The 57671-nt window shown below is 41.0% G+C and carries 49 protein-coding genes (2 of these 49 cut by a window edge); 43 read left to right on the top strand and 6 right to left on the bottom strand.

The window, feature by feature from the left end; all coding sequences use genetic code 11:
- Positions 1–2864: the 3' portion of a malectin domain-containing carbohydrate-binding protein gene (locus tag P2W71_RS14775; protein WP_276372040.1), read on the top strand. 1441 nt of this gene lie to the left of the window's left edge; 2864 of the gene's 4305 nt are visible here — the last part of the coding sequence; the start codon falls outside the window, past its left edge; it ends in the stop codon at positions 2862–2864.
- Between the two features lie 274 nt (positions 2865–3138).
- Here P2W71_RS14775 and P2W71_RS14770 read toward each other — a convergent pair whose 3' ends face one another.
- From P2W71_RS14770 to P2W71_RS14760, 3 genes are all read right to left on the bottom strand, one after another.
- Positions 3139–3732 carry a hypothetical protein gene (locus tag P2W71_RS14770; RefSeq protein ID WP_276372039.1) on the bottom strand — a complete coding sequence of 198 codons (594 nt, stop codon included), beginning with the start codon at positions 3730–3732 and terminating at the stop codon, positions 3139–3141.
- 89 nt (positions 3733–3821) lie between these two features.
- Positions 3822–5684 carry a gamma-glutamyltransferase gene (locus P2W71_RS14765; protein WP_276372038.1) on the bottom strand — a complete coding sequence of 621 codons (1863 nt, stop codon included), beginning with the start codon at positions 5682–5684 and terminating at the stop codon, positions 3822–3824.
- Between the two features lie 319 nt (positions 5685–6003).
- Complete coding sequence (locus P2W71_RS14760) at positions 6004–6552, bottom strand: hypothetical protein (RefSeq protein ID WP_276372037.1); 549 nt, start codon at positions 6550–6552, stop codon at positions 6004–6006.
- Positions 6553–6663: 111 nt separating this feature from the next.
- Here P2W71_RS14760 and P2W71_RS14755 point away from each other — a divergent pair, with 111 nt between their 5' ends.
- From P2W71_RS14755 to P2W71_RS14700, 12 genes are all read left to right on the top strand, one after another.
- The gene (locus P2W71_RS14755) at positions 6664–7356 is read left to right on the top strand and encodes a hypothetical protein (protein WP_276372036.1); all 693 of its coding nucleotides are present in this window, start codon (positions 6664–6666) and stop codon (positions 7354–7356) included.
- The gene (locus tag P2W71_RS14750) at positions 7343–8968 is read left to right on the top strand and encodes a S8 family peptidase (RefSeq protein WP_276372035.1); all 1626 of its coding nucleotides are present in this window, start codon (positions 7343–7345) and stop codon (positions 8966–8968) included. The genes P2W71_RS14755 and P2W71_RS14750 overlap by 14 nt, the downstream gene beginning before the upstream one ends.
- Positions 8969–9639: 671 nt before the next feature.
- Complete coding sequence (gene rpe, locus P2W71_RS14745; protein ID WP_276372034.1) at positions 9640–10293, top strand: ribulose-phosphate 3-epimerase; 654 nt, start codon at positions 9640–9642, stop codon at positions 10291–10293.
- 177 nt (positions 10294–10470) lie between these two features.
- The gene (locus P2W71_RS14740) at positions 10471–11046 is read left to right on the top strand and encodes a penicillin-binding protein activator LpoB (RefSeq protein WP_276372033.1); all 576 of its coding nucleotides are present in this window, start codon (positions 10471–10473) and stop codon (positions 11044–11046) included.
- Between the two features lie 2 nt (positions 11047–11048).
- Complete coding sequence (locus P2W71_RS14735; RefSeq protein WP_276372032.1) at positions 11049–12461, top strand: hypothetical protein; 1413 nt, start codon at positions 11049–11051, stop codon at positions 12459–12461.
- 235 nt (positions 12462–12696) lie between these two features.
- The gene (locus P2W71_RS14730) at positions 12697–13593 is read left to right on the top strand and encodes a hypothetical protein (protein ID WP_276372031.1); all 897 of its coding nucleotides are present in this window, start codon (positions 12697–12699) and stop codon (positions 13591–13593) included.
- A 273-nt stretch (positions 13594–13866) separates the two neighbouring features.
- A complete protein-coding gene (gene gyrA / locus P2W71_RS14725; RefSeq protein WP_276372030.1) occupies positions 13867–16365 on the top strand; it encodes a DNA gyrase subunit A in 2499 nt (832 codons plus the stop codon).
- A 27-nt stretch (positions 16366–16392) separates the two neighbouring features.
- Entirely contained in the window at positions 16393–17577 is a 1185-nt protein-coding gene (locus P2W71_RS14720) for a hypothetical protein (RefSeq protein ID WP_276372029.1), read from the top strand.
- Between the two features lie 98 nt (positions 17578–17675).
- Positions 17676–18413: a (Fe-S)-binding protein gene (locus tag P2W71_RS14715; RefSeq protein WP_276372028.1), complete on the top strand. Its 738-nt coding sequence runs from the start codon at positions 17676–17678 to the stop codon at positions 18411–18413.
- On the top strand, positions 18410–19798 hold the full coding sequence (locus tag P2W71_RS14710) for a lactate utilization protein B (protein WP_276372027.1): 1389 nt from the start codon (positions 18410–18412) through the stop codon (positions 19796–19798). Before P2W71_RS14715 ends, P2W71_RS14710 begins: the two co-directional genes overlap by 4 nt.
- Positions 19788–20366, top strand: coding sequence for an LUD domain-containing protein (locus tag P2W71_RS14705; protein ID WP_276372026.1), 579 nt, complete (start codon positions 19788–19790; stop codon positions 20364–20366). The genes P2W71_RS14710 and P2W71_RS14705 overlap by 11 nt, the downstream gene beginning before the upstream one ends.
- A 116-nt stretch (positions 20367–20482) precedes the next feature.
- The gene (locus P2W71_RS14700; RefSeq protein ID WP_276372025.1) at positions 20483–21709 is read left to right on the top strand and encodes a PQQ-binding-like beta-propeller repeat protein; all 1227 of its coding nucleotides are present in this window, start codon (positions 20483–20485) and stop codon (positions 21707–21709) included.
- On the opposite strand, the gene P2W71_RS14695 is transcribed toward P2W71_RS14700, so the two are convergent.
- The gene (locus tag P2W71_RS14695; RefSeq protein WP_276372024.1) at positions 21710–22777 is read right to left on the bottom strand and encodes a ferredoxin--NADP reductase; all 1068 of its coding nucleotides are present in this window, start codon (positions 22775–22777) and stop codon (positions 21710–21712) included.
- A 129-nt stretch (positions 22778–22906) separates the two neighbouring features.
- On the opposite strand from P2W71_RS14695, the gene P2W71_RS14690 reads away from it, so the two are divergent.
- The 22 genes from P2W71_RS14690 (at position 22907) to P2W71_RS14585 (ending at position 44158) form a co-directional block, all read left to right on the top strand.
- Positions 22907–23254, top strand: coding sequence for a hypothetical protein (locus P2W71_RS14690; RefSeq protein WP_276372023.1), 348 nt, complete (start codon positions 22907–22909; stop codon positions 23252–23254).
- Between the two features lie 92 nt (positions 23255–23346).
- A complete protein-coding gene (locus tag P2W71_RS14685; RefSeq protein WP_276372022.1) occupies positions 23347–23964 on the top strand; it encodes a VTT domain-containing protein in 618 nt (205 codons plus the stop codon).
- A gap of 142 nt (positions 23965–24106) precedes the next feature.
- The gene (locus P2W71_RS14680; protein WP_276372021.1) at positions 24107–24478 is read left to right on the top strand and encodes an NADH-quinone oxidoreductase subunit A; all 372 of its coding nucleotides are present in this window, start codon (positions 24107–24109) and stop codon (positions 24476–24478) included.
- 10 nt (positions 24479–24488) lie between these two features.
- Positions 24489–25040: an NADH-quinone oxidoreductase subunit B gene (locus P2W71_RS14675; RefSeq protein WP_276372020.1), complete on the top strand. Its 552-nt coding sequence runs from the start codon at positions 24489–24491 to the stop codon at positions 25038–25040.
- Positions 25041–25541 (top strand): NADH-quinone oxidoreductase subunit C, encoded by a 501-nt coding sequence (locus tag P2W71_RS14670; RefSeq protein ID WP_276372019.1) that lies wholly within the window; start codon positions 25041–25043, stop codon positions 25539–25541.
- A 3-nt stretch (positions 25542–25544) separates the two neighbouring features.
- Positions 25545–26753, top strand: a complete 1209-nt coding sequence (gene nuoD / locus P2W71_RS14665) for an NADH dehydrogenase (quinone) subunit D (RefSeq protein WP_276372018.1) — start codon at positions 25545–25547, stop codon at positions 26751–26753.
- A gap of 79 nt (positions 26754–26832) precedes the next feature.
- Positions 26833–27339, top strand: coding sequence for an NAD(P)H-dependent oxidoreductase subunit E (locus tag P2W71_RS14660; RefSeq protein ID WP_276372017.1), 507 nt, complete (start codon positions 26833–26835; stop codon positions 27337–27339).
- Between the two features lie 46 nt (positions 27340–27385).
- On the top strand, positions 27386–28747 hold the full coding sequence (nuoF, locus tag P2W71_RS14655) for an NADH-quinone oxidoreductase subunit NuoF (protein WP_276372016.1): 1362 nt from the start codon (positions 27386–27388) through the stop codon (positions 28745–28747).
- An 11-nt stretch (positions 28748–28758) separates the two neighbouring features.
- Positions 28759–29766 carry a 2Fe-2S iron-sulfur cluster-binding protein gene (locus tag P2W71_RS14650; RefSeq protein ID WP_276372015.1) on the top strand — a complete coding sequence of 336 codons (1008 nt, stop codon included), beginning with the start codon at positions 28759–28761 and terminating at the stop codon, positions 29764–29766.
- Positions 29763–30797 carry an NADH-quinone oxidoreductase subunit NuoH gene (gene nuoH / locus P2W71_RS14645; RefSeq protein WP_276372014.1) on the top strand — a complete coding sequence of 345 codons (1035 nt, stop codon included), beginning with the start codon at positions 29763–29765 and terminating at the stop codon, positions 30795–30797. The genes P2W71_RS14650 and nuoH overlap by 4 nt, the downstream gene beginning before the upstream one ends.
- 23 nt (positions 30798–30820) lie before the next feature.
- Positions 30821–31384, top strand: coding sequence for an NADH-quinone oxidoreductase subunit I (locus tag P2W71_RS14640; RefSeq protein ID WP_276372013.1), 564 nt, complete (start codon positions 30821–30823; stop codon positions 31382–31384).
- An 8-nt stretch (positions 31385–31392) separates the two neighbouring features.
- The gene (locus P2W71_RS14635) at positions 31393–31905 is read left to right on the top strand and encodes an NADH-quinone oxidoreductase subunit J (protein ID WP_276372012.1); all 513 of its coding nucleotides are present in this window, start codon (positions 31393–31395) and stop codon (positions 31903–31905) included.
- Positions 31906–31923: 18 nt separating this feature from the next.
- A complete protein-coding gene (nuoK, locus tag P2W71_RS14630) occupies positions 31924–32226 on the top strand; it encodes an NADH-quinone oxidoreductase subunit NuoK (RefSeq protein ID WP_276372011.1) in 303 nt (100 codons plus the stop codon).
- Positions 32220–34142 carry an NADH-quinone oxidoreductase subunit L gene (gene nuoL, locus P2W71_RS14625; RefSeq protein ID WP_276372010.1) on the top strand — a complete coding sequence of 641 codons (1923 nt, stop codon included), beginning with the start codon at positions 32220–32222 and terminating at the stop codon, positions 34140–34142. The genes nuoK and nuoL overlap by 7 nt, the downstream gene beginning before the upstream one ends.
- Positions 34139–35611, top strand: coding sequence for an NADH-quinone oxidoreductase subunit M (locus P2W71_RS14620; protein WP_276372009.1), 1473 nt, complete (start codon positions 34139–34141; stop codon positions 35609–35611). Before nuoL ends, P2W71_RS14620 begins: the two co-directional genes overlap by 4 nt.
- 1 nt (position 35612) lies before the next feature.
- Positions 35613–36989, top strand: coding sequence for an NADH-quinone oxidoreductase subunit N (locus tag P2W71_RS14615; RefSeq protein WP_276372008.1), 1377 nt, complete (start codon positions 35613–35615; stop codon positions 36987–36989).
- 101 nt (positions 36990–37090) lie between these two features.
- Positions 37091–37519: a CBS domain-containing protein gene (locus tag P2W71_RS14610; RefSeq protein ID WP_276372007.1), complete on the top strand. Its 429-nt coding sequence runs from the start codon at positions 37091–37093 to the stop codon at positions 37517–37519.
- 189 nt (positions 37520–37708) lie between these two features.
- Positions 37709–38497 carry a polysaccharide biosynthesis/export family protein gene (locus tag P2W71_RS14605; RefSeq protein WP_276372006.1) on the top strand — a complete coding sequence of 263 codons (789 nt, stop codon included), beginning with the start codon at positions 37709–37711 and terminating at the stop codon, positions 38495–38497.
- A 27-nt stretch (positions 38498–38524) separates the two neighbouring features.
- Positions 38525–40849, top strand: a complete 2325-nt coding sequence (locus P2W71_RS14600) for a tyrosine-protein kinase (RefSeq protein WP_276372005.1) — start codon at positions 38525–38527, stop codon at positions 40847–40849.
- A 126-nt stretch (positions 40850–40975) separates the two neighbouring features.
- Complete coding sequence (locus P2W71_RS14595) at positions 40976–41866, top strand: nucleotide-diphospho-sugar transferase (protein WP_276372004.1); 891 nt, start codon at positions 40976–40978, stop codon at positions 41864–41866.
- 62 nt (positions 41867–41928) lie between these two features.
- Positions 41929–42900 carry a nucleotide-diphospho-sugar transferase gene (locus P2W71_RS14590; protein WP_276372003.1) on the top strand — a complete coding sequence of 324 codons (972 nt, stop codon included), beginning with the start codon at positions 41929–41931 and terminating at the stop codon, positions 42898–42900.
- A complete protein-coding gene (locus P2W71_RS14585) occupies positions 42890–44158 on the top strand; it encodes an O-antigen ligase family protein (RefSeq protein WP_276372002.1) in 1269 nt (422 codons plus the stop codon). Before P2W71_RS14590 ends, P2W71_RS14585 begins: the two co-directional genes overlap by 11 nt.
- A gap of 98 nt (positions 44159–44256) precedes the next feature.
- Here the strand turns inward: P2W71_RS14585 and P2W71_RS14580 are convergent, their stop codons facing one another.
- Together P2W71_RS14580 and P2W71_RS14575 are read right to left on the bottom strand one after the other, a co-directional pair.
- On the bottom strand, positions 44257–48021 hold the full coding sequence (locus P2W71_RS14580) for an Ig-like domain-containing protein (protein WP_276372001.1): 3765 nt from the start codon (positions 48019–48021) through the stop codon (positions 44257–44259).
- A 205-nt stretch (positions 48022–48226) separates the two neighbouring features.
- The gene (locus tag P2W71_RS14575; protein WP_276372000.1) at positions 48227–49753 is read right to left on the bottom strand and encodes a right-handed parallel beta-helix repeat-containing protein; all 1527 of its coding nucleotides are present in this window, start codon (positions 49751–49753) and stop codon (positions 48227–48229) included.
- Between the two features lie 292 nt (positions 49754–50045).
- On the opposite strand from P2W71_RS14575, the gene P2W71_RS14570 reads away from it, so the two are divergent.
- The 8 genes from P2W71_RS14570 to P2W71_RS14535 all read left to right on the top strand — a co-directional run.
- A complete protein-coding gene (locus P2W71_RS14570; protein WP_276371999.1) occupies positions 50046–51332 on the top strand; it encodes a class I SAM-dependent methyltransferase in 1287 nt (428 codons plus the stop codon).
- 64 nt (positions 51333–51396) lie between these two features.
- Positions 51397–52200 carry a sugar phosphate nucleotidyltransferase gene (locus P2W71_RS14565; RefSeq protein ID WP_276371998.1) on the top strand — a complete coding sequence of 268 codons (804 nt, stop codon included), beginning with the start codon at positions 51397–51399 and terminating at the stop codon, positions 52198–52200.
- A gap of 2 nt (positions 52201–52202) precedes the next feature.
- On the top strand, positions 52203–52850 hold the full coding sequence (locus tag P2W71_RS14560) for a PIG-L deacetylase family protein (RefSeq protein WP_276371997.1): 648 nt from the start codon (positions 52203–52205) through the stop codon (positions 52848–52850).
- Between the two features lie 29 nt (positions 52851–52879).
- Entirely contained in the window at positions 52880–54178 is a 1299-nt protein-coding gene (locus tag P2W71_RS14555) for a DUF4910 domain-containing protein (RefSeq protein WP_276371996.1), read from the top strand.
- A gap of 13 nt (positions 54179–54191) precedes the next feature.
- Positions 54192–55379: a glycosyltransferase family 4 protein gene (locus P2W71_RS14550; protein WP_276371995.1), complete on the top strand. Its 1188-nt coding sequence runs from the start codon at positions 54192–54194 to the stop codon at positions 55377–55379.
- 9 nt (positions 55380–55388) lie between these two features.
- Positions 55389–56291 (top strand): glycosyltransferase family A protein, encoded by a 903-nt coding sequence (locus tag P2W71_RS14545; RefSeq protein ID WP_276371994.1) that lies wholly within the window; start codon positions 55389–55391, stop codon positions 56289–56291.
- Between the two features lie 155 nt (positions 56292–56446).
- Entirely contained in the window at positions 56447–57223 is a 777-nt protein-coding gene (gene rfbF / locus P2W71_RS14540) for a glucose-1-phosphate cytidylyltransferase (RefSeq protein WP_276371993.1), read from the top strand.
- Positions 57224–57266: 43 nt separating this feature from the next.
- On the top strand, positions 57267–57671 hold the 5' portion of the coding sequence (locus tag P2W71_RS14535; protein WP_276371992.1) for an SDR family oxidoreductase. 639 nt of this gene lie beyond the right edge of the window; 405 of the gene's 1044 nt are visible here — the first part of the coding sequence; it begins with the start codon at positions 57267–57269; its stop codon lies off the right edge, out of view.

The following is a 57671-nucleotide window of genomic DNA, read 5'->3' as shown; positions in this document are numbered from 1 at the left end:
TCATTGCACAGGGAGACGCAGACGTCTTCCCGGGTACAATTTGGTCTATTGTTTATGCTGAACCTGGTGTAACTGTTTTTGAACCTGTCGGCACCCCGACGAATTGCTCTGGTGATATTAACAATTTTAGCCGTGACGATGATGGAGATGGTTACAGCAATGGCGATGAAACAGTTAATGGTACAGATCCATGCTCAGCAGCTAGTAAGCCAACGGACTTTGATCAGGATTTTACATCAGACCTTAGGGATGCAGATGATGACAATGATGGACTAAACGATATTATGGACAAATTCGCATTGGATGCGAACAACGGTAAGAATACACAACTTCCTTTGGATTATCCTTTTCTGAATGGTAATCCAGGTACTGGTTTATTTGGTATTGGGCATACGGGGTTGATGGCAAACTATGTCGATAACTATGCTAGTCAATTCGACGTTGATAATCCAGCTTTAATTGCTGGAGGAGCCGTGGGGGCGCTATCCGTTCCTGCGCAGCCTGGAGATGCTGTCACCAACAACCAGCAATATGCTTTTCAATTTGGAATTCCAATTACACCGGCCACATCTACATTTACGTTACACGGCAGACTTTTAGGAGCACCTTTTTTTAATGGTGCAACAGGGTCTGCGCTGGGCACACAGTCAGTCGGCATATATTTCGGAAACGGTGATCAGGATAATTATTTCAAGTTTGTCTTGCATGCCAATAACGGCAATTCTGGTTTTCAAATTCTTTCCGAACAAAACGGCGCCGTCGTTCATCAGCAAATGATTCCCGTCGCAAATATTCTCGGGACATCACAAATCGATCTCTTCATTGAGGTAAATGCAGAAACAGGTTTGGTTCAATGCCGCTATCAAAGTACCAGTATGCCGACTCCAGTCAATGTCGGCGAAAGTTTTACGGTGTCAGGAAATCTTCTCAGTTTATTGCTTAACCATACCGATGCTGTTGCTGTAGGCGTTATCGCATCTTGCGGAAATAAAACACCTTTTTCCGCTACCTGGGATTTTATGAGGATAACAAGTACCACTACTGGATCTCAGTTGACAAACGTGATTCGAATCAATTCCGGTGGAACGGCTCAGAATTTTGGAGGCGAGGCTTGGGTAGCGGATCAGTATTTTAGTGGAGGTACCCCATATTCAACGACGACGACTATTGGCAATACGACACAAGACCCGATCTATCAAACTGAGCGATTTGGAAACTTCAGCTACGCGATTCCGGTAGGACAAGTGGGTACCTATGCCGTTGATTTACATTTGGCTGAAATCTATTTTGGTCAATCAGGTCAACGGGTTTTCAATATTAATATTGAGAATGGGCAGTTTATTAGAAACAATCTTGATTTGATCCAGACCTATGGTGCTAACAATACAGCGAATGTATTGCGTGCGGATAACTTGAATATTACTGATGGCACCATCAACATCACTTTCACCAGTGTAGTAGACAATGCGAAGATATCAGGTATATCGGTAGGACGATACAGCAGCGCTCCTACAAACACACCACCAACGGTAGCGCAGGCACCAGCAGCACAGAGTGTACCGAATACACAAGCAAGCGTAGTGCTTCAACTTGGACAGATCTTCAGTGATGATGGAGGCGTAAACAATCTGACCTTCACGGTTCCAAATAATACGAATCCAGGCTTAATCAGCAACACGCAGATTGTGGGCACACAATTAACGTTAACGTTGAGCGGAACAACAGGAAGCGGAACGCTTACACTACAAGCGACTGATGCAAGCAATGCATCGGTACAGACTACCTTTCAATTGGCGGTTACATCATCAGGAGGAACTCCGACACTGACGAATGTGATCCGGATTAATGCTGGCGGTACAGCTCAGAATTTTGGAGGAGAGGCTTGGGTAGCGGATCAGTATTTTACTGGAGGTACACCATATTCAACTACCACAGCAATTGCCAATACGACACAAGATCCGATCTATCAGACTGAGCGATTTGGGAACTTCAGTTATGCGATTCCTGTAGGACAAGCGGGTACCTACGCCGTTGATTTACATTTGGCAGAAATTTACTTTGGTCAACCTGGTCAACGGGTTTTCAATATTAATATCGAGAACGGGCAGTTTGTGAGGAACAATCTGGATTTGATCCAAACGTATGGTGCTAACAATACAGCACGTGTATTACGTGCAGATAATCTGAACATCACGGATGGAACCATCAACATCACTTTTACCAGTGTTGTCGACAACGCAAAGATATCTGGTATAGCGGTGGGTCGGTATTCGGGTGGATCGGGCGCAAGAAGTGCGATGGCAACCAATCAGAAGCCAATCGTTCATACGCCGCCAAACGCTGTCATACACGAAGGACAAGCCTGGACGTACCAAGTTATAGCGTCAGATCCGGAGGGAGATCAATTGTCGTATTCAACTATTAATTTGCCGGCATCACTTTATATAAATAAAGCAACGGGATTAATAAAGGGCACAATTGAGGTCAATGCTAATACGTTCCCCGTTACAATTAAAGTAACGGATGGTAGCGGGCTTACCACCGAGGTGAACTTTGTTTTAACGATCGCGCCAGCCAAGCCGATTGTCCGGGAGGTGGTCGACGAAAAGTTTATAGTGTATCCGAATCCTACACAAACCGATGAGTTCTCTGTTAAGCTTGAAATAAAGCGGCGGGATGAATGGAATTTTACGTTGATGGACTTCACGGGAAAGCAAATAAATCTTGGTTCTTTTGAGTTGGATAAAGGCGTCCAGGAATTGACATTTGATCTAACCCCATACAATGTAAGCTCGGGACTTTATTACTTGTCAGTGCAAAACGGTCAAGGCAAAAAGGTCATCAAAATTGGAATCAAATTGTAACCTTTAAACGGTGGTAATAAAAGAGGCTGTCTCAAAAGGACAGCCTCTTTTTTTGGGGGAAGAACGATAGTCCAGTTCAAATATCCTCTTGTTCCCACAAAATGAGAAGAAAGGTTTCGAAACCGAATGCTTAACAGGCAATGGTTTCCGCTCAATTTAATCATTAATAAGAACACGCTTCGTAGTGATGCAATCGATAGGGTAGATGCCAACCCCAAATGCTTTATTACATATCGTGTTAGTTCTTCCCTTTTCTGGGAAATCCAGAGGCACCTTAATTCTTCGGTGGCGGATTGATCATGATATGCGCGCGATGTGTTCCAGGGTCCATGATCCACGGCATACCCGGTGCCTCCGGTTTTAATGGTAATCCTGTGCTTTCAGCCGTAGCAAAAGGTATGTAAACTACATATCTCAAGTTGCCGTCCTTAACCTCACCGGTTGTGCGATTGAACTGGTCATCTTTTGCAGCATATACATAGAGCGTTGTTGGCTGTGAGGGCATGCTTAGTTTTTTGTTTTTCACTTCTTGTTCACGGATGTCAAAAATTTCCTGAAAAGATTTTCCTTCTTTTTTCAATTCCCGTCCACGTGCCATGAATGGCTCAAGGTCCTTGTGATAACAGGAAACATTTAGTCCTGCTTGATTCGGATCATCAGCCATGCAAACCATTTCATTTTCACCTTTTCTTAAGACAATGAATTCTCCTTTTTCAGAATAGCCATATACCATCGCTTTTTCGCGCAGTGCTTCAGGTGCTGCTAGAACAGCTGTTTTAAGTTGAACCTCTTTGGATGGGACTGTCTGTGCGGAGACGGCACTTCCATAGCATAGGATTGCCATCAATATCAGTTTCGTTTTTTTCATAAGTAAAATGTATTAGGGTGTTTTTTTTGTTGTTTGCTATTGTACTTCATTCATCAGCGATCCGCCAATAAAGGTATTTTGGTTCCGAATCACCATCCAATCCCATAATCTTCTCCGTGATTGCTGGAACCTCCCCAGAAAGAACCATGCTTCCAGTCAAAATAAATTGCATTGATAGGACCTGATGTACGTTCATCAAAGGATAATTTATAGCCCATGTTGAATAATTCCTTTCGAATAAATCCCGGTGTGCTTGAATGCAGCAGGATCGCTCCAGGCTGGGGCTTCCGATTTTCATCGCCCAAAGAGAGATACAATTGGTAACTGTTTATGTTTGGTGCTTCTGCAGCTTCCTGAACATTCATTCCGAATTCAACCACATTTAGAAAAAACTGCAATAGGTTCTGGTCCTGAGAGTCGCCGCCCTGCACGGCAAATGATAGAAAAGGTTTTCCGTCTTTCAAGGCAAGCGTAGGCGTGAGGGTGACACGTGGCTGTTTGCCAGGAGCCACTACGTTGAAGGGATTTAATTTTGGATCAGTAACAAAGCTTTGCATGCGTTGACTCATTCCTACACCAGTTTTTCCAGCTATGCAGGCGGGCATCCATCCGCCACTTGGCGTAATGGATACAACCCACCCTTCCTTATCGGCAGCTTCGACCGAAGTTGTACCAAGCCAAAAATTTTGAAGGTACTTCTCGTCCATTGGGCTCGCCGGTCTTTGGGATGATGTCTGCGTCCATTGCTTTAAAAAATCCTGGTAAGGATTCACTTTTCCTTCAAATGGATAGGGATCGCCAGGTGAAGCCTTTGCATCGTTCTTGGTTTGATTGATTGACTTCGCTCTCTCTTTGGCATATTCCTTTGATAACAAACCTTTGATAGGTTCCTCGGGAGAGACGGCGGGATCTCCGTAGTAAAAATCACGGTCAGCAAATGTTAAGTTCATTGTTTGATATAACGTATGAATATATTTTGTAGAGTTGTATCCCATGCTCTTGAGATCAAAGTTTTCAAGTATGTTGAGGGCTTGCAACATCATAGGACCCTGCGTCCATTGAGATAGTTTATAAACATCGATACCTTTGTAATTAACTTTTAGCGGCTCTTCAATTTTAACTTTCCATTGCGCCAGATCGGCCGAAGTAATTAAACCTCCCTGTTCCTGACAACCACGGACAAATTCTTTTGCGATATCACCTTTATAAAACCTGTCATTGGCAGCATAAATAGCCTCTTTTCTGCTCTTTCCTTTTTTTAGTGCCTGCTGTTCGGCTTCAACCATCTTCTTCAAGGTCTCTAATAAATCGGCTTGTTTGAAAATTTCGCCGGCTTCCGGTGCCTCACGTTGTTCGCCAGTGTGTGGAAGAAATACTGCCTTCGAATAAGGCCATTGCTTAATCATGTCTTTGCCGCGTTCCATACTGTTCGCGGTTTGTGCTTCTATTGCATAACCTTCGGCCAATTTCATTGCTGGCGCTAGCACCTCTTTCAGACTTAATTTTCCGTATTCTGCCAGCATGGTACAAATTCCACCCGGCGTACCCGGGGTAACTGCAGCCAACGGCCCATACTCGGGAGGAAAATTCATTCCTTTACTCTTAAAAAATTCCGGCGTTGCTCCTGTAGGTGCCACGCCCAGGGCATTGATGGCGATGACTTTGCCCGTCTTGGGGTTATAAATCAAGGCTTGCGTTTCACCGCCCCAACTGAGCACGTCCCACATCGTACAAGTTGCCGCGACCATAGCACATGCTGCATCAACAGCATTCCCGCCTTTTTGAAAAATCATAGCGCCTGCCGTAGCTGCTAAAGGTTTTCCAGTGATAGCCATCCATTCGTTACCATGTAAGACTGGCTTTTGTGTGCCTTCAGGGCGAGCATTAAATATTTGTGCTGGTAGACATGTCGTTATGAAAAACCCAAGAATAAATAAGGAGATTTTTTTCATGAAATGTTAAGGTTTAATGTGTTCCGTATACATTTTCGGATAAAAGTTTTTTAACTGAATTGCGAACCACACGAACTAACAAGACGGCCGCATTTCAAGTGGTATTCGACCATTCACATGCGTGCGTCCTGTATAGAATTATGAGCCCGGAATTGGAATATGCATCACATTTTCTCACAGCCTTGTGACATGTGTTTCGTTTCATAAACACTTTTTTACACAGATTGATTAATACGAATCTAACATGATAGATTTCATAAAGCGAGTAACAACAACGTAATTTTTAACTGCGCAATCAGGCAATTTTATATGCGGTCATTCAATCTTCATCCAATGATTCAAGAACCTCGTGCATGACTTCAATATCCTTTAGCCCGGGCTTGAGTTCAAGGCCACCTTGCAGCACAATTCCGCTTACCCGCGAATCGGTGAGCGCCATATTTACGTCTGTTATGTTTTGTATTCCAACCAGCAGCGGAAGGGAAGATTCAAATGGTTTTTCGCTGATGAAATAGGCCGGGGCAAACGGAAGATTTTTCGTTTGGGTGGATTCGTCAATTTTAAGTAAAAAGGGGAGGGGCATGAAGGATAGGTATTCCAATTCAGCTGTTCCCAAGGCGAGGTAATCTGGTTTGTAGTTTTCAATGATAGCAGTTAATTCATCGGCATTGGTCAATCCATAGATCTCAGCAACAATCAACGGCCCGGTAATCCAGCCACGAATTTCCTGAAATTTTGATGGTCCGATGTAATTTTGCTGTCCTTCTACAGTGCGAAATCCAAGCATATCAACACCCATACCAGCACAATAGCGTGCGTCGGTAAGGTTTGTAATGCTTCCAACTTTTACGAATGTTTTAAGGGGCATAGTTTTAGTGTGTAAGAAAAAATAACTTTGTAAGGCTTACGTTCAAACTGTTGGTTGGATTCACGTAAGCCCGCCGCGGGGCAGGCCAATTAGAAGAAAAACAAATTATCGGTGAAGCATTTTTTGAAATATTTGATCGCAATTCTATCAATAGCTGTTGTCTCATGTGATTCTTCAGATGAAAACCCATCTTTTGATACCGGTAAAGACTATTTTCCTATCCGAAAGGGAGTATTTCAAATCTATGAAGTGAATGAAACGGAATATACGTTGGGCGTACCACAAAGCGAAATTTACGAACTAAAGGTATTGGTAGCTGATTCGTTTAAAAATGCGGAAGGCGATTATTCATATGTGATGTACCGAAGTAAACGTGCGGAGGGTGAAGCTGAGTTCTCATACATCGATACATGGTCAGTGAGAATAGGTAGTCGCGAGGTTGTGGTGAATGAAGAAAATATCCCCTTTCTAAAAATTAAACTGCCCGTAGCAAAAAATTTGGAATGGGATGGAAACCAATTTAATGCAAACGGTGAAGATATTTACACCATCGAAGAGGTGAAGACATCCTTTGAGACAAACGGAAAAACGTATGATGATTGCATCGTGATCAATCAAAATGACAACGAGGATTTTGTGGTCACGTTGGATCAGCGAAAGGAAATCTATGCGCGACATGTAGGCCTTGTTTCCCGCGAAATTAAGTTTTTGAATTATTGTTCCGTAGGCTCTTGCCTCGGTCAGCAGCAAGTGGAGAGTGGGGTCATTTATACGCAAACCATCAAATCACATGGTGTGGAATAGTGGTAAACTGGTAGTGATTTTTTTGTTCGCTGCAGCTTCTGTAGGATTGGCTCAGGTCAACCGTTATATTGTCTTTTTCAAAGACAAGGCCGGGACGACTTTCACCGTCAATAAGCCATTAGATTTTTTGTCACAACGTGCGGTCGATCGCCGGATTCGTCAGGCAATTTCTGTTTCAGAGATGGACTTGCCCGTTAACCCAAATTATGTAAAAGGTGTTCGTGACCTTGGTATAAACACTTTCTTTACGACGAAATGGATGAATGGTGTATTGGTGCAATGTGATGCTTCATCAATCCCTGCAATTGAGAATCTTTCTTTTGTTGATCGGGTAGAATTTGTTGCACCATATGAGCGATTATTAGTGGAGGGCCGGAAGCATGTTGATTTAAAGACAAAAGAGTTAAAGACCGCATCTTCTACGAAAGCACAGTTGCAAATGATAGGTTTGGACGAAATGCATGCCGCCGGATATGAAGGTGATAATATTTTAATCGGGATTTTTGATGGCGGCTTTCTTGGAGTCAATACAGCCCCGCCTTTTCAGCACATCTTCGATGAGAACAGAATTAATCTTTCAGCTTCGAAGGATTTTGTCACGAATAGTAAAAACGTTTTTCAGTACGATGAACACGGCACGGAGGTGTTTTCAGTTATTGCTGCCTACCAGGATGGTTTTTATTCTGGCGGATCGTACGATGCTGACTATCAGCTTTTCGTCACGGAGGATGTTGGTAGTGAGTACCGCATAGAAGAATACAATTGGTTATTTGCTGCGGAGCGCGCTGATAGTGCAGGCGTTGATGTTGTAAATTCTTCCTTGGGATATTATGACTTTGACTACACCTCTATGGATTATGAAAAAGGTGCTATGGATGGAAAAACTACCATCGTTAGTCGCGCTGCGCAGAGGTTGGCCGACAAGGGTGTCATCGTTGTTTGCAGTGCAGGAAACGAAGGAGGGATTTCATGGCAGATTATTACAGCGCCGGCAGATGCGAAAGACGTGTTGGCGATTGCCAATGTAAATAGCGCAGGACAACGCTCTGGCTCAAGCTCCATAGGCCCATCCGCTGATGGCAGGATCAAACCTGATGTCGCTGCTTTAGGAGTAAATACCAGCGTGATCAGACCGAACGGCACCTTGGGCACAGCCTCAGGTACATCACTAGCCGCACCGTTGATAACAAGTTTGGCCGCAGGCGTGTGGCAGCGATATCCTAATCTCACGAATATTGAGGTTATAGAGGCTATCCGCAAATCGGCTTCCCAAGCCAATAACCCTGACAAATTTTTGGGCTACGGCATTCCTAATTTTAAGGCCGTTGTTAACTATGTGGAAGATTCACATCAGGAAAACATCTTTGAGATTTATCCCAACCCTATTACCAAAGATACTATTACAATTAAGCCCAATGACCCCGGCCAGGTTGGTTCATGCAAGGTAGAGGTTTTAACAGCACAGGGTCAAACTGTTTATCAAGCTGATGTTAACTTTTCGTGGCTAAACCGGACGTATACCTCGAACGTTACAGGCTTGCCGGCAGGGTTATATTTTATGCGGATTTTATGGGGCGATAGAAAGTTTACGTTTAGAATGATCAAAGTCTAAACATGCATGACTCCCACGAAATGCTGAAAATCGTCAAGGATAGAATGCATTTCTAATCGTTTGTTTCCATACATTTTAATTGTGTTTGATGGATTGCATGATGAGCGTGTAAAAAGCGATGTCTGCATCATTTTAGGAATAAAGTCAACCGCGATAGTAGTTTATCGGAAAGGTTAAGACGAAGGCTTGATAAAGGCCATGAATTGTACAATGATTATTCATTTAATTTTTGTCAGCGGTGGACTAGGCCAGGAGGGATTTTATGAAGGAACAAAATGGCCGAATACTTAGTTGAAAATGGTGGGCTCCACGACAGGGTGATCGTTGACAACGAGGTAATACCACAAAAGCAACGGCCGGAAATTTTAAGCGATTAAATTTTAACGTGAACGCTATTCTAGTAGCTTCACAATATTACCATATTATGCGTACGAAGCTGGTGTTAAAAAATGTCGGCTATGACAATGTAAACGGCGTGCACGCGGAGTATTTTGAGACCAGGGATTTCTATTCTATCGTCCGGGATTCGCGGGTTATTACAAATACTTGCTGGATTAGATTTTAATCACTGTATAAGCTTTTTCAAACTTTCCTGTATTTTTAAACTTGGAAATATAATTTCGTCCTCAACCCACAGCCCCACGGCTTAAGACTGTAAGCTAAAACACAACATGTCCAATCACTTAGTCGCACCCTCTATACTTGCCGCAGATTTTGCAAACCTTGAACGTGAAGTGAAAATGATCAACAACAGCCAGGCGGATTGGATTCACGTTGATGTGATGGACGGAACATTTGTTCCCAATTTTTCATTAGGAATTCCGGTAGTAGAGGCGATTAAACGGCATGCAAAAAAACCATTGGATGTGCACCTCATGATTGTGAATCCGGAACACCACGTGGAGGCATTTAGAAAGGCTGGTGCTGACCATATTTCCGTTCATGTCGAAGTTTGCCATCATCTTCAGCGAAACATATCGCAGATCAAATCGCTGGGTTGTAAAGCAGGCGTCGCTATTAATCCACATACCCCGATCTTCGATTTGGAAAATGTCATTGCCGAATTGGACCTTGTTATCGTCATGTCTGTGAACCCAGGCTTTGGCGGCCAAAAATTTCTTGAACATACTTTCCAAAAAGTAGCACAGTTAAAGGAATTAATAACACAAAATAAATCTGGCGCCAAGATCGAAGTTGATGGGGGAGTTAGCCTGCAAAATTCCCGACGACTGCTTGATGTTGGTGTGGATATTCTTGTTGCCGGCAACTTTGTATTCAATTCTGATAACCCCACTGAAACAATTAGGCAACTAAAAGACCTTTGATCCGTAAAGTACTCCAAAATGAATGCTTGAGGCACTTTTGTTTCGGCAGGATTTTTGGATTTATCTACCTACATTGAATAACATCTACATGCGAAGCCGAAGCCATTTCATCATCCCGCTACAAGCGGCTTGTTCGGCGTCAACAGTTAGTATCGTATCTCGTAAATAAAAAAATACATGAAAAAATTATCCTGGATAGTTTTAATACTGATTATCTCCGTGTCTTGCCAGCGTAGTGTTACACGCATTAGTCCCGACACACAAATTGATTTAAGCGGACGGTGGAATGATTCTGACTCCAGAATGGTAGCGGAAAAAATGATTAATGAACTGTTTACCTCTGAAAGATTTAAAGAGTATTCTCAGGAGAATGGGAAAAAGCCTACCATCATCGTTGGTATAATCAAGAATAAGACCAGCGAGCATATTGATGCTGCCAACTACATCAAGAAATTCGAAATGGCAATCTATAATTCCAATTTTGCGGACTTGGTGGAGTCAGACGAGTTTCGTGATAAACTGAGACAAGAACGTGCGGAACAGCAGGACTTCGCCGACCCAGCAACTATGGCGCGATGGGGAAAAGAGACGGGAGCAGACGTGATGCTGTTTGGTGAGATGACTTCTGAAACTGATACCTACAATAAGAAACGGGTTGTAAACTATATCACAACGCTCTTCTTAACCGATATTGAAACAAATAAACGCGTTTGGTACGGTCAGCACGAGATTAAAAAGTTTGTTAAAAATTAGTGATGCCCTCGCTTACAAAATGCGTTTATTTTTTTAGCCTCTGTGCTGTTGCATTAGTCGTGAGCGCCTGTGCCACGTATTATCAAAGTCATTTTGATTTCAATAAAGAGTTTGAGCAAGGTGATTTAACAAAAGCACTGGAGACCCTAAAGAAAAGAGAGCGTGAAGGCGAAGGCAAAACAAAATTTCTTTATAATGTAAACAAGGGATTATTACTTTCTATTCTGGGTGAATATGAGGAGAGTAATACGTATTTTGAAAAGGCGTTTCTCTTTGGAGAGGATTATCACATCAACTACGTTGCCGAAGCCACTGCATACTTCAGCAACCCAAATGTAACATCCTATCGGGGTGAAGATCATGAACATCTGATGGTGTTATATTTTAAGGCAATTAACTTCATCAAAATGAATAAACCGGAGGAAGCATTGGTGGAATGCCGGCGGCTGAATATTCGTCTCAATCAACTGAATGATAAGTATGTTTCGGAAGAAAAATTCCAGAGGGACGCATTCGTCCATACCCTCATGGGAATTATTTATCAATCTACGCAAGACTATAATAATGCATTTATCGCTTATCGCAATGCGGTTGAAGTGTACGAAAACGAATATGCTAAACTGTTTGGCATGCGGGTACCGCTTCAGTTAAAAAAAGATCTTTTAAATACGGCATCGTGGACTGGCTTTAAAGATGAGTTCGAGCAGTTTAAAACAAAATTTGAAATGCACGATTTTACAGTGAGCAAGCCAGACGCCGAGTTAGTTTTTTTCTGGCACAACGGTCTGGGTCCTGTAAAAGATGAGTGGAGTATTAATTTCGTCATTCATCCTGGCGATGGTAATACGATGGTTTTTGCGAACGCGGACATGGGATTGAATTTTTCGTTTGCCGTGCATGAATCCAAGGATCGCGCAGACTTGTCGAAGCTCGAAGTATTCAGGGTTGCGTTCCCGCGATACCGCGAACGCGGTTTATATTTTCATACGGCGCATTTGCAAGTTGATTCCATGGAATATTCTTTGGAGTTGGCTGAAGATATCAATAAGATAGCCTTTCATAGTTTGAGACAACGGATGTTGCAGGAGTTTGGCAAGGGCCTGCTTCGTGCCGCATTGAAAAAGGCAACGGAACATTCTCTTAGAAAGGAAGATGAGCGTCTGGGGGCCGTCATCGGAATTGTAAATGCCATCACAGAAAAAGCCGACACCCGAAATTGGCAGACACTTCCACACAGTATTTTTTATTCGCGTGCGCCACTTAAGGAAGGCATCAATCCGGTCAAGTTTACCTTACAAAGCCATAATCAACGGAATATCGACTATAACTTCACTTACACGGCCAAAAAGGGGCAAACACTATTTCATACCTTTTCGTCGTTAGAAACTGTGACTGCTCCTTACAGGTATTACTAAGATAGGATCATTCGGGATTTTCAATTACCTTTAGCCTTCAATGGCCAGATTATGAATGGCTTACATTTTTTAATTTAAGAGATTTAAATCTTTTTTTCTGAAGCGTTATATTTTTATAGCCACGCTCTTTCTCTGTAGCTTCTCAGCTCTTACAGAGGCATTCGGCCAATATGAAAATGAATCGGACGCAACTGTTCCGCTGGATTATTTTTATATTAAAAGGCAAGGCAATGGTGTGCTTCGGAAAATCCTAAGCAAAATAACCTTCGGCCTCAGCACAGGTTATGGCAGTACAACTTTCAAACATGAATTAGACGGATTTGGAATTTTACAAAACCCTGATTCCGTGCCTAAATTATTTCAACCATCAAGTCCTTCGTCAGGATATTCTAATTGGTTTAATGCGGTTAATCCTTCCGGCAATACCACTCAAGCGGGTGCTTTTCTAGTAAACTCTGATACAGCAAGTATAGGATTCAAAAGCAAATCTTTTAACATTCCCCTGCGGGCAACACTACATGTCGAGTTTGACCGGTACAGAATCGGCGGAGGATATTCTTTTGAGTTTACGCGGGTTGGTGAATTCAAACCGTTAAGTTACGGCGACAGGATCAATAATTTTTCTCCCGATGTTTCAAGTTTCTTCTTAAAAAAATATTTCGTCTCATTAGGTGCATCGGTCTATCGCTATTACGAATACCTCCTGGTCGTTGATGCAAATATCGGAGGTTATAAACTCGGAAAAGATTTTGATTCCGGTTCCATTAAAAAAGGTATGTTCGTCAACCTTGGAGTAACCGTTGAACGTGAAATGTCGGAATATTTTAAATTGTTCGTCCGGCCTTCTTATGAAATTAAAAGCTACAAACTTAATTTCCCTGAATCAGGCCAAAGTATCACGCATAAGTTCAACGCCTTCTATTTAAATGTTGGTGCAACATACCGTATTCCTGAACTTCGTCGATGCTTTTTAAAAACATGTAAAGCACAAATGAACCATGCTCATGGAAATAGGGAATACAGGAGTAGGGTCCATCCGATCTACAAAAAGCAAAATCCCCACTATGGGGAAAATCACCCCGTTATTATAAAGTATAAGGGAAGAAATAAGAAGAAGTTGAATCCCTATTAAGATTAGCCCCTCGTCTCCGCCTACCCACTTTCATCACAGATTTTTTTGCCGACCCAGTAGCCCTGGGCCCAGCTAATTTTAGAGTGATAAATGTAAAAGATAACCTTAAGCTGGATATAATTTAGGAAGGTGTATAAGCACTATCGATCTTATATCATCTGCTATTAATTTTAACGTACAACTATTAACATTCCCGCCTTGTTCAATACCGTTTTTTACTATCTTGCACGATTCTAAAAAAAGCCCAATTAAGTTTAACAATTTCAATTCTACATGGCAGAAGAGAAGAATGATTTACCTCCCGCAAGACAGAGTATAATACCGATAAATATTGAGGATGAAATGAGGGGAGCGTACATCGATTATTCGATGTCGGTAATTATTTCAAGGGCGCTTCCCGATGTTAGGGATGGTTTAAAACCTGTTCACCGTCGCGTACTTTATGGAATGCAGGAACTGGGTGTTAACTACAACAAACCATATAAGAAATCGGCCAGAATCGTCGGGGAAGTACTTGGTAAATATCATCCGCACGGTGATGCTTCAGTTTATGATACAATGGTGCGTATGGCTCAGGATTGGTCATTGCGCTACACCTTGGTGGATGGACAGGGAAATTTTGGATCTATCGACGGTGATTCGCCGGCGGCTATGCGTTATACTGAAGCCCGTCTGCGCAGAATCGCGGAGGAGCTCCTGGCAGATATTAATAAAGATACGGTAGACTTTCAGCCTAACTTCGATGACTCACTAACCGAACCAACTGTACTACCTGGAAAATTCCCTAACCTGTTGGTGAATGGCTCTTCGGGGATCGCCGTAGGAATGGCAACCAACATGGCACCACATAATTTGACGGAAGTCATCAATGGTGTTATTGCATACATCGATAATAGTGAGATCACCATTCCGGAATTGATGAAATTCATTACAGCTCCAGATTTCCCCACAGGTGGTATAATCTATGGGCATTCTGGCATTCAGGAAGCTTATCTGACCGGGCGAGGGAGGATTGTTGTTAGGTCTAAAGCAGAAATAGTTACCTCCAGCACAGGCAAAGATCAAATCGTTGTCACCGAAATTCCATACATGGTGAACAAAGCGATGATGATTGAGAAAACTGCAGCGCTTGTAAATGAAAAGAAAATTGAAGGCATTTCAGATATTCGTGACGAGTCGGATCGTGAAGGGTACAGGATAGTTTATGATTTGAAGAAGGATGCTATCCCCAATATCGTTCTCAATAACTTATTTAAATATACACAGCTTCAATCGGCCTTTAGTGTAAATAACGTGGCCTTGGTAAAAGGACGACCACTTACACTTAATCTGAAGGATCTCATTAAATACTTTGTCGAACATCGCCATGAAGTTGTTGTTCGCAGAACTAAATTTGAATTAGCGGAGGCCGAGAAAAGAGCACACATTCTGGAGGGCTATTTAATTGCCCTAGATAATCTGGACGAAGTGATCGCATTGATCCGTAATTCAAAAGATCCTGAGACGGCAAAGGAGGGTTTAATGACCCGCTTCAGTTTATCCGAGATCCAGTCAAAAGCTATTTTGGATATGCGGTTGCAGCGACTCACAGGTCTGGAGCGCGATAAAATTCAGCAAGAATATAACGAGGTAAAGCAGCTTATTGAGCGGTTGAATAATATTCTGGCCAATGAATCTTTAAGGATGCAAATCATCAAGGACGAGTTGACAGAATTGAGAGAACGATATGGAGACGCCCGAAGAACAGAAATAGTCCTCAATGAGGATGATATTTCATTCGAAGATATGATCCCAAACGAGGATATGGTAATAACCATCTCCAACCAGGGTTATGTCAAGCGAACGTCATTGTCGGAGTATAGAACACAGGGAAGAGGTGGTGTTGGATCAAGAGGAGTTTCGACCAAGGAAGATGATTTTACCGAGCACCTGTTTATCGCACAAGCCCATAACTACCTATTGATATTCACCAACCAGGGGAAAGTTTATTGGAAAAGAGTTTATGAAATTCCGGAAGGCACAAAGACCTCCAAAGGCCGCGCTGTCCAAAATCTCATTAACATAGAGCCGGGCGATACGGTACGTGCAATTATAAACGTAAAAAATCTTGAGGATGAGCAGTATACCAATAACAATTTTGTGATCCTCTGTACCGAAAAAGGAACTATTAAGAAAACCTCTTTGGAAGCTTATTCAAGGCCTCGCCAGGGTGGTATAAATGCAATTTCCATTCAGGAAGGGGATAGGCTTTTAAATGCCTCGTTAACAAATGGAAAGAACCACATTATTATAGCGAAAAGTGAAGGCAAGGCAGTGCATTTTAATGAACGAGATGTCAGGCCCATGGGACGTACCGCCACCGGTGTACGCGCTGTAACCCTCGAGTCTGAAAATGACAAAGTAATTGGAATGGTTTGTATAAACCGTGAAGACGCAAATTTGTTAGTTGTATCAGAGAAGGGCTATGGCAAACGATCGTTGATTGATGACTACCGCATCACCAAGCGTGGCGGTAAAGGCGTGAAAACATTAAATATTACGGAGAAAACTGGCAAGCTTGTTGCCATCAAGGAAGTGGTCGACGACGATGAGCTTATGATCATCAATCGATCAGGGATTACCATCCGGATAAAAGTAAGTGAGCTTCGCATTATGGGACGTGCCACACAAGGCGTCAGACTAATCAAGCTTAATGAGGATGATCAAATCTCGTCGATAGAAAAGATACAAAAGATTGAAAAAATAGAAGACGAACAACAACAACAACCCTAATCAATTAATAATAAACCTGTATTTAAAATGAAACGAATTACACTTTTACTGTTATTGTTTGCTACAGTATCTGTCTATGCACAAAAGACGCCAAAGCCAAACCTTAACAAAGCGTTAAACTCCTGGAAAGAGGGAAAACTCGACGAGGCCAAAGCAAATATCGATCTTGCTACAACCTATGAAAAAACAAAAGACGATGCGAAGACCTGGTACTATCGGGGATTGATCTATGCATCTATAGACACAACGACCAATGAAGCACATAAGGCACTTGCAACGGATGCGTACAAAACAGCTGTTGAATCGTTTAAGAAGGCGGATGAACTAAACAAAGGCGATAAAGAATTATTTATCACCGATGCAAGTGGATTACCTATCCTGAAATCTCAGCAGCTGACCAACTGGCAAGGTGGATATCTTAACAAAGGTGCAGCACAATATCAGGAAGAAGACCTTGAAGGTGCATTGAAAAACTTTGAAAAGGCACAGGAAATAATGCCTAGCGATACTACTTCGTATTTCTATGCTGGATTTGTATCCAACAGCCTGGAGCAATACGACAAAGCACAAGAGAACTTCAAAAAATACATCGAGCTTGGTGGAAAATCTTCTGATGCTTATTCAATTTTGATCAACATCAATAGCGGTCCAAAAGAAAATAAGGAAGAAGCGCTGAAGCTTGTTCGCGAAGCAAAAACAAAGTTCCCTGCCAACCCTGATTTCCCAAAGGTTGAAATCGGACTGCTGATCGACCTTCAAAGAATTGATGAAGCTAAGAGTGGTTTGGAAAATGCTATCAAAAAAGAACCGAACAATAAGATCCTTCACTTCTATTTGGGATACGCAAATCAAAGCTTAAATGATAATGCAACTGCCAAAAAGAATTATGAGGATGCTCTTAAAATAGACCCGCAATATTTTGAAGCCCAACTTTACCTTGCCAAACTCATGAGCAGTGAAGCGGTAGCAATCAAAAAAGAAATGTCAAATTTAGGTATTTCTGCTGCTGACAAGAAGAAAAAACTTGAACTTGATAAGGTGCTTGTTGAAAAACTAAAACTCGCACTTCCTTATTGGGAAAAGGCTGAAAAAATTAAGCCGGATGATCAGGAAGTTTTGGATACCTTATCAAGCATCTATTCTGACCTTGACATGCAAGATCAAATTGCCAGAATTCAAAAAAGATATAAGGAACTCGGCCTCGAAAACTAAAAGAATCACATTGATTTAAAAGGTTGGTTAACACCAACCTTTTTTATTTGTGGCTATCCATGAATCATTAACTTAGCCCGATGATTAGAAGCTGACATATGAGGGTAGCCTTATTTATACCTTGCTACATTGATCAATTTTATCCCCAGGTTGCAATCGCTACTTTGCAACTACTAGAAAAACTTGGGGTGAGCGTTGAGTTCCCGATTAATCAAACTTGTTGTGGGCAACCGATGGCCAATGCGGGCTTTGAGGTCATGACAAAAGATGTTAATGAGCTGTTTATAGATAACTTTAATGAATTTGACTTTATTGTTTCACCCTCTGGTAGTTGTGTTCTTCATGTAAAGCATCATTTGAAGTCGGTATCCAGGCACGAACAAGCCAAGATCATTCAAAACCGAACTTATGAACTCACCGAATTCCTAACGGACATCCTTAAAATTACAGCTCTTAATTCCCGGTTTCCATATGCTGTTGGGCTGCATCAAAGTTGCCATGGTCAACGTGGACTGATGCTCTCTCAAATGTCAGAGATTGTTGGTCCCGCTTTTTCGAAAGCGGAAGTGTTGCTTAATATGGTTGAAGATTTAAGATTGATTTCCCTCGACCGGAAGGATGAATGTTGCGGGTTTGGAGGAACGTTTTGTGTAACCGAGGAAGCGGTTTCGGTGAAGATGGGAAAGGACCGTGTGAAGGATCACTTGGCTCATGGCGTAGAGGTTATTACTGGAAGTGACATGTCTTGCCTGATGCACATGGAAGGGATTCTTCGACGTCAAGGAAGTCATGTTAAGGTCGCTCATATCGCTGAAATACTAAACGCCACTTCATGAAGCCGGGAGATAATATGGATCATGCTGGCTTGTCTTCCAAGTTTAACCGCGATGAGGCCCGTGTAGACTGGCATGATAAAACTTTATGGTTCATTCGTGAAAAACGGGATAAGGCTGCATGGCAGATCCCTGAGTGGGAGCAATTACGAGAACAGGCATCTCAAATAAAGGAAAACGTTTTGAGTAACCTGCATGCATACTTGCTTCAATTTGAGCAACATGCGACTGAACATGGAATCAAAGTTCATTGGGCGTCTACACCACAAGAACATAATGCTATTGTTTTTGATATCATTCATAAGAAAGGGGTTGAGAAGATAGTCAAGAGCAAGTCGATGCTGACGGAAGAATGTCATCTGAATGAATATTTGGCGGCACAGGGTATTGAGGTAATAGATACCGACCTGGGTGAACGAATCGTGCAACTTGCTCATGAACCTCCAAGTCATATCGTGCTACCGTGCATTCACAAGAAAAAAGAAGAAATAGGAGAGTTGTTCCACCAGCATTTGGGAACACCCAAAGGTAATGCTGATCCACAGTTCCTCACAGCAGCGGCAAGGCAACATTTACGGCAACGCTTCTTAACAAGTTCAGTAGCCATCACTGGTGTGAATTTCGCGATTGCTGAAACCGGCGAAGTAGTGGTATGCACCAATGAAGGGAATGCCGATCTTGGAACGCAGCTGGCGGATGTGCATATTGCTTGTATGGGAATTGAAAAGATCATCCCACAGCGGAAGCATCTTGGAGTTTTTCTTCGCCTGCTCGCGCGAAGTGCCACAGGCCAACCGATAACAACCTATTCAAGTCATTTTAAAAAGCCACGTGCCGGGCAAGAGATGCATGTTGTACTTGTCGACAACGGCAGAAGTGAACGTCTTAAGAGTGATGATTTTAGAAATGCTTTAAAGTGCATACGATGCGGCGCATGCATGAATACTTGCCCTGTATACCGTCGAAGTGGAGGGCACAGTTATCATTATGCAATCGCCGGCCCCATTGGGTCTATACTAGCACCCGGATTAGACATGAAAAAATACGCAGATCTTCCTTTTGCGTCAACCTTGTGCGGCTCTTGTAGCAATGTTTGTCCAGTAAAAATTGATATTCATGATCAGCTCTATAAATGGCGCCAAGTGCTCGTTAAAAATGGATATGTAAATTCAGGAAAAGCATTTGGTATGAAGGGTATGGCTGCAGTTTTGTCTAATTCCAGAACCTTTAAGTGGAGTGGTATTGTTGGACGGATGGTCATGAAATATATTCCATTTGTGTTGAATAATAAATTTAACCCATGGTATAAACAGCGTGATATGCCGAAACCTCCTGCCCAATCTTTCAATCAATGGTATCAGCAAAACAGAGGGAAAAATGGCAAGTAGGGAGAAGATACTTGAAAACATTTTACGCAATCAGCCGCCTCAGAAAACATTACCTGATTTGTCCAAGGCAGCAATTGGTGCGGGTGACTATTTTAATGATTTTAAAAGTATCTTAGAGAAGATTGGAGGCGCTGTAATTGAGATAACCACGCTTGAATCGATAAATGAATATGTGCAAAAACACTATTCGTCAACGAACAGAATTGTAACGACGATAGCAGAATTACCATGGTTTAATAGCGACCTTTCGGATAATGCACATTCATTTGAAGACGTAGATCTTGCTGTTTTGCGTGGACACTTCGGTGTTGCTGAAAATGGCGCAGTGTGGGTTACAAATGAACTAATGGGTGACAGGGCAATTCCATTCATCGCTCAGCATTTGGCGCTGGTTATCCATAAAAGGGATATTGTTCCCTCCCTTCACGAAGTGTATGAAAAAATAGATCCCAGTTACGATTACGGTACATTCATCGCTGGCCCGTCTAAAACTGCTGATATTGAACAATCACTAGTGTTAGGTGCTCATGGCCCAAAAAGCATGGTTGTTTTTGTGTTGGCCACTTAATGCCGACGGTTTCTTAACCCAAATACCTTCATCTAACAGGAACTTTTCACGCTATTGGTGGTATACCATTCCATGATTTTATTTTTCATTTTGAGGTAGACAAAAGCATTTTCAAGATGTTGAAAAAAATAGCCTCTGTAGTGCTGCTGCAGTTAGCCGTTATACTGCTGTATGGTCAGACTGAATCGGATGTCGTAGCTGATTTTGAGAAGCTCCCTTCAATCGAATGGAAGTTCAAAGCGAAAGGTCCTTTTTTTTCGTCACCGGTAATTTCAGAAAACATTGTTTACGCAGGGAGCTTGGACAGCACATTATATGCTGTTGATATTTTTACGGGTAAACTAAAATGGAAGTTTAAGACCGGCGGTGAGATTAGATCAACGGTAAGCCTGAACGGAGATTATGTTTTTCTTTACAGCGGAGATGCAACTTTGTATTCCATTGATAAGCATTCCGGTAAAATAGCTTGGACCTTTAAAACGAAGGGTGGCTTGCTCGGAGATCGTCGTTACGATTTTGCGGATTATTTTCAATCTGCGCCGGTGATCAATGACGGCAAAATATTTTTTGGCGCCGGTGATGGCAGGGTATATGCATTGGATGTTAAAAATGGGGCGGTAGTCTGGGTGTTTAAAACCGATGGTATTGTTCATACTACACCTGTGATATATAAAGACAGGTTGTTCATCGGATCCTTTGACGGAAATCTCTACGCCCTCGGTCTGGAAAACGGCGACTTACTTTGGAAATTTAAAACAGTAGGGCATCGATTTTTTCCTGACGGTGAAGTACAGGGGTCACCCGTTGTTGTAAATGATTTGGTTTATTTCGGCGCGCGCGATTACAACTTATATGCAATAGATGCCATGCAGGGATATGCGCATTGGAATAAAACTTTTCCCTTTGGGTGGGCGATGGCTGTTACGCCTAGAGACTCCGTGATATATGTGGGTACCTCAGATGATCGCGTGCTTGTATCGATGGATAGCCGATCTGGAAAAGAGTTATGGAGGACAAACGTAAAGTTTAATATTTTTGGACCTTGCGCGCTGACTAGAAGAATGGCTTACGTTGGTACCCTCATGGGTAAACTTTTTGGCATCGATTTGATTGAAGGCAAAGTCAAATGGGTTTACACCACAGAAAATTATCAGAAACATCATCTGAAGTATTTCAAACCCGATGATTCCTTCCGCGATGATATCATGAATTTCATAAAAACACCAGCTGATTTTATAGGCATGGAGTACAACTTGGGAGCGATCTTTTCTACTCCCGCAATTAGTCACGATCGATTATTGTTCACCAGCAGTGAAAGCACAATTTATTGCCTGAAAAAATAATTATCGACTGTCTTCCGTTGCTTCGGGAAAGTGAATAATAATGTCCTCGTCTCCATACGGATATCCGGTGCAAGTAAGGATTCTTCCTTTTTCCAATTCACGATCCATTAGTACCTCATTATAAGCATGCCAAACGTTTCCTTTCAAACAGGTAGCTGAACATGTGCCACACTTTCCTACTTCACAACTGTACGGCAACATGATCCTTTCTCTTTTTGCGGCTTCAAGGATGGTAGTCGGATATTGGACAGTGAGGTGATATTGTTTGCCCGAAAAATTTACTTGAACATGATGAGGTTTAATATCAGGGGGTAATTCTTTGATGACCGGCTTTTCAGTGCTAAAATTTTCCTTTCGAATATTTTCCAGCGGAATTCCTTCCGTCAGTAGGGTAATCGTGGCCATCTGCATATAGTCGAAGGGGCCACAGATATAAAAAAGCGTTTGATATTTTTGAGTAACATTTTTTTGAATGAACTGTAACAGTACAAATTTGGTAAGCCTGGCTTTGAGTAAATTCTGCGAAACGCTAAACAACAATTCAAGGTTAAATTGGTTGGGAAATTCCTTGCTCAGAAATTGAAGTTCATTCAAAAATATTGAATCTTCTTTCCTACGATTGCTGTAAATTAAAGTGACGTGTACAGCAGGACTGTTGTACAATACTGTTTTTATTAATGGAAGAATTGGTGTGATTCCGCTTCCTGCGGCAAGAAAAAAGGTTTGTGGATAATTCGTAAGATTTTCAGGTAATGTAAAATATCCAGAGGCACCTATTGTTACAAGAACATCACCCACTTGGGCTACATCAAAGAGATATCTCGAATATTCACCATTATCTATCCGCTTAACCGTTATGGTCAACGGTTCATTTAAAAAAGGCGTGGATGAAATGGAGTATGACCGCCGCTCCTCAGCATTTGGTTTCTTGAATACTAAGGTTAAGAATTGGCCCGGCTTGTATTTAATTGCAGGGCCATGCATTTGTTTTAAAATAAAGGACTTGGTGTTGCTGGTATCTTTTCTGATTTGAATAATCCTTAAGGGAATGTACGGAGACTGCTGCATGCCATTTGAAATAGCTAAGTTTTTCAGTAAAGGCTAGAAAGGTTTGAATAAATCGCGAAACATAAAAGCTTGAATCAATTTCATTCGTTTGCCCTAACTAGAAAATTTCTTTTACCTTTACAGATTAAGATGGACAATGCCACTTTAAAATCAGGGAAAGTTATTAAAGTAGTGTGCATGATGTTGCTCATCATCGCCAGCCTTCTTTTCGGGGCGCAAGCTAACGGTTATTCGCATTGGTCTAAAAGCCTCCTCACATGTGATGGTGAAATGCCAGATACAATAATATCGGTGCAGGAACGATTCAGAGAAAGGGTACACTTTGAAGCCCTGAACAAGATAACTGTTATGACCCATGCGATCAGAACCTGTGGTGGCCTTTTTCAGTTAGTCAATCCATTGGCATCAGAATCCCTTTTCATAAATGCATATCAAAGAAATGTTTTTTATATCTATGCATTTTCTACGGTTCCGTGATAGGTTGACATATATTTAAAGAAGTTATTAACTGGAATATTTTATTAACTGGGAGCTTGAAGTCATAAAGACTCCGATTTAAAAAACTTGTAATGTCATTATCTGAATTAGTAAATCCTGAAGCCCTTATTCAGTATGGTGGATTAGTACTTTTGTTATTAATCATCTTTGCTGAGACTGGGCTATTTTTTGGATTTTTTCTTCCTGGAGATTCTTTGTTGTTTGCCGCTGGTTTGCTGTCGGAGTCCCCATATTTAGATACTCCCGTTACCATCCTTATAATTCTTTTGGTTGGAGCGGCGGTTCTTGGAACCACTGTCGGTTACGGCGTAGGACGTTGGGCAAAAACATACCTGGAGAATCGATCGGAAGGTTTTTTCTACCGGAAGAAATACATTGAACTGACAGAAGCATTTTATCAGCGACATGGTATGATGGCGTTTGTTCTTGGAAGGTTCTTGCCAATTGTTAGGACATTTGTACCTATTCTGGCGGGAATGACACACATCAATTTTAAGAAGTTTTTGATTTACAACTTCCTCGGCGCGACTGTTTGGGTCGTCACCATGGTAATGGCAGGTCACCTTTTGGGTAATGCATTCCCCAACTTAATTGAATATCTGGAGTATATAGTTTTTGGGATGATACTCGTAACGGCCATACCACTGGTCATTTCATTTTTTAAGAGTAGAAGACGTAGCAAAAGCTAGCTGTTCTTTTGCAAGTCCCGTGTACGAGGCTAAAGCGAGCTCTTTAATTTTTTCTAACGACAAACGTATGCATACCGGCTATGTAATATTTTAAACGTCATGATTAAAAAGTTTAGCAAGGATATTTTGTAATTTCGGGCCCATGGAAGAAGGTTCCCTAGTTCAATATGCTCCTATAGCGCTTATGTTCCTCGTTGCAGCTGGCTTTGTCGGTGTAACGATGTTGGCAACCCACCTTTTAGGCCCAAAGCGCAAAACAAATGTTAAGTTAGAGTCTTTTGAATGTGGAATTGAAGCAAAAGGAAACGCTAGAATTCCCTTTAATATCAAATACTTTTTAGTCGCGATTTTGTTTGTGCTATTTGATATCGAAGTCATATTCATGTATCCGTGGGCAGTTAATTTTAAAGAGTTGGGCACTGAAGGATTTGTTGAAATGTTACTCTTCATAGCTGCATTGCTGATTGGGTTTTTCTATATCCGAAAAAAGGGTGCTTTAACATGGGAGGATTAGGCGGGCGACTATGGAAACATCAGGAAAAGTAATTATGAGTGAAAAACCGGATGGCTTGGAAGGCGCTGGTTTTTTTGCTACAAGTTTGGAGAAAGTTGTTGGTCTTGCACGAAAAAATTCGATATGGCCACTGCCCTTTGCTACTTCTTGCTGTGGAATTGAGTTCATGGCAACAATGGGTGCTCATTATGATTTGGCTCGTTTCGGTTCCGAAAGACTAAGTTTTTCACCGCGCCAAGCTGACTTGTTAATGGTGATGGGCACTATTGCAAAAAAGATGGGTCCGGTGCTTAGGCAGGTGTATGAACAAATGGCAGAACCCAGGTGGGTTTTGTCTGTTGGTGCCTGTGCTTCAAGTGGAGGAATATTTGATACTTATAGTGTGCTTCAAGGGATTGACAGAATTATTCCCGTTGATGTATATGTACCGGGCTGCCCGCCACGACCTGAACAGATAATTGACGGAATTCTCAAGATACAACACCTGGTGGAATCGGAGTCCTTGCGGAGACGGGATTTACAGGAGTACAAGGCTATGCTCAACACTTACGGAATAGAGTAAATGGATGTAAACCTGCAGGACAAAATTCTAATTGCGCTGAAGGAACAATTTGAAGATCAAATCCTTCATGCAGGAATGCAATATGACTTTTTTTCGATTACGTTGAAGAAGGATAAGATCACACATATCATTCAATTTTTATACAATCATCCGGAGCTAAAATTTCAATACCTCACAACGTTATGCGGAATCCATTATCCTGAGCTGCAACAAATCGCCATTATGTATCAGCTTCATAATTTGTATACCAATGCAAGGCTTCGGTTAAAAATATTCCTCCCTGAAGATAAACCAACAGTATCTACGTTAACTGGTGTGTTTGCAGCGGCAAATTGGATGGAGCGCGAGACATATGATTTTTACGGTGTTATATTTGAAGGCCACCCGAACCTCACGCGCATATTAAATGTTGACGAGATGATAATTTTTCCGATGCGAAAAGAATATCCATTAGAAGATCAGATTCGTCAGGATAAAAATGATACGATGTTTGGCCGCTAAGAAATGGAATTAAAAGAAACACCAGATCAATTTTATCAGCCAGAGGAGAAACAATATTCTTATCTCAACCTAGGGCCTACACACCCGGCAACGCATGGCATTTTTCAAAATGTTTTGAAAATGGATGGGGAGATGATCGTGGAATCAACACCCACTATTGGTTATATCCACAGGGCATTTGAAAAGTTGGCTGAACGACGTCCTTTTTATCAGATCACGCCCATCACCGACCGATTAAACTATTGCTCGGCGCCCATCAACAACATAGGCTGGCACATGACCGTCGAGAAACTGTTGGGAGTGGAGATACCCAAACGGGTGCAATACCTTCGCGTCATCATCATGGAACTTGCGCGCATTACCGATCACCTTATTTGTAATGCCGTAATTGGTGTAGACACCGGCGCGTTAACAGGTTTTGTTTACATGTTCCAACAACGTGAACTGGTATATGAAATTTATGAGGAAATATGCGGTGCCAGGTTAACATCTAACATCGGGCGCATCGGTGGTTTTGAACGAGACTTTTCGCCAAAGGCATGGGATAAAATCAATAGATTTTTAAAGGAGTTTCCTTTGGTCCTGAAGGAATTTGAAAATCTTTTGAAGCGAAACCGAATTTTTATTGATCGAACTGTTGGAGTAGGAGGCATTACCGCGGAAAGAGCCCTCAACTATAGTTTTTCCGGGCCTAACTTGCGAGCTGCTGGCGTTGACTACGACGTTCGTGTAGCCCTGCCGTACTCATCCTATCAGGATTTTGATTTTATAATTCCCGTAGGATCCAACGGAGATGTATATGATCGCTTTATGGTTCGCCAGGAGGAAATGTGGCAAAGCCTAAACATCATTCGTCAGGCCATCGATAAATTGCCTGATGGACCGTTCCATGCCGATATTCCTGATTTCTATTTGCCTCCCAAAGAGGAGGTATACAATAACATGGAAGCGTTGATCTACCACTTTAAAATTGTGATGGGCGAGACAGATGTTCCAAAGGGTGAAGTATACCATTCTGTAGAAGGTGGTAATGGGGAACTTGGGTTTTATCTAATCAGCGATGGAGGCAGAACACCCTTCAGACTTCATTTCAGAAGGCCATGTTTCATTTTTTATCAGGCATATCCTGAAATGATCAAAGGGTCAATGTTGTCAGATGCAATCTTGACAATGAGTAGCATGAATGTGATCGCGGGAGAACTTGATGCGTAACGCTCACAATATTGATGAAAATTGAAAATAACTAAACTGATAAATAATTACTTGAACTCGACTCATAGTTAACAAACGCATGCGATTCTCAGAGGAAACACTTGCATTGGTAAATAAAATCATCAGACGCTATCCGGAAGGTAAGCAAAAGTCTGCATTGCTTCCGGTTTTGCATTTGGCGCAGGCAGAGTTTGATGGATGGCTAAGCCCTGATGTGATGGATTATGTTGCCGGATTGCTTGCAATAAAACCAATTGAGGTTTATGAAGTAGCGACCTTTTACTCGATGTACAACCTTAAACCGGTAGGCAAATGTTTAATCGAAGTTTGTCAAACAGGACCGTGTTGGCTAAGAGGATCAGATGACATTGTCCATCATCTGGAATCGAAACTTGGAATAAAAGTAGGCGAGACAACACCAGATGGAATGTTTACCTTAAAAACGGTAGAGTGTCTTGGGTCGTGTGGAACAGCACCAATGTTACAATGTGGCTCTAAATTCCATGAGAACTTAACCACCGATAAGGTAGATACCTTGTTAGAAAACCTGAAATCTACAAACCAACGGACCTCATACATGCGATAACTAATGTTTAAAACGATTCATACGTTAACATAATTTATTAAAGAATATGCCTAAAAAGCTCTTGTTAGAACATATCGACGTCCCATCCATTGAAACTTTCGAGACTTATCGAAGGCATGGCGGATATGCTTCTGTCGAAAAGGCTTTGAAGACGATGACACCCGACGCTGTCACGGAAGAGGTGAAAAAATCGGGACTACGAGGAAGAGGTGGAGCAGGATTTCCTGCGGGGTTAAAATGGAGTTTTCTGGATCGAAAATCAGAGAAACCCCGATACCTCGTGTGCAATGCAGATGAAAGTGAACCAGGAACGTTCAAGGACCGGTACCTCATGGAGAAGATCCCTCATTTACTGATTGAGGGTATGATCACCGCTAGTTATGCGTTGGGCGCAAAAACATCCTACATCTATATTCGCGGTGAGTACATGTACATTGTTCGCATCCTAGAAAGGGCGATTGAGGAAGCTTACGCCGCGGGATTTTTAGGACAGCATATTCTTGGCACACCTTACTCTTTGGATTTATATGTTCACCCTGGCGCTGGCGCATATATTTGTGGTGAAGAAACAGCCTTGCTTGAATCGCTTGAAGGAAAACGTGGAAACCCAAGGTTGAAACCACCATTTCCTGCGGTGGCGGGATTGTACGCTGCCCCAACCGTTGTAAACAACGTAGAAACAATTGCCGCTGTTGTGTCAATCGTGAACGGTGGAGGAGACGAATATGCTAAGGTTGGTCTTGGTAAGAGCACGGGTACAAAATTGATTTCGGCCAGCGGGCACATTAATAAACCCGGTGTATATGAAATCGAATTGGGACTTCCGGTGGAAGAATTTATTTTTTCAGATGAATATTGTGGCGGTATCTGGAAAGGAAGAAAATTAAAGGCGGTAGTGGCTGGAGGATCTTCAGTTCCTATTTTACCGGCTCATTTGATTTTAAAAACTGCGAAAGGGGAGCAACGCTTAATGACTTATGAATCGCTTGCCGATGGTGGTTTTATAAGTGGTACAATGTTAGGTTCGGGCGGATTTATCGTGATGGATGAGACCGCATGCATTGTACGAAATCTTTGGACATTCTCTCGCTTTTATCACCATGAATCGTGCGGACAATGCAGCCCTTGCCGCGAAGGCACTGGCTGGATGGAAAAAGTACTTCATAGAATTGAGCATGGTCATGGGCATATGCACGATATTGACCTTTTAGTGGATGTTGCGAAAAAGATTGAAGGCAATACCATTTGTCCACTTGGCGACGCTGCTGCCTGGCCAGTAGCCAGCGCGATACGTCATTTTCGTGAAGAGTTTGAGTATCACGTCAAATATCCTGAAAAGGTAGCAAATCCAAAGCATTTTGAACTAGAACCTTTTAGGTCAGAAAGACTTGAATTGTCAAATGCATAAAGAGCATAGCTATGGTTAAGGTAACAATAGACGGTATAGAAATTGAAGTTGCGGAGGGTACGACAATACTCAATGCCGCAAGGCAAATTGGCGGTGATGTTGTGCCTCCTGCAATGTGCTATTATACGAGTCTGAAAGATAGTGGGGGAAAGTGTCGGGTATGTTTGGTAAAAGTGACACATACGTCTACCAAAGATCCTCGCCCTATGCCAAAACTTGTCGCATCCTGTCGAACAAATGTTATGGATGGTATGGTGATTCAGAATATCACTTCACCTGAAGTCCTTGAAGCACGCAAGGGTGTTGTGGAGTTTCTATTAATCAATCACCCGCTCGATTGTCCCATCTGTGATCAGGCCGGAGAATGTGACTTACAGAACCTTGCTTATGAACATGGCGTAGCGAAAACACGTTACGAGGAGGAGAGAAGGACTTTCGAAAAAATTGACATCGGCGATAAGATTAAGTTGCACATGACGCGTTGCATTCTTTGCTATCGATGCACATTTGTCGCCGACCAGCTTACAGACAACCGTGTTCATGGGATTTTAGGAAGAGGCGACACATCGGAAATCAGTACTTACATTCAAAAAGCCGTTGATAACGATTTTTCGGGCAACATGATCGACGTTTGTCCAGTAGGAGCGTTGACCGATAACACCTTTAGATTTAAAAGCCGTGTATGGTTCACGAAGCCCCTAGACGCACATCGAAATTGTGATAAGTGCTGTGGCAAAGTGGTCCTTTTTACGAAAGGTGATGAAGTACTCAGGGTATCTGCCCGAAAGGATAAGTATGCAGAAGTGACTGAGTACATTTGCAACGAGTGTCGTTATGATCATAAAAGGTTAAGTGATTGGGTGATAGAAGGCCCGCGTCATATTGATCGAAATTCAGTAATATCGCAAAATCATTATGAGAAAATAGATCTGTTGAAATTAAAGCAGGAGATTGAGCGCCAAATCGACTTTGAAAAAGGAAAACAATTACCTGAACCAAACCAATCTCTTACAGCATGATCTCTTTCCTCATTTATAAGGCCATTCTTGTAGGGGTTGTGTTCGGGATAACTTTATTTATTGCCGCTTATTCAACCTATGCGGAACGAAAAGTGGCCGCATTTCTTCAAGATCGGATTGGTCCTGATCGTGCGGGTCCATTTGGTATTCTTCAACCGCTCGCCGATGGATTGAAGTTTATCATGAAAGAAGAAATTATTCCCAACGTCTCAAATAAAATACTATTTGTCCTCGGGCCAAGCATTGCCATGCTCACAGCGCTGATGGCAGGGGTAGTGATACCATGGGGCAGTACACTTGTGATCAATGGTGAAACATATTCATTGCAGATTGTTGATTTGAATATTGGTATTCTCTACGTCTTTGCTGTTGTTTCCATAGGGGTTTATGGGATTATGATTGGCGGTTGGGCTTCTAACAACAAATTCTCATTGTTAGGTGCAATACGAGCGTCTGCCCAGATGATAAGTTACGAGATAGCCATGGGTTTATCGATTATCGCATTGATCATGATGACAGGGACACTTAGTCTGCGGGAGATAACAGAATTGCAGACAGGTGCAGTGGGAAGCAGCTGGAATTTTTGGAACGTTGTGTACCAACCGGTGGGATTTTTGATTTTTTTAGTCTGCGCTTTTGCGGAATGTAATCGAACGCCATTTGACTTGCCTGAATGTGAAACAGAATTAGTTGGTGGATATCACACTGAGTATAGCAGTATGAAACTTGGGTTTTATCTTTTTGCCGAATACATCAATATGTTTATCTCTTCTGCGGTGATTTCTACCTTGTATTTTGGAGGGTATAATTTCCCGTTTATGAATGACCTTGGTATGGATCAAAATATCATTACTATTATCGGCACAATTGGGCTTTTTATAAAAATAGGGTTCTTCATTTTCTTCTTCATGTGGATTCGCTGGACAATCCCGCGCTTTCGCTACGATCAGTTAATGAATTTGGGCTGGAAGATATTGATACCGTTAGCCATAATCAATATTTTCATAACAGGATTATTTGGAATTTTGTGAGGATGTATATACTCCATTAAAGAATGTTGACGAACCGATCGAAACTAGTCGTAAAAAAAGAAATGACCTTCTGGGAGAAGATCTATCTTCCCGCAATATTTAGTGGCATTGGAATCACAATAAAACATTTATTTAAGAAGAGCGCCACGGTTAGATATCCTGAACAAACCCGGGAGGTAAGCGAAATATGGCGCGGACAGCATGTACTTAAACGTGATGAAAAGGGCGCTGAAAGGTGTACAGCCTGTGGGTTGTGTGCAGTAGCCTGTCCAGCAGAAGCGATAACAATGGTTGCGGCCGAAAGAAAAAAAGGAGAAGAGAAATTATATCGCGAAGAGAAATATGCTTCAACCTATGAGATCAATATGTTACGTTGCATATTTTGTGGTTTATGTGAAGAGGCTTGTCCGAAGGAAGCAATTTTTTTAACAGATAGACTCGTCTCGACTGATTATGGGCGAGATGGATTTATTTATGGCAAAGATAAACTGGTGGAGTCCGTAGATAACAGGATTGATGTATCAAAGCGTCAAACGCCGGCGGTTCTTCAATTCAAAAAAATAAAACTTTTTAGTCATAACAAATAGAAGACAGCGTGATAACTAACCTGTTTTACTTCCTTTCTTTTGTAGCGGTTTTATCCGCGTTGATGGTGGTGTTTTCCCGAAACCCTGTATACAGTGTTTTGTATCTTATTATTACTTTCTTTGCCATTGCCGGTCACTATGTTTTAATGCAGGCGGAATTTCTTGCCGTGGTACATGTCATCGTTTATGCCGGTGCTATTATGGTGTTGTTTCTTTATGTAATCATGTTGCTGAACTTGAATAGAGAGTCAGAGCCGCACAAAAGCAACATACTAAAGTTTGCTGCCGCCATTTGTTCTGGATTACTATTGGTCGTGTTGGTGGGGTCTTTAAGAGGAACTGAACTTCTAAAACATTCCGAGGCAGGTGAAGTTTCTTCCACGATGGGAGGCGTAAAGAACCTTGGAAAAGTTTTGTTTACGGATTTTTTATTTCCATTTGAGATTGCCTCTGTATTGCTACTTGCAGCTATGGTGGGTGTGGTAATGCTTGCAAAGGCTGAAAAGAAAACTAACCTGTAACAATATAGATTCTAGCGAATGGTCCCTATTGAATATTATTTATGGCTTAGTGCAACATTGTTCAGCATAGGTGTGCTTGGTGTACTCTATCGACGAAATGCCATTGTGATTTTTATGTGTATAGAACTCATGCTCAATGCTGTGAACCTCGTGATGGTTGCGTTTTCAAACTACCTCAACGATCCTGCAGGTCAGGTATTTGTCTTTTTCATAATGGCGGTCGCTGCTGCGGAGGTAGCCGTCGGGTTAGCAATATTGGTAATGACTTTTAGAAATACAAAGTCGACGGATATTAACATGTTGAATCGCTTAAAATGGTAAACATAAACGTGTTAATTACTTTAATTCCGTTGCTTCCATTGTTGGGTTTCCTCATCATTGCCCTGAACGTCCATAAGATTTCTCATAAGAAATCATCCTATCTGGCGTGTGGTACCATATTGTTTTCATTTATCCTGTCTATAACGGTTTTCACTCACCTGTTGAGTTTGCCTGCGGATCAGCGTGTATTATCAATTACACTGGTAAGCTGGATTCAAACCTCCGGCTTCTCCGCTGACATAGCTTTCCTTATTGATCCGCTTTCATCCATCATGTTGCTGATTATTACCGGTGTTGGATTTTTGATTCATGTTTATTCCATAGGCTACATGCACGACGATGCCGGATACAGCAGATTCTTTTCATACCTCAATTTATTTGTCTTTTTCATGCTCCTGTTGGTGATGGGCGCTAACTATCTTCTCATGTTTGTGGGATGGGAGGGAGTAGGTCTTTGCTCGTACTTGTTGATAGGATTTTGGTTTAAGAACCATGACTACAACAAAGCAGCAAACAAGGCCTTCATCATGAACCGCATAGGTGATCTGGGCTTGCTATTAGGGGTGATCCTCATCTTTATTAATTTTGGCAGCATCGATTATCAGACTGTTTTTACAAATCCGTCTGAAGTGGAGGTTACAACGCTAACCTGGATCACGGTTTTGCTTTTTATCGGTGCTATGGGTAAAAGTGCTCAGATACCACTGTATACCTGGCTGCCGGATGCAATGGCAGGGCCAACGCCGGTCTCTGCGTTAATTCACGCGGCAACAATGGTAACGGCTGGCGTCTATATGGTCGCTCGAAATAACGTATTGTATGCGCTTTCTCCCTTTACTCTCCAACTTATCCTAATCACAGGACTTGCGACTGCCCTGTTTGCTGCTACGATTGCACTGGTTCAAAATGATATTAAGAAAGTACTTGCATACTCCACTGTTAGCCAGTTGGGACTAATGTTCGTAGCCTTGGGGTTGGGCGCATTCTCTTCGGGAATTTTCCACATGGCGACGCATGCTTTTTTTAAAGCGCTGTTATTCCTTGGTGCCGGAAGTGTTATTCATGCTTTGCGCGGCGAACAAGACATTCGAAAAATGGGCGGATTGAAGAAACTCCTGCCCGTAACCTACATTACATTTTTCGTAGCTGTCCTGGCAATATCTGGTATACCACCGTTCGCGGGGTTCTTTTCAAAAGATGAAATTCTGGCTCATGCATTTGCGTATAACCCGTTTGTGTGGGGCGTTGCTCTAATAGCGTCGTTATTAACCGTTTTTTATATGTTCCGACTTTTTTATTTAACTTTTTATGGAACCGCGCGAGACGAAAAGCAAACAATGGATCATATACATGATGCTCCAAAAAGTATGGCCATACCGTTGATCGTTTTAGCCGTTCTTTCAATAACAGGTGGGTTTATGAACACTCCGGAAGTACTTCTAGGGTCATCGTGGCTTCAAAAATTCTTGTCGCCGGTTTTCGCATCTGCATCTGGGATCGAAATTCACCATCTTAGCCATACCACGGAATACGTGCTTATGGCATTAGTTGTCGCGCTTACCCTCGTGGTGATTGGAATTGTTTATGTGCAATACGTGAAAAAGGGCCATGTTCCTGCTGGTGAAGGCCGATTGACAGGTATTCAAAAAGTACTTTATCACAAATATTACATCGATGAATTCTATGATATAATTATTGTCAAGCCGTTATTCTGGATTTCAAAGACTGGCGATACAATTGTTGAAGCACTGGCTATTGACGGCATCGTCAATTCAATGGGTAGACTTGTAACTGGAAGCAGTAATGTCTTAAGGAAGCTTCAAACCGGCAGCATCGGTTTTTATATTTTCATAATGGTTATTGGTATAATTATGATTTTAACACTTACCACCTTAACTGGCGTTGCTGGACAATGATAACTTTGTTTCTCATACTTTGGCCTGTAGTCGTCTCGTTGACGATCTTTATTTTTCGTCCAAAAATTTCTAAGCAAATAGCTTTGCTCGCGTCACTTGTTGAGTTCATTTTGTCGTTAGTTGTAATTTTTCAATTTGATGGATCCGGGGCCGCGGCGTTTTCTATGAATATACCATGGATTGCTTCGCTTGGCATCAATTTTCATATTGCGATTGATGGCATCAGTCTGTTGCTAGTATTACTTACCACGGGTCTAATGCCCTTCATCATACTCTCGTCGTTCAATGGCCCGCGGCAAAATTCGCCCAACTTTTACGCCTTGATTTTGATGATGCAAATGGCACTGATTGGCGTGTTTACTGCGTTGGATGGGTTCTTGTTTTATGTCTTTTGGGAAATGGCCCTGATTCCGATTTATTTTATATGCCTTATTTGGGGAGGTGAAAATAAAAGTCGTATTACGCTGAAATTTTTTATTTACACCCTCGCAGGAAGTTTATTGATGCTGGTGGCATTGTTGATTTTATACTACAAAACCCCCGGGCAACATAGTTTTGATATTCAGGCGTTGTACGCGGCTGGCCGCAGCCTGGGCGCTGCGGAGCAAGGGCTTGTTTTTTGGGGATTATTTCTGGCATTTGCTATCAAAATGCCAATTTTTCCTTTTCATACCTGGCAACCAGATACCTATACCGTTGCACCGGTGGAGGGAACAATGCTTTTGTCAGGCATCATGTTGAAAATGGGATTCTACGGAGTCATCCGCTGGTTGATCCCTATGGTTCCATTGGGCGTAACCGATTGGGGTTTTGTAGCAGTGTTGCTTTCCGTAGTAGGAATTGTTTATGCCTCCGCACTCGCCATTTATCAGCAGGATTTCAAAAGGTTGATTGCTTATGCGTCTATTGCACACGTTGGGTTAATGTCGGCAGGTTTATTAACCTTGAATAAAATTGGAATGCAAGGCGCACTTATACAGATGATAAGTCACGGGATCCTAGCTTTTGCATTGTTTTATATCTGTGAGATTATTTCGGTCAGAACAAACACACGTGTTATCGCTTCTTTAGGAGGACTTAGAACTAACGCTCCCATACTAACAACGGTATTGATGATAGCGATCTTAGGAACAGTTGCGTTGCCACTCACAAGCGGTTTTGTCGGTGAGTTTTTGTTACTCAATTCTCTTTTCCAGTATAACTTTATTATAGGTGCAACTGGAGGATTAACAATTATTCTTGGCGCGGTTTATTGTCTCCGGGCATTCCAATATATGATGCTTGGAAAAAACACTACGACAACTACGAGCATATCTGATCTTACGGGAAACGAAAAGATTGTTTTATACCCGATTGTAATCCTGATTTTTGTTATTGGCATTCATCCCGACCCATTATTGAAAATCTCAGAAGCTGCTGTGGGAGATTTGCTGGAGTTATATGTTAATTTTTCCGCCAAGACCAAATAGTATGAATGCATTGCTCATCGTTTGTGGATTAGGTTTTATTTCCCTTGTGGCTGAGATAATAAATCTTAAAAAAGGATTGCACATTGCTATTGTTCTCGGACTCGTTGTAGCTGTGGCGGCAGTGATCGGTGATTGGAACACTTCTGCGACGTTCTTTAATAACATGTTGATCTTTGATCCATTTTCCGTGGCATTTACTTGTTTGATAATTGTGGTTGGGATTTTTTGGTTTTGTCTTACTTCACCATTTTTCATTGGTGAATCCCATCAAACCGATCGCACCGCGTTGATCATCTTTACAATGGTAGGGGGTATCATGATGGTTTCGTTTCATAACATGGCCATCTTGTTTTTAGGGATTGAAATTCTTTCTATTTCATTGTATGTCCTTGCGGGAAGTCACAAAGAAAGTTTCTTTTCAAATGAAGCCGCTTTTAAGTATTTCATCATGGGAAGCTTCGCGACTGGTTTCTTACTTATGGGGATCGCACTTGTTTATGGTGCTACGGGCTCTTTTGATACCAGTGAAATTACGATGCACATTGAGGGACATAAGGCGGGATTGCCCGGGTTCTTTTACGTAGGGATACTTTTAATGCTTGTCGGCCTTGCGTTTAAGATTTCAGTTGTGCCATTTCATTTTTGGGCACCGGATGTTTACGCAGGGTCACCTACCATGATTACTGCGTTTATGTCTACCGTTGTGAAGATTGCTGCAGTTGGGGCATTTTATAAAATATTCGGCCTTTGTTTTTTTTCGGTACAAATGTCGGTTTTGCCGATAATTCAGGGAATCATCATATTGACGCTTTTGGTAGCGAACATCATCGCTGTCTATCAAAATAATGTAAAGCGAATGCTAGCTTATTCCAGCATTGCACATGTTGGTTATATGCTGCTTGGTTTTATTTCCGGAAGCGTTAAGTTTGAAGGGATACTCTTTTTCTATCTCGCATCCTATGCCACAACTTCTTTGATTGCGTTTGGTATACTCTACGCAATTGAAAATGCAAAAGGCTCGACATCCATTGACGCCGTGAAAGGACTTTATAACCAAAATCCCTTTGCTGCAACTTGTATGACTATTGCCCTATTATCCTTGGCAGGTATTCCCCCTTTTGCAGGTTTCTTTTCAAAGTATCTGATTTTTGGAAGTGCAATCGAAGCGGACCACATAATGCTGGTCATAGTTGCTGTTGTTACGTCATTAGTCGGGGTGTATTACTATTTCAAGCCAATTATTTACATGTTTAGTCCTGCACAAGCCAGTGACAAGCTTTATTTGTCTGCTGTTCAAAAGGCGTTTCTGGGCATGCTTACTGCAGCTGCGTTATTGTTGGGATTGCTTCCGGAATGGATTATCACCATACTTAGTTAAGCCTATGAGCCTTTGGTTTATAGGAATTATGACCGCTTAGAAAGCGTCTTGTTTTTTCTGCAATTATCTAATATATTCAATCGTTTGAAACTCTAATATCTATGGGAAAAGTTAAAGATATTCTGCGGACAAAGGGTAATAAGGTCTATTCGGTTGAACCATCCATCATGGTTTATGAAGCAATAGCATTAATGTGCGAAAAAAACATTGGTGGATTATTAATCCTTCAAAATGATAAACTAGAGGGAATATTCACAGAACGGGATTATGCCCGGAAACTGATCCTAAAAGGAAAATCGTCCAAAAACACGCCCATAAGTGAATTAATGACAAGAAACCCCATTACAGTTTTGCCGGAAACCAGCATCGAGGATTGTATGGACCTCATGACAGGCAAATTCATTCGCCATTTGCCAGTAGTGGAGGAGGGTCGGCTGGTTGGCCTTATTTCGATTGGTGATGTTGTTAAACACATTATTGAAGAACAAAAGGACATCATTGAGCATCTCGAGAATTATATTTCTCGATAACTTTCACACGTAAATTGTACTAACCATTTTTTATATTGCATTTTTGGGGTTGGGGGATGACCATAGGTTAACCACCTGATATTATCCTTTTGATCCAATGATGGGCATTTCCAAAACCAAATGACGGCGATCATTGATGGACTGAATGCTTAGGAATACTTTTGTTTAATTTTTGACCCATAAGAGCCAATGCGAATTTTATCTAAAAATCCTCTTCTGTTTATCATTTGTGCGTTTGTGTTTACCTCCTGTTATTATAATAAAAGACTTGTATATCTCCAGGATAATACCTTTTCCGAAACTCAGCCTAAACTGGTAGAGAATAGGAAATCCACTTATCAACTTCAGCCCAATGACATTTTGTCTATTAAGGTTAAGAGTTCTACAGACGCGCAGGTTTCGGATATCTTTAACATCACCACAACCACGCAGGCGCCCATGTTCACCAGCCCAGGTAATTTGTATCTGGAAGGCTATTCAATTGATGAAGAAGGAAAAATTACTTTGCCAATTATCGGGGCGTTAACAGTTAAGGGTATGTCTGTGGAGCAAGCACAGGATCTTATACAGTTGAATGCAAATAAGTATTTAAAAAACGCTACTGTTATTGTAAAGTTAATAAGCTTTAAAGTAACGGTTTTGGGGGAGGTAAATAACCCTGGTTATCACTATGTTTACAATAATCAGATAACCATTTTGGAAGCACTCGGCTTAGCTGGGGATTTAACCCCTGTTGGGAGCAGAAAAAATATAAAACTTGTTCGGCAGGTTCAGGGAGGTTCGGAGGTCGTTTTGCTCGACTTAACAAATCCAAACTTACTTAAATCAAAGTACTTTTACTTGATGCCGAATGACGCACTGTATGTTGAACCTCTGAAAGCACGGTCAAGGCGGCTTAACCTCGAGCACCTTACTTTAGTTTTTTCGGCAGCAACCACTGCAATACTGATTTTAAACTATTTGGATAATAATAATTGACAGAAACGGATAATATAAAGCGGGGATATGGACGGAAAAATTAATATTAAAGAGATAATTCTTAAACTTCTTTCCAAATGGTATTACTTCTTGATTGCGATGTTCATTGTAATACCGTTGGCATATGCGTATTTGAAATTTACTCCGAAGCAATATCAGGTTCGTGCATCTCTTTTATTAAAGAGCGAGGATCCCAACGCAATGAGTTCCGAGCAGTTTTTGAAAGGGATGGATTTGTTTACACCTAAAACTGAATTGGAAGATGAAATTGGTATTCTAAAATCGTATAGCATGGTGGAACAAGCCATGAGACAACTGGATTTTGCAGTAGCGTATTATACCAAGAAAAATTTCGTTGAAACCGAACGATATGAGGATTCCCCATTTACCATTCAATTGGACTCTGCGGTAGATCAATTTATTTATCTACCGATTTACATCGAACGCATTTCCTCGACAAAATTTCGAGTTACTGCCAGTGGCAAAAAAGTAAGTGCTTATAATTATGTAACCAACACCGTCGAAAGTCTCGTCGAAAAAGTTGAAATCAATGAGGAAGGTTCTGTCGATAAGCCGTTTGTTACTAAGAATCTTAGCTTCACAATAAAATTCAATGATCAGTTTAAACCAGATAAAGACACGCAAATGTTCTTCGTGCTCAATACACTGGGATCTCTTGTTGAGGGCTATCAGGGTAAGTTGGGCATCGAACCCATTGCACTTGAATCTAATATAGTTGAGCTGGGTGTTAAAGGCCGGGTAGTTGAAAAAGAGATAAGATTTCTTGACAAGCTCTTGGAGGTGTATCTCGAAAATGAGCTTTATAAGAAAAATCAATTGGGATTAAAAACAATTCAATTTATAGATAATCAATTGGCCGGTGTTTCCGATACGCTCAGGCAAGTTGAAGGTTCTCTTGAACATTTCAGGTCAAGAAATAACATTCTTGATGTAAATTCTACAGCGAATAATCTTACTGCAAACCTTGACAAACTAGAAGAAGATAAAGCTGATCTCGAGGTTAAGCTTAAGTACTATACATTTCTTGCAAATACTTTAAAGAAGGAAAGTGACATATCGGATATCGTAGTGCCTTCCGCCTTAGGACTGGACGACCCATTGCTTAATAATTTATTGCTTGAACTTTCTAAGCTTTATCAGGAGAGGACTGGCTATAACTACAATGCCAAGGAAAATAATCCACTCATTGAAATTGTGGATATGAAAATCCGAAATTCAAAGAAAAGCATTTCTGAGAATGTGAGTAATATGATTGAAGTGACCGCCATTGCACTAACAGATGTGAACAATCGTATTTTCAAAATTCAGAAAAATCTTAATGCGCTTCCGAAAAATGAACGCGAGTTGGTGAAGATTCAAAGAAGCTTCGAGTTTAACGATAACGTCTATAATTACCTATTAGAAAAGCGCGCCGAAGCTGGTATCGCTATTGCGTCAAATTCAATTCAAAAAACAATTGTAGACCGCCCTTATCAAGTGGGCAGCGGACCGGTATCACCGAATTCAAAAGTCATCTATGGACTTGCATTGTTTGTCGGACTCGCGGGAACCATTGCTTTTATCGTTATAAAGGACTTTTTGAATGACAATATTGTAACCCATGAAGATGTAGAAAGAAATACAAAAATTCCTTTCATCGGCGCAATTACTCACGGAAACAAACGAGAGCAAGGAACAATAATAGCACATGCCCGTTCCCCTATTGGAGAGTCATTTAGGTCTTTGCGTGTTAATTTACAGTATTTGACGCTTGGTAAAAATGCAAACGTAATAGGAATTACCTCTTCACGAGAAAGCGAAGGAAAAACCTTTTGTTCAGTAAACCTGGCCGCCGCGATGGCGCACTCAGGAAGGAAAACAATTTTGATAGATACGGATATGCGTAGGCCGAAGGTTGCTTCCTACTTCCAGTTAAAAAACAAAAAGGGTTTGTCGAATTTCCTGATAGGAGATTGCTCCATAAAGGAAATAATTAATCCTACAGAGAGTAAAGGATTTGATGTTATCGGATCCGGACCGATTCCTCCTAATCCAATTGATTTGATCGGGCACCCTAGAATGGAAGAACTGATCAATACGCTAAAACAAAACTATAGCACTATAATTCTTGATTCACCGCCATTGGGTTATGTTTCTGAATACATTATTCTAATGAAATATACCGACGCCAACATTTATGTGGTAAGATCGGATTATACCCATAGAAATAGCTTATCCAAAATCAATAAGCTTTACGAAAGAAAGAAAATCAGCAATGTAAGCATCTTATTGAATGATGTTAAGACTTCTAAGCGTACCGGATATGGTTATGGCTACGAGTATAAGTTTTAACTGCAACAATAGCATTAGCTTTTGAAGTCGAATTATGACTAGAGTCGATGTTTGCCTATGACGCGTATCATCGATAAATGGAGTTGGTATTTATAACTTTATGATCCAATTCAATGATGGCTGTATATGGCTGAATTTGTTTTCAAGACACCTGTCTTATTACTCATATTTAACAGACCTGAAACTACCAAAATCGTTTTTGATGAAATTCGGAAAATCAGGCCCGCTAGGCTTTACGTTGCGGCTGATGGACCACGGGAGGGGATAGAATCTGATAAGAAAAAATGCGCCGATACGCGCAAAATTATAGAGAACATTGATTGGCCCTGCGAAGTCAAAAAACTATTTCAGGAACACAATCTTAACCGTGGTAAGGCTGCTTCAACAGCATTGACTTGGTTTTTTTCACATGAGGAAGAAGGGATAATCCTCGAAGATGACAGCTTGCCTTTACCGGGCTTTTTCAGGTACTGCCAGGAGCTGCTGGAGGATTATAGAGATGACAATAGAATAATGCACATTGGAGGAAGGAACTTTTTGGGAAGGAAGAACAATGATTCAGAATACTCATACTACTTTTCAACCTGCGGATATATTGGTGGATGGGCGACATGGCGCCGGGCTTGGGAAACTTTCGACTATGACATACGCTTATATGACAGAATAAAGCAAAATGGTTTTTTTGAAAATTACTTTTTAAACCCAATTGAAAAAACATACAGGCTTCGGAGGTTAGACAGTACACTGGCCAGTAGGGGCAAGGTTGACTGGTGGGATTGTCAATGGGATTTTGCTAGATATATTAACTCCGGATTAGCCATCGTTCCAAATAGAAATTTAGTCAGGGACATAGGTACCAAAGATGGGGTTACTCACCGTGACAAAATAGAATTAACAGATTCAGAAATGGAGTTTCCGTTGAAGCACCCACCATTTGTGATACGTGATTTAGAATCGGATAAAAGGTACTTTTTTGGATTCATGAAAAGACTTATTTTTTCGAAATTTAAAATTTGAGTCAGTGATTAATAAATAACGCTGACAAGCTGTAATGGAAAAAATTGGAACACCTTATTAAAATGAAACAATCTACTTCCGATGTACCTGTTCTGTTCATGATCTTTAATCGTGCAGAGACAACTAGAAAAGTATTTGATGCTATTCGGCAGGAAAAACCGAAACGTCTTTTTGTAGCTGCTGATGGTCCTCGGGCAAACAAGCCAGGAGAAGCTGAAAAATGTGAGGAGGTCCGAAAAATTGCAACAGCCGTCGATTGGGATTGCGAAGTAAAAACGTTATTTCGAAGCGAAAACTTGGGTTGTGGTAGAGCGCCCGCCGGTGCAATAACCTGGTTTTTTGAACACGTTGAGGAAGGCATTATCTTAGAGGATGATTGTCTGCCTTCGCATGATTTTTTTCTTTACTGTGCTGAACTCCTCGAAAGGTATAGAAACGATAATCGTATAATGGAAATTGGTGGAAATAATTTTCTGGATACAGCGCATAAACAACTTGATTATTCCTATTATTTTTCAAATCATAATATGATTTGGGGATGGGCAACGTGGCGCAGGGCGTGGAAAATTTATGATTTTGAGATGAAGCTTTACAACAAAGTACGCGATTCGGAGTATTTGAAGAGTTGTTTTAGATCGGACTATGAATTAGATTATTTCAAATGGATCTTTGACAAGACCGTCGGGGCAATTCAGAACGTAACCTGGTGGGATTACCAATGGGAGTTCATTCGCAGAATCAATTCAGGACTTACCATAATCCCACAGAAAAACCTAGTCGTGAATTTGGGACTTGGCACCGACGCAACGCATACACTCGATCCCAACGGTGCTGGACATAACCTCAAATTAGAACCCTTAAGTTTTCCGTTGAAACATCCTGAGTTCGTAGTCCCTGATGTTAAAAAAGATGACAGCTTTTTCAGAAATACCTTTACAACCGGGTTATCGAGAATAAAGTGGAGTTTGAAAAAGGTAATTCCGAATTTTATATTGGATCTAAGATCCAAACTCATACACGCGAATGCTGGATAAGAGAGAATTTATTAATTTTTTATACACTGCAAGTTTTCCGATGTATGGGATTGGAGCGTATATCTCCGCCAACATCAATTCGCCAGCCGGACAAGTTGTAAGCATTGGTGTACATGTGTTCATCTTGCTTTTTTATTTAATTGATATCCTTTACAAAAAGCAATTTGAAATTCGCGTCAACAGCCTCTTCTTTTGGATGGTAGCATTTCAAGTTTCGTGTGTCGGCGCTTTTTTTATTGCACTTAGCAAGAACCCACCCTTCATCAATGAGGTTGTATCTTATACGCGTTCCGGTATTATTCTCTTTCCCTTCTATGCTTTCATCGCGGTATGTCTATACAACGAGAAAGACCCTGAGAAACTAGTAAAGCTGACTTTTAATAGTTTAAGCATAATGCTCTTGCTAAATCTGTTAGGTTATTATGTGTTTGGATTAACCAATGGAACGCATAACATAGAAGGAAGATTAAGCCTGCCCTTCATTGATGGAATGTATAGCGGGGCTTGTATGATTGCTATTCTAAATTTGATGCTACTCTATTACATGCGAAATGCGATTGCCGAAGGCGATGGTTTTAGATTCACATACTTGCTTGCATATTTTTGCTTAAATCTTCTTTTGTTATTTTTCATTAATTCGCGACTGGCTAATTTAATTTTCCTTTTCGTCTTTGCGCTCGCTATCCTTAATATCGTCCACAAATTCAAGGGTCTTTTTTTGATAGGTGTATTTTTTGTGCCGCTTTTATTAAACCTGGGTTATGTCTTATACCTTATATTAACCTTACCGGTTTTTAAAGTCATCATGCAGCGCGTCGACTTGAAGGATGTAACTACATTTAATGGGAGGGCTTATGCATGGCAAAGTGCGTTAGATTGGTTACTTCATGATCAAACAAATCTCGTTTTTGGTAATGGTCATAACGGTCACTATTTCCTGCACCTCATGACCAATATTGCAAAACTGTGGGGCGTTAAAGAAACAGATACCCACCTTCACAGTACGATGTTAAGCATTCTGGTAGACCAGGGAATTGTGGGAGCTACGTTGCTGATAATAATTGCTTACTTAACGTACCGCTATTTTCAAAAGAAGATGAACCTTGGTAAAAAACAAGGAATTTTATTTTCTGTGATGGCATTTATTCTCATCGTCATGCAGGTTGATATGTTCGTATACAGAGAGTGTACGGGCGCTGTGATTTTTGCTGTTCTAGTGGCAATCGCCTCTGTTAATTGGAAAAGTGCACCAAGGTGATCATGATTGCTTGTTTTCACTTTTGGGTTTCTTGTCAACGTCCCAAAGGAATGCATTTAAGAAGTTACTTTTTTTTCGCGCTTTCGAAGCCCTACTGGTTATCGGATAATTCGCACGGCACCTCTGATGTCACTGTCGCTACTTAATCTGATGACGTAATAATAAGCGCCTGCCTGCAAAGGCTTTCCATCCAAAGTACCATCCCAGTTATTTTGATAGGAGTCCACTTCATAGATTTTCTGGCCTGCCGGATTAAAAATTGATAAAGATGAGTTGGCGTAGAGATCAAGGCTTGGCCATTCCCATACATCATTAATACCATCGGCGTTTGGAGAAAAATAACGCGGAATATTTCCTTCACTAAGCATTGGCGGATTTGTTACTTCAACTGCCACCTGGTCGCTAGCTGTTACGCCATTGCTGTCAGTAATAGTAAGTTCGAATACATATAAACCTTCGATCAAGTTTTCGAACGTTGGTGAACTTGAATTGGCATCGGATATAGATGCATCGTTTGGACCTGAAATTTGACTCCAGCTGTAAGACAAATCCGATCCATCAGATGACTCGCCTTTTCCGGAAATTTCAACCGTTGTTTGGGGTAAGACAACTGTAACATCGTCTCCCGCATAAGCTATTGGTGTACTCTTTACGAAAATTTGAATTTCATCCGTTTGATTATTGCCTAATGCATCCGTTGCTTTTGCGGAGAGCGTGTAGGTCCCTTCCTGAACATTGGACCAACTGTAGTTATATGGACTTGTGTCATCTTCCCCGAGCTTAACGGTACCGTTGAAAAATTCCACTTTACTGATGGTGCCACCGGACGATAAAGCCTCGGCTACAATTGTGATTGTCGAACCAACAGGCAGAGAAGCATTATTCACGGGGCTAGTGATATTAACGGTAGGTCCACCAGGATTGCTGACGATAATATTTACAGCAGCCGAAGTAACAATTTTTGCTAGATTATCAGTTGCTCTAGCTGTCAAGTTATAATTCCCCGCAGCAACATTATTCCAAATAAAAGTATAGGGACTTGTTAAATCTTCACCTATTTTGGTGGTGCCTCGGTAAAACTCAACCTTCGAGATAGCGCCGGATAAAGCAGTAGCAGTTGCTGTTAATTGAATAGAGCTTCCGGCATCAAAGGTAGAACCATTTAAGGGACTGGTCAACACAACTGAAGCGCCTGTAGTTGAATTCTGAACGGAAAATCTGGTGATCGCAGAAGTACTCACAGCACCAGCATTATCAGTGGCTTTTGCAGTTACTGAATAATTGCCCGCCGCTGGATTATTTATAACATAACTATAAGGTGTCGTCAAATCCTCACCCAGTTTTACCGCTCCATTGAAGAATTCAACTTTAGTTACTGAACCATTTGGGTCGGCAGCATTTGCTGTAATAGAAATTGGTGTTCCAGTAGCGAAAGAAGCGTTATTAGCCGGCGAAGTTAGAGTTACTGTGGGCGGTGTATTGCCTGCGGTGACAATAATCGTAATCTGTTGAGAAGTGCTTATGGCCTGTTGGTTATCCGTTGCCCGGGCGGTAATTCTATAGGTACCTGAAGCAACATTTTGCCATGTAAATGAATAGGGGCTGGTTAAATCTTCACCTAACTTTGTGTTTCCGTTGAAGAATTCAACCTTGCCAATAGACCCGTTTATATCAGACGCCGTAGCGGCAATGCTCACTGTGGCACCTGGTGCAAATGTAGCATTTGGTAGGGGGCTTGTAATACTAACAACGGGTGGGGTATTTGCAGTGTTAACCGTTATTCTGATGGCGGTTGATGTTGTAACGCCGCCTTGATTGTCAGTCGCTTTAGCGGTTATTGAATGAGTTCCTGCCTGCACATTAGTCCATGAAAAACTATAAGGACTTGTTAAATCCTCTCCCAATTTTACCGCTCCGTTAAAAAATTCAACCTTACTCACGGTACCATTTGCATCTGATGCGTTAGCGGTTATGTTAACAGTTGACCCAGTTGTAAATGTGGCGTTATTGACTGGTGATGTGATTGAAACTACTGGCAATGTATTGGCATTTGTAACTGAAATATTAACAGGCGATGAAGTTGTTGTTCCAGATTGGTTATCCGTCGCCTTTGCACTTATTGTATAATTTCCTGCCGGAACATTAGCCCATACAAAACTATAAGGGCTAGTGAGGTCTTCACCTAACTTGGTGGCTCCATTATAGAATTCGACTTTGCTTACTGAACCACCTGGATCAGATGCTGTAGCATTAATTGTAATGGATGAGCCTGCAGGAAAATTCGTGTTATTTGCAGGCGCCGTCAAACTTACAGTTGGCATTTGATTAACCGGAGGTGTTGCTGCGCCAAACTCATGAGCACCGATGTCTGGCGCAGAGCCCTGGTATGGCAGACCCACATTTACCCCTGCGTCAATAAGTGGACTTCCCGCCCTAGGTAAATAATAAGGACTTGGTTTTACGCCGGATTTTGTGATTTGTGGGTCCACCGTTAAATTGTTTGAATAGCTTCCACTAATTGTTCCGATCGGCATTTTTTGAAAAAGATTATGGGAAACAACCAACCCAGACATTGTTGCACCACCTTCCATAAAAATCAAGGGATTCGGCCACCACGAGTAACTCGTATTCGAATCTATAAAAAGATTGTTTTTGATATCAACGTTATCGCTTGGTCCCGCATGTAGTCCGATCACATTAATGGTTGTAGTTCCAGACAACTCCACGGTATTGTTATAAAATTTTACGTTGTGAAGACCGCTTATGTTGGATCGCATCACGGTCCCCGGCCATCCACTATTCAAATTGGTAAAGGTGTTGTGGTGAATGTACCAATTTGCAACGCGTGTAGGGCTCCAGTTAGCTATTCCATACGATCCACCATTAAACCAGTTGTGGTCGATTTCAACGTCATTCACGGTAGATTCAATTGAATATCCGTGACCACCGGCGCGTGTTAGAAGATCAAATACATTATGATGCACACGAACCGACCGCCCGCCTGTGGGGGTGGTGGGTACGTTTACAAGGGACAGATGATTGTCCATGTAATTATTGTATATCTCGCAGTCGGTCAGCAATACTTCCCAAAGCTCAAAGGAAATATTGGGTGCCGATCCGTTGGCCCATTTTCCTGCAGGATTTACTGTAATGCGACTATCGTGTACTTTCATGCGGGTGATTTTGTTCCCACCGCCACTCAATGCTTTGATACCATATCCTGTGTTCTCATCGATATTTAACCCAACGAGTTCGACATCTTCCAGGTGTGCAAGCTGTAGTGCACCGGCAGCCCATCCCGTACTACCCCACGAACAATTGATGATGGTTACATCTCTTAAAATGGAATTTTTTACATCCCATATCCAAATACCGCAAAAATTCGTGCCTTGTACCTTTACATTCTCGATAAGAATGTTGGATCTATTCTTTACATAAATCCCACCATGTAATCTTTTTCCATCGCCGTCCAACGTAAAATTTTTCAAACTTTGATTCCCGGCAACTGCGTTGGCTGAATAAACCCACATCAGGAATTTGTCGAGCCCAAATCCTGGTGATGCTGGATTATAATAAAATCCACTTGCAGATTTGATGATCGTTTGATCAACGCCAGCCCCTTCGATGTTTACGCCAGGAGGCACATTAAATTGACCGCTCTCAACAAATGTTCCAGCGGAAAGTTTTATGGTGTGGCCCTGACCGGCCGGCACTTTTGTAACAGCAACTTTTAATGTGCGCCAAGGGTTGCCAACACTTCCATCACCGTTATCATTTCCGGAAACGCTCACATGATAAACAGTAGCAAATGCAGATTGAAAGCATACTATAAACAACAATAAAATGCCTAGTCGCCTCATCATATTTTGTTTAACGATTTCAGAAAATTTTGAATTTTGAGATCAGTATTAGTTCTAATTCCTTTGTAAGTGGAATCACAAAAAAGTATACTGGTCATTTACTGATTTCTGACAATTTGAAGCTAAACCCTTGCTTAGTAAAGGTCTACTCGATGAGCACAACATTATCAGGGATGTTATGTAAATTTTGTCCGATTAAAGCGAATTCCTATTTGCTTTCGTATGCTCCAATATCGGGAGCTAATCCATTATAGGGAAAGTCCAGTTTACATCCTGCATCTTTTAGCGGGCTATTTAGGGCCGGCGAATAAAATGGAAAGGGGCGGTTGCCTGAGCGACTAATCTTTGGGTCAACGAAGTAATTATTTTTCATGGTTCCTTCAAGCTCTCCCAGCGGCATATTGAATAGAACATTATTTTGTACCAGCAAATTTTTTATGGTCGAACCTGCTTCGAGATTAATAAATCGATTTGGATAGTGAACATATTCAGTATTTGAATTGATGATTAAATTATTCTGAATTTTGACGTCGTCACTTACACCACCGTTATTGCATTCTAAAAAGTTTATCGTAGCCTTTCCATGCAACTCAACTGTATTATTGTAAATATTTACGTGCTGTAAATTTCCCTTGTAAGCGTTAATGATAGCGCCGGGATTCACATTATTTAATTCATAAAAAATATTATGGTGAATGCTCCAATTTTGTTTTGGTTGCGCCCAGTTTACAATACCCCACATGCCACCTTTAAATATATTATGATCGACCTCGGCGTCGTGAATGGTTAACTCAAGACCATATCCCTCGCCGCCTGCTCTTTTGGTTAGATCAATGGTATTATGGTGAATTCGAAATTTTTCACCTGTTGGCTCGACGTCATGGTCGACATTGACAATTGAAATATGATTGTCCACATAGCAATTGTAAATTTCACTTTGCTGAAAGGCGTTCGCCCAGATCTCTATTGAAATATTCGGAGCTTTGCCATTCTGCCACAAACCTTTTGGATTCACGGATATATGACTGTCATGAAGTTTGAAATTCTTCAGAACATGGTCTTTACCTTGCCCTAAAGTTTTTATTCCATATCCCTTGTCTTCATCGATGGTTAGCTGATCAAACTCAACGTTATGGGCATACGCAAACTGTAAGGCCCCGGAACACCAATCAGTATTGCCCCAAGCACAATTGAGCAAAGCAACGTTTCGAGCAGTTGAGTTCTCTGTTTTCAAAATCCAAAGTCCGCAAAAATTGGTGTATTGCACTTTTACATTTTCTATCAGAACGTTATGTCTGCCATGAACATAAATTCCTCCATGCAGTTGTTTAGATGCGCCATCGATTGTAAAACTTTTTAAATGTTGATCGCCAGCCGTGTTCTCCCGCCCGTCTAACCGTATAAGAAATTTTTCTGGCGCCAAATCGGGGCTGGCCGAATTGTAATAAAATGATTTAGCAGCTTTTAATATTGTCAAATCAATTCCTGCGCCGACTAAACTAATTTTAGGGGGAACCTCAATAGCATTGTTTTCATAGAACGTTCCGCTGGAGATTCGAAGCGTTTGGGGCTGATTTGCAGGAATCTTTTTTATCGCATAGGCTACTGTGCGCCAGGGTTTTTCTTTGCTCCCGTTGCCTTCACTATCATTTCCTTCTATGTCGACATAAAAATCTGAACCATATACAGTTGAAATAGATATAAAAATGAGCAAAAAGACTTTAAAAGATTTCATCGGACTTTGTTTATGGGATGTGGTTTGATACACACCTCTTTCTCCAGTTAAAAAAACCTAATCTATATTCTAAGTAATTACTTATCAGATAGTTGAAATACATTCCTTTTGGCTTTTAAGTTAATGATTAGAATCACGTGAGTAATAGATTTTCATCATTCATTCGATGCTTCAAGATAAATATGTTTGTGAGGTCAAACACGATAAAAGTTAGTTATAAAAGATAAAATAATTAAGCCGAGAAGGTTACCTAAGTAGTTTTTTAACCATTCCTAATAGATTTTTTAAGCATATGGGAAACTTACAGACAGCGGGCAAGTGTAGATTTTGCCAAACACCATTACAACACACTTTCGTAGATTTAGGCATGTCTCCTTTGTGTCAGGATCATGTTAAACCAGAGGAGCTAAATAGGATGGAGGCATTCTATCCGCTTCACGCATATGTATGTGAAAATTGTTTCCTGGTTCAACTAGAGGAATTTGTCGCTCCTTCTGCAATTTTTAACGACTACGCATATTTCTCGTCATATTCTGATTCGTGGTTGCAACATGCGAAGCGGTACACGGAGCAGGTAGTAGGGAAATTCCAAATCAACCAACAAAGTCTTGTTGCTGAAATTGCCAGCAACGATGGTTATTTATTGCAATATTTCGTCGAAAAAGGAATACCTGTTTTAGGGATAGAGCCGGCCGCCAACGTTGCAGAATATGCCATTACTAAAAAAGGCATTCGGACAGAAACAAAATTTTTTGGATGTAGTACAGCCACCACGTTATTCGAAAAGTATGGTAACGCCGATCTGCTTATAGGGAATAATGTATTAGCACACGTTCCTGACATAAACGATTTTGTTTCGGGTATGAAGATATTCTTAAATTCCAAAGGTCTGATAACAATGGAATTCCCACATCTTCTTCGACTGGTTGAGCGCAATCAGTTTGATACGATCTATCACGAACACTTTTCGTACTTGTCGTTTATGTCTGTGGACAGAATCTTTCAATATCATGGACTTCAAATATTTGATGTTGAAGAATTGCCTACTCACGGCGGATCCCTCAGGATTTATGCAAAACACATCGAAGATGATTCCAAACTCATTTCTTTTAGGGTGAAGGAACTCTTAAAAAGAGAAGATGAGGCGGGCCTATCTAACTTAAGTTATTATAAAGCCTTTGAAGAAAAAGTGAGAAGCACTAAGCGGAAGATTCTTGATTTCTTAATTCGTGCTAAAAACGATGGAAAAAAAATCGCGGGCTATGGAGCCCCAGGTAAGGGAAATACACTTCTGAATTATTGCGGTATACGAACAGATTTCATTGATTACACAGTAGATAGAAATCCGCATAAGCAAGGTAATTTTTTGCCAGGCACGTTAATTCCGATTTACGAACCTAACAAAATAAGAGAGACCAAGCCTGATTATGTATTTATACTTCCCTGGAATTTGAAGGAAGAAATTATGGACTCAATGTCTTTTATTCAAGAATGGGGCGGAAAATTTGTTGTTCCTATTCCCGAAATAAAAGTCTATGACCCGCTTTGGTTGATTCACAGATTTAAAAAAGCTTCATAGAGAATACATTGTATAGCTAAGCAACCCCCAATTTTTTTTAGTTATAACCTTAAATTTTTATCGCATGAAAGTCGTATTATTTTGCGGGGGTCAGGGTATGAGGCTGCGGGAGTATTCAGACAAAATTCCTAAGCCAATGGTTCCAATCGGATACCGGCCAATTCTTTGGTACATCATGAAATATTACGCTCATTACGGGCACAAGGATTTCATTTTGTGCTTGGGCCATCAGGCGGATGAAATTAAAAATTACTTTATTAACTACAGCGAGTACGTCTCCAATGACTTTGTATTCACCAAAGGTGGGGCAAAACTTGATTTGCTCAACAAGGACATTGACGATTGGAAAATTACCTTCGCAGATACTGGAGTTACTGCCAATATTGGTGAGCGATTAAAGGCTGTAGAAAAATATTTAGAAGGAGAAGATGTTTTCTTGGCTAATTATTCTGACGGCCTGACTGATCTGCCACTTCCCCAAATGATAGAGCGCTTTAAGCAACTTGATAAAATAGGGATGCTCATGTCATCAAAGCCGTCACGAACGTTCCACGTCGCTTCTATGGACCGAGATAATAACGTGCAAGAGCTTTGTTCGCTCAACAAGCTATTCGGTGTTTGGATCAATGCTGGGTATTTTATTTTCAAGAAAGAAATTTTTGACTATATCAAGCCAGGGGAAGATCTCGCAGAAGAACCGATGCAAAGGCTGATTGCCAAGAAACAACTTGCTGCTTATCCATATTCCGGCTCATTTTTTACAATGGACACTTTTAAGGAAAAACAGATGTTAGATGACATGTATGCCAGAGGAGATGCACCTTGGGAAGTGTGGAAGAGTAGTAGTTCACAAAAACGTGTTGCTTAATCATGCTTTCTGTTGACTTTGGGAATAGTAAAAAGTTAAATCTGTTACTGCTGGGAGCGCATTGCGATGATATAGAGATTGGATGTGGAGGTACGTTGCTGAGATTGGTGGAAGAGAACAAAATAGAACACGTAAAATGGGTTGTCTTTGCCTCCACAGCGGAACGAAAAAAAGAAGCAATAGACTGTGCTGAGTTTTTTCTACGTGGCGTCGAATCAAAAGAGATTGTAGTGTTGAACTTTGAAGACACTATACTCAACGAAAGTAAATCTGAGATTAAGAATGTACTCGTTTCAATTAAGAACAACTTTTCTCCTGATTTAATTTTCACGCATCACCGCCATGACCTCCATCAAGATCATAAATTGTTGAGCGAACTGACATGGAATATTTTTCGGAACCATCTTGTCCTTGAATATGAAATCCCCAAATATGACGGTGATCTGGGCCACCCTAATTTTTTTATTACTTTGGAAGAACGATACGTCACAAAAAAGATTAAAGCGTTGTTGAATTATTATGTTTCTCAAAAACAAAAACATTGGTTTGACAATGAAACGTTCGTGTCGCTTTTAAGAGTAAGAGGGTTGGAGATAGCTTCCCCAACAAGATATGCCGAAGCATTCCATGTGAAGAAAGTAAGTTTTTAAAAGCGATGTTATTTACAGTAAGAAATTCAATGCAAAAATCCGCAAATACCCTGGGGGTTGGTAATGAAATGTATTCTTTGATAGAAGATATGTTTCCAATTTGCAGAAGTATTACCGGTGACGGAGTAAGAAAAACACTGGAGATTATTAATAAAATCATTCCGCTTCAAGTGCATGAGGTCCCGTCAGGCACGAAAGTGTTCGATTGGGAAATTCCCAAGGAGTGGAGCATCAGGGAGGCATACATTAAAAACTCAAAAGGAGAGAAGATAGTAGACTTTTCTAATTCGAATCTTCATGTATTGAACTATAGCGCCCCTATTCACGCAAAAGTTTCCTTGGAAGAACTTAAGTCCCATTTATTTTATCTTCCAGAACATCCTGAATGGATTCCTTATCGGACCTCCTACTATAAGGAAGATTGGGGTTTTTGTATCAGCTATAATCAATTTCTGGATTTGACAGATGATATCTATGAAGTTTTTATAGATTCTAGTCTTCAACCCGGATCGCTTACGTATGGCGAGTACTATATTCCGGGAGCAACAACTGACGAGGTTTTGATATCGACGCACATTTGCCATCCTTCATTGGCAAATGATAACCTTTCGGGCATTAGTGTGGCGGCTTTCCTGGCACACCATTTATCCCAGTTAAACCTACGGTATTCATATCGCTTTGTTTTTATACCGGGAACAATAGGCGCAATTGCGTGGCTCTCCATTAATGAAAATAAAGTATCCAGGATTAAGCATGGTCTCGTGCTGTCGCTTCTGGGTGATAGTGGTAAATTTACCTACAAAAAATCAAGGCAAGATTCTGCAGAAATAGACCGTGTAACTACACACGTGTTGAAATCAATGAACAATGAGAACCGAATAATTGATTTCATACCTTATGGTTATGATGAGAGACAATATTGTTCGCCCGGTTTTAATTTACCCGTTGGGTGTTTATCGCGAACCACGTACGGCCAGTATCCAGAATACCATACTTCCGCAGATAATCTGGATTTAATAGAACCATTTTGCTTAGAAGAATCTTTAAGCGTCACAAAGGAGATTGTTTTGAAACTCGAGAATAGCAAGAAGTTCGTTAACTTGAACCCAAAGTGCGAGCCTCAACTTGGCAAAAGGGGGCTGTATAACTTACGCGGTGGAAATAACGATCATAAAGAATTTCAAATGGCATTGCTATGGGTGCTCAGCTTTTCAGATGGTAAACATACTTTGCTGGACATTCAAACACGCAGCAAATTGAATTTGCAGTTAATTGAAGAAGCCGCCGAGCGGTTATTAGAAGTGGGGTTAATCGCGGAGATTATTTAATGCCTTCGCGATTATGAAAATATTAATGATCCATAATAAATATCAATTCCAGGGCGGAGAAGACTCGGTATTTCAGATTGAATCTGATATGTTATCAAAACATGGTCACAAGGTTGAACAATTGATATTTGACAACAAAGAAATTAAAGGAGCTTTTGAAAAATTTTTATTGGTGTTGAGAGGGATTTATAATTCACAAAGTGCCAAAGAACTAGAGAAAGTGATTGCGCGTTTTTCGCCGGATATAATTCATGTGCATAATTTTTTTCCACTCGCGTCGCCTTCAATTTTTTACGTAGCCAAGAGAAAGCATATCCCAGTCGTTGTAACCCTTCATAATTTTAGGCTAATATGTCCAACAGCAGTATTGTATTTCCATGGGAAAATATATGAAAAAAACATACATAGTATTATACCCTGGGATGGCATTTTAAAGGGAGTATATCGGAACTCAAGACTTCAAACGGCTGGCCTGGCCGTTATTACAACATTTCACAATCTTATTGGAACATGGAGAAACAAGGTTAATAAGTTTATTGTCCTTACTGAATTTGCTCAAAAGAAATTTAAGGATTCTATCCTGCGCGTTTCGGAAGATCAGTTTGCTGTAAAACCTAATTTCGTAGAGGACAATGGGTACGCTCAAAAAGCGAGGGAAGATTTTTTTCTAATTGTTGGCAGGCTATCAGAGGAGAAAGGAATTCTTACCATTCTGGAATCCCTTAACCTTGGTACTTTCAAACTGGTGATTATTGGCGATGGACCTTTAAAGGACCAAGTTCAAAGCGCTATACGCGCGAAACCCAACGTCACGTATTTGGGATTTCAGCAAAAACCAGTAATTATGGATTATTTAAAGCGATGCAGAGCCTTGCTGTTCCCTTCTGTTTGTTATGAAGGGTTCTCAATGACGCTTTTAGAAGCGTTTTCTGCTGGTACACCAGTAATTGCTTCAAAGTTGGGTTCCATGGCAGAGATTGTTCAGGATCATGAAAATGGGTTACATTTCGAACCGGGAAATCCGCAAGATATGGTCGACAAAATAAATTTGATAAACGAGGACCCTGATCTTGCCCAAAAACTCTCACAAAATGCACGAAAAACTTACATGGATTTATATACGCCTGAAAAGAACTATACGATTTTACTCGATATTTACACCCAGTTGCTGCTGCGTAAAAACCCAGCGGTTAAACAGTAGAAATTGAATATGATTAATAAAAATGAATACCCGTTGGTCAGCATCGGTATTCCTACTTATAACAGAAATTACGGAATTAAAAGAACACTGGACTCTATCTGGGAACAACAGTATCCTAATATAGAAGTCATTATTTCAGATAATTGTTCTACAGACAACACCCAGGAAGTAATTCAATCCTTTTGCGAAAATCATCCACAAATCAGTTATTATCGACAAAAGTCAAATATCGGGATGATTCCAAACTTCATGTTTACCTTGAGAAAAGCCCAGGGAAAGTATTTTATGTGGGTTGCCGATGACGACAAGCTAGAACCAGGAATCATAGAAAAATACGTGGAATTTTTGGAGAGTCATCCGGATTATTCACTTGTCTCTGGTGAAATTAAATATTGGTATGCTAACAAGGATACACATTTTTATGAACGAGGTTTTACTTTTGAGCAAGGCTCATCATGGATCCGAGCAGCAGGTTATTACTTTAAAGTGGTGCACGGAGGAATGATTCATGGAATGATGAAGAGATCCTTAACTGAAAATATAACACTAAGAAACGTCATTGGAAACGACTATCACTTTATCGCTAACCTCGCATACTTAGGTAAAATAAAGAATTTTGATTTTGTTGGATATAACAAAAACTTTGGAGGAACCTCTAGATCCTTTAAACAATACGCTAAGGCTATGGGTGATTCCGAATTCGCAGGAAATTTTCCTCATCTTAAGATGGCATGCGACGCGTTTTTGGAAGTGATGCAGAACTCAAAGATATTTCTGGCTATGCCTGCAGTACCCAAACTGACGTTAGCCGTTTCGTCGTTTACAGGTATTTTCTTGGGCTATTATGCAAAAATTTTTCCTTTAACCATTGGTGGTAAAATTAAAAGATTAATTAAAAGACCTTTTAATTGAAAAAATGTGCTACCGAAAACCATTGTTATACCACATGAATGATTTCAATCCAGCAAAGGCATGATGCGAATCATTGGTTGTGGTATTCAGATGTTATTTGTTTGCAGTAAATATTGTTCGTGCATAAAAAGCGTTTGTTTAACTTAAACTAAAGTATGAAAGCAGTAATTTTTGCTGGTGGATTCGGTACCAGAATTAGTGAAGAGAGTGGCGTCCGGCCTAAGCCAATGGTTGAAATTGGTCACAAACCTATCCTTTGGCATATCCTGAAAATCTATTCACACTATGGAATCAATGATTTCATCATATGTTGTGGTTATAAATCTTACGTTATCAAAGAGTATTTCTCAAATTACTTTCTTCATACTGCTGATGTTACTTTCGATATGAAATACAACAAGATGGCAGTTCACAATGCTTTTTCTGAACCTTGGAAAGTAACACTGGTGGATACGGGTGAAGATACAATGACAGGCGGACGTCTTAAGCGTGTAAAAGATTTTATAGGTAACGAGACATTCTGCTTGACGTACGGTGACGGTGTATGTGATATTGATATTTCAAAACTAATTGCCTTCCATAAAAGTCAAGGGACAAAAGCTACATTAACAGCTGTACAACAACCAGGTCGATTTGGTGCTTTCACATTGGGAAGTGAAGACGTTAAAGTTTCAAATTTTCAAGAAAAGCCTCTAACTGGCGAGTCACCGTGGATTAATGGAGGATTTTTTGTGTGCGAGCCTTCAGTTATAGATCTAATAAAAGACGATACTACCACTTGGGAGCGTGAGCCGTTGGAAGCGTTAGCATCTTCGGGAAATCTAGCCGCTTTCAAGCATTCTGGATTCTGGCATCCAATGGACACACTCCGCGATAAACATTATCTCGAAGAACTTTGGAAGTCGGGAAAAGCTCCCTGGAAAAAATGGTAGTCCACCACAACTAAATCTTTTAACCCTTTTATAAATTTTTGCTATGAAGATCATCATTTTTGGAAACATGGGTTACGTTGGCCCAGGTGTTATTGAACGACTTAGAGAAACTTACCCTACTGGAACTTTAATTGGCTATGATACCGGCTTCTTTGCAAGTTGTCTTACCAATGTTGATTATTTACCTGAAAGAAAACTTGACCACCAATATTTCGGAGATATACGTAACGTCCCTGACAGTGTACTTGAAGGGGCAGATGTTGTTGTAAATTTAGCTGCAATCTCGAATGACCCGATGGGTACGAAGTTCGAAGAAGTCACCCTGGACGTTAACCATAAATCGGGCATTAAGCTTGCAAAAAAAGCCAAAGAATTAGGCGTAAAATCTTTCGTGTTTGCTTCGAGCTGCAGCATGTATGGAGCAGCAAGTGACGGTGCTAAAACAGAA

Origin of the sequence: Chryseolinea sp. H1M3-3 (assembly GCF_029360725.1) — a bacterium.
Lineage (GTDB): Bacteria > Bacteroidota > Bacteroidia > Cytophagales > Cyclobacteriaceae > Chryseolinea.
The sequence above is the reverse complement of the archived record's forward strand: the minus strand, read 5'-3'. Positions and strand labels throughout refer to the sequence as shown.

What these genes read in the sequence shown, in the direction of transcription:
- P2W71_RS14770 (WP_276372039.1), bottom strand. Translation starts at nt 3,732, where the DNA reads ATGAAAAAAACGAAACTGATATTGATGGCAATCCTATGCTATGGAAGT.
- P2W71_RS14765 (WP_276372038.1), bottom strand. Translation starts at nt 5,684, where the DNA reads ATGAAAAAAATCTCCTTATTTATTCTTGGGTTTTTCATAACGACATGT.
- P2W71_RS14760 (WP_276372037.1), bottom strand. Translation starts at nt 6,552, where the DNA reads ATGCCCCTTAAAACATTCGTAAAAGTTGGAAGCATTACAAACCTTACC.
- P2W71_RS14750 (WP_276372035.1), top strand. Translation starts at nt 7,343, where the DNA reads ATGGTGTGGAATAGTGGTAAACTGGTAGTGATTTTTTTGTTCGCTGCA.
- rpe (WP_276372034.1), top strand. Translation starts at nt 9,640, where the DNA reads ATGTCCAATCACTTAGTCGCACCCTCTATACTTGCCGCAGATTTTGCA.
- P2W71_RS14740 (WP_276372033.1), top strand. Translation starts at nt 10,471, where the DNA reads ATGAAAAAATTATCCTGGATAGTTTTAATACTGATTATCTCCGTGTCT.
- P2W71_RS14735 (WP_276372032.1), top strand. Translation starts at nt 11,049, where the DNA reads ATGCCCTCGCTTACAAAATGCGTTTATTTTTTTAGCCTCTGTGCTGTT.
- gyrA (WP_276372030.1), top strand. Translation starts at nt 13,867, where the DNA reads ATGGCAGAAGAGAAGAATGATTTACCTCCCGCAAGACAGAGTATAATA.
- P2W71_RS14720 (WP_276372029.1), top strand. Translation starts at nt 16,393, where the DNA reads ATGAAACGAATTACACTTTTACTGTTATTGTTTGCTACAGTATCTGTC.
- P2W71_RS14715 (WP_276372028.1), top strand. Translation starts at nt 17,676, where the DNA reads ATGAGGGTAGCCTTATTTATACCTTGCTACATTGATCAATTTTATCCC.
- P2W71_RS14710 (WP_276372027.1), top strand. Translation starts at nt 18,410, where the DNA reads ATGAAGCCGGGAGATAATATGGATCATGCTGGCTTGTCTTCCAAGTTT.
- P2W71_RS14705 (WP_276372026.1), top strand. Translation starts at nt 19,788, where the DNA reads ATGGCAAGTAGGGAGAAGATACTTGAAAACATTTTACGCAATCAGCCG.
- P2W71_RS14700 (WP_276372025.1), top strand. Translation starts at nt 20,483, where the DNA reads ATGTTGAAAAAAATAGCCTCTGTAGTGCTGCTGCAGTTAGCCGTTATA.
- P2W71_RS14695 (WP_276372024.1), bottom strand. Translation starts at nt 22,777, where the DNA reads ATGCAGCAGTCTCCGTACATTCCCTTAAGGATTATTCAAATCAGAAAA.
- P2W71_RS14690 (WP_276372023.1), top strand. Translation starts at nt 22,907, where the DNA reads ATGGACAATGCCACTTTAAAATCAGGGAAAGTTATTAAAGTAGTGTGC.
- P2W71_RS14685 (WP_276372022.1), top strand. Translation starts at nt 23,347, where the DNA reads ATGTCATTATCTGAATTAGTAAATCCTGAAGCCCTTATTCAGTATGGT.
- P2W71_RS14680 (WP_276372021.1), top strand. Translation starts at nt 24,107, where the DNA reads ATGGAAGAAGGTTCCCTAGTTCAATATGCTCCTATAGCGCTTATGTTC.
- P2W71_RS14675 (WP_276372020.1), top strand. Translation starts at nt 24,489, where the DNA reads ATGGAAACATCAGGAAAAGTAATTATGAGTGAAAAACCGGATGGCTTG.
- P2W71_RS14670 (WP_276372019.1), top strand. Translation starts at nt 25,041, where the DNA reads ATGGATGTAAACCTGCAGGACAAAATTCTAATTGCGCTGAAGGAACAA.
- nuoD (WP_276372018.1), top strand. Translation starts at nt 25,545, where the DNA reads ATGGAATTAAAAGAAACACCAGATCAATTTTATCAGCCAGAGGAGAAA.
- P2W71_RS14660 (WP_276372017.1), top strand. Translation starts at nt 26,833, where the DNA reads ATGCGATTCTCAGAGGAAACACTTGCATTGGTAAATAAAATCATCAGA.
- nuoF (WP_276372016.1), top strand. Translation starts at nt 27,386, where the DNA reads ATGCCTAAAAAGCTCTTGTTAGAACATATCGACGTCCCATCCATTGAA.
- P2W71_RS14650 (WP_276372015.1), top strand. Translation starts at nt 28,759, where the DNA reads ATGGTTAAGGTAACAATAGACGGTATAGAAATTGAAGTTGCGGAGGGT.
- nuoH (WP_276372014.1), top strand. Translation starts at nt 29,763, where the DNA reads ATGATCTCTTTCCTCATTTATAAGGCCATTCTTGTAGGGGTTGTGTTC.
- P2W71_RS14640 (WP_276372013.1), top strand. Translation starts at nt 30,821, where the DNA reads ATGTTGACGAACCGATCGAAACTAGTCGTAAAAAAAGAAATGACCTTC.
- nuoK (WP_276372011.1), top strand. Translation starts at nt 31,924, where the DNA reads ATGGTCCCTATTGAATATTATTTATGGCTTAGTGCAACATTGTTCAGC.
- nuoL (WP_276372010.1), top strand. Translation starts at nt 32,220, where the DNA reads ATGGTAAACATAAACGTGTTAATTACTTTAATTCCGTTGCTTCCATTG.
- P2W71_RS14620 (WP_276372009.1), top strand. Translation starts at nt 34,139, where the DNA reads ATGATAACTTTGTTTCTCATACTTTGGCCTGTAGTCGTCTCGTTGACG.
- P2W71_RS14615 (WP_276372008.1), top strand. Translation starts at nt 35,613, where the DNA reads ATGAATGCATTGCTCATCGTTTGTGGATTAGGTTTTATTTCCCTTGTG.
- P2W71_RS14610 (WP_276372007.1), top strand. Translation starts at nt 37,091, where the DNA reads ATGGGAAAAGTTAAAGATATTCTGCGGACAAAGGGTAATAAGGTCTAT.
- P2W71_RS14605 (WP_276372006.1), top strand. Translation starts at nt 37,709, where the DNA reads ATGCGAATTTTATCTAAAAATCCTCTTCTGTTTATCATTTGTGCGTTT.
- P2W71_RS14600 (WP_276372005.1), top strand. Translation starts at nt 38,525, where the DNA reads ATGGACGGAAAAATTAATATTAAAGAGATAATTCTTAAACTTCTTTCC.
- P2W71_RS14595 (WP_276372004.1), top strand. Translation starts at nt 40,976, where the DNA reads ATGGCTGAATTTGTTTTCAAGACACCTGTCTTATTACTCATATTTAAC.
- P2W71_RS14590 (WP_276372003.1), top strand. Translation starts at nt 41,929, where the DNA reads ATGAAACAATCTACTTCCGATGTACCTGTTCTGTTCATGATCTTTAAT.
- P2W71_RS14585 (WP_276372002.1), top strand. Translation starts at nt 42,890, where the DNA reads ATGCTGGATAAGAGAGAATTTATTAATTTTTTATACACTGCAAGTTTT.
- P2W71_RS14580 (WP_276372001.1), bottom strand. Translation starts at nt 48,021, where the DNA reads ATGATGAGGCGACTAGGCATTTTATTGTTGTTTATAGTATGCTTTCAA.
- P2W71_RS14575 (WP_276372000.1), bottom strand. Translation starts at nt 49,753, where the DNA reads ATGAAATCTTTTAAAGTCTTTTTGCTCATTTTTATATCTATTTCAACT.
- P2W71_RS14570 (WP_276371999.1), top strand. Translation starts at nt 50,046, where the DNA reads ATGGGAAACTTACAGACAGCGGGCAAGTGTAGATTTTGCCAAACACCA.
- P2W71_RS14565 (WP_276371998.1), top strand. Translation starts at nt 51,397, where the DNA reads ATGAAAGTCGTATTATTTTGCGGGGGTCAGGGTATGAGGCTGCGGGAG.
- P2W71_RS14560 (WP_276371997.1), top strand. Translation starts at nt 52,203, where the DNA reads ATGCTTTCTGTTGACTTTGGGAATAGTAAAAAGTTAAATCTGTTACTG.
- P2W71_RS14555 (WP_276371996.1), top strand. Translation starts at nt 52,880, where the DNA reads ATGCAAAAATCCGCAAATACCCTGGGGGTTGGTAATGAAATGTATTCT.
- P2W71_RS14550 (WP_276371995.1), top strand. Translation starts at nt 54,192, where the DNA reads ATGAAAATATTAATGATCCATAATAAATATCAATTCCAGGGCGGAGAA.
- P2W71_RS14545 (WP_276371994.1), top strand. Translation starts at nt 55,389, where the DNA reads ATGATTAATAAAAATGAATACCCGTTGGTCAGCATCGGTATTCCTACT.
- rfbF (WP_276371993.1), top strand. Translation starts at nt 56,447, where the DNA reads ATGAAAGCAGTAATTTTTGCTGGTGGATTCGGTACCAGAATTAGTGAA.